This window comes from Kovacikia sp. CALU 1929, from assembly GCF_056784235.1.
Window position 1 is genome coordinate 115,344 of record NZ_JBXBCF010000090.1, and the last position, 57,671, is coordinate 173,014.

Annotated in this window: 47 protein-coding genes (2 of these 47 cut by a window edge); 20 read left to right on the forward strand and 27 right to left on the reverse strand. The window is 50.4% G+C overall.

The genetic code is table 11. From position 1 onward, the window contains the following. From AC1S52_RS24990 to AC1S52_RS25005, 4 genes are all read left to right on the forward strand, one after another. Nucleotides 1–279 carry the 3' portion of an NAD(P)H-quinone oxidoreductase subunit F gene (locus AC1S52_RS24990; protein WP_482031754.1) on the forward strand. Its footprint begins 1,587 nt before the window's first position, so the window shows 279 of its 1,866 coding nt (coding positions 1,588–1,866); its start codon lies beyond the left edge, outside the window; the stop codon is at nucleotides 277–279. An 82-nt stretch (nucleotides 280–361) separates the two neighbouring features. After that, complete coding sequence (locus tag AC1S52_RS24995) at nucleotides 362–1,855, forward strand: NADH-quinone oxidoreductase subunit M (protein WP_482031755.1); 1,494 nt, start codon at nucleotides 362–364, stop codon at nucleotides 1,853–1,855. Between the two features lie 153 nt (nucleotides 1,856–2,008). After that, the gene (locus AC1S52_RS25000) at nucleotides 2,009–3,304 is read left to right on the forward strand and encodes a CO2 hydration protein (protein ID WP_482031756.1); all 1,296 of its coding nucleotides are present in this window, start codon (nucleotides 2,009–2,011) and stop codon (nucleotides 3,302–3,304) included. Between the two features lie 158 nt (nucleotides 3,305–3,462). Further along, a complete protein-coding gene (locus AC1S52_RS25005; RefSeq protein WP_482031757.1) occupies nucleotides 3,463–3,864 on the forward strand; it encodes a fasciclin domain-containing protein in 402 nt (133 codons plus the stop codon). 190 nt (nucleotides 3,865–4,054) lie between these two features. On the opposite strand, the gene AC1S52_RS25010 is transcribed toward AC1S52_RS25005, so the two are convergent. Next, entirely contained in the window at nucleotides 4,055–5,458 is a 1,404-nt protein-coding gene (locus tag AC1S52_RS25010; RefSeq protein ID WP_482031758.1) for a tetratricopeptide repeat protein, read from the reverse strand. 768 nt (nucleotides 5,459–6,226) lie between these two features. On the opposite strand from AC1S52_RS25010, the gene AC1S52_RS25015 reads away from it, so the two are divergent. The 4 genes from AC1S52_RS25015 (at nucleotide 6,227) to psaC (ending at nucleotide 10,691) form a co-directional block, all read left to right on the forward strand. Beyond that, nucleotides 6,227–7,651: an acyltransferase family protein gene (locus tag AC1S52_RS25015; RefSeq protein WP_482031759.1), complete on the forward strand. Its 1,425-nt coding sequence runs from the start codon at nucleotides 6,227–6,229 to the stop codon at nucleotides 7,649–7,651. Between the two features lie 70 nt (nucleotides 7,652–7,721). Then, a complete protein-coding gene (locus AC1S52_RS25020) occupies nucleotides 7,722–9,203 on the forward strand; it encodes a glycosyltransferase family 2 protein (RefSeq protein WP_482031760.1) in 1,482 nt (493 codons plus the stop codon). A 10-nt stretch (nucleotides 9,204–9,213) separates the two neighbouring features. Then, nucleotides 9,214–10,170: a beta-galactosidase gene (locus AC1S52_RS25025; protein WP_482031761.1), complete on the forward strand. Its 957-nt coding sequence runs from the start codon at nucleotides 9,214–9,216 to the stop codon at nucleotides 10,168–10,170. 275 nt (nucleotides 10,171–10,445) lie between these two features. Beyond that, entirely contained in the window at nucleotides 10,446–10,691 is a 246-nt protein-coding gene (gene psaC, locus AC1S52_RS25030; RefSeq protein WP_106255483.1) for a photosystem I iron-sulfur center protein PsaC, read from the forward strand. 313 nt (nucleotides 10,692–11,004) lie between these two features. On the opposite strand, the gene AC1S52_RS25035 is transcribed toward psaC, so the two are convergent. Continuing rightward, on the reverse strand, nucleotides 11,005–12,000 hold the full coding sequence (locus AC1S52_RS25035; protein ID WP_482031762.1) for an Hpt domain-containing protein: 996 nt from the start codon (nucleotides 11,998–12,000) through the stop codon (nucleotides 11,005–11,007). 137 nt (nucleotides 12,001–12,137) lie between these two features. Between AC1S52_RS25035 and AC1S52_RS25040 the strand changes: the two genes are divergently transcribed. The 4 genes from AC1S52_RS25040 to AC1S52_RS25055 all read left to right on the forward strand — a co-directional run bounded on the left by AC1S52_RS25040 (nucleotide 12,138) and on the right by AC1S52_RS25055 (nucleotide 16,699). Continuing rightward, nucleotides 12,138–12,545 (forward strand): GFA family protein, encoded by a 408-nt coding sequence (locus AC1S52_RS25040; RefSeq protein WP_482031763.1) that lies wholly within the window; start codon nucleotides 12,138–12,140, stop codon nucleotides 12,543–12,545. Between the two features lie 65 nt (nucleotides 12,546–12,610). After that, a complete protein-coding gene (locus tag AC1S52_RS25045; RefSeq protein ID WP_482031764.1) occupies nucleotides 12,611–13,039 on the forward strand; it encodes a DUF4351 domain-containing protein in 429 nt (142 codons plus the stop codon). A 181-nt stretch (nucleotides 13,040–13,220) separates the two neighbouring features. Next, a complete protein-coding gene (locus tag AC1S52_RS25050; protein ID WP_482031765.1) occupies nucleotides 13,221–15,824 on the forward strand; it encodes a CapA family protein in 2,604 nt (867 codons plus the stop codon). Then, the gene (locus AC1S52_RS25055) at nucleotides 15,818–16,699 is read left to right on the forward strand and encodes an aldose epimerase family protein (RefSeq protein WP_482031766.1); all 882 of its coding nucleotides are present in this window, start codon (nucleotides 15,818–15,820) and stop codon (nucleotides 16,697–16,699) included. Before AC1S52_RS25050 ends, AC1S52_RS25055 begins: the two co-directional genes overlap by 7 nt. Nucleotides 16,700–16,964: 265 nt before the next feature. On the opposite strand, the gene AC1S52_RS25060 is transcribed toward AC1S52_RS25055, so the two are convergent. The 3 genes from AC1S52_RS25060 to AC1S52_RS25070 all read right to left on the reverse strand — a co-directional run bounded on the left by AC1S52_RS25060 (nucleotide 16,965) and on the right by AC1S52_RS25070 (nucleotide 20,700). After that, nucleotides 16,965–18,014: a cysteine peptidase family C39 domain-containing protein gene (locus AC1S52_RS25060; RefSeq protein WP_482031767.1), complete on the reverse strand. Its 1,050-nt coding sequence runs from the start codon at nucleotides 18,012–18,014 to the stop codon at nucleotides 16,965–16,967. A 98-nt stretch (nucleotides 18,015–18,112) separates the two neighbouring features. Continuing rightward, nucleotides 18,113–20,089, reverse strand: a complete 1,977-nt coding sequence (locus AC1S52_RS25065; RefSeq protein WP_482031768.1) for a glycoside hydrolase family 10-like protein — start codon at nucleotides 20,087–20,089, stop codon at nucleotides 18,113–18,115. Nucleotides 20,090–20,235: 146 nt separating this feature from the next. Next, nucleotides 20,236–20,700 carry a tetratricopeptide repeat protein gene (locus AC1S52_RS25070; RefSeq protein ID WP_482031769.1) on the reverse strand — a complete coding sequence of 155 codons (465 nt, stop codon included), beginning with the start codon at nucleotides 20,698–20,700 and terminating at the stop codon, nucleotides 20,236–20,238. 380 nt (nucleotides 20,701–21,080) lie between these two features. On the opposite strand from AC1S52_RS25070, the gene hisA reads away from it, so the two are divergent. Continuing rightward, a complete protein-coding gene (gene hisA / locus AC1S52_RS25075) occupies nucleotides 21,081–21,854 on the forward strand; it encodes a 1-(5-phosphoribosyl)-5-[(5-phosphoribosylamino)methylideneamino]imidazole-4-carboxamide isomerase (RefSeq protein ID WP_482031770.1) in 774 nt (257 codons plus the stop codon). 27 nt (nucleotides 21,855–21,881) lie between these two features. Here the strand turns inward: hisA and AC1S52_RS25080 are convergent, their stop codons facing one another. The 3 genes from AC1S52_RS25080 to AC1S52_RS25090 form a co-directional block, all read right to left on the reverse strand. Next, the gene (locus AC1S52_RS25080; RefSeq protein WP_482031771.1) at nucleotides 21,882–22,106 is read right to left on the reverse strand and encodes a hypothetical protein; all 225 of its coding nucleotides are present in this window, start codon (nucleotides 22,104–22,106) and stop codon (nucleotides 21,882–21,884) included. Between the two features lie 379 nt (nucleotides 22,107–22,485). Then, nucleotides 22,486–23,451 carry an Npun_F2552 family protein gene (locus AC1S52_RS25085; protein ID WP_482031772.1) on the reverse strand — a complete coding sequence of 322 codons (966 nt, stop codon included), beginning with the start codon at nucleotides 23,449–23,451 and terminating at the stop codon, nucleotides 22,486–22,488. A 70-nt stretch (nucleotides 23,452–23,521) separates the two neighbouring features. Next, complete coding sequence (locus AC1S52_RS25090) at nucleotides 23,522–24,568, reverse strand: N-acetyltransferase DgcN family protein (RefSeq protein ID WP_482031773.1); 1,047 nt, start codon at nucleotides 24,566–24,568, stop codon at nucleotides 23,522–23,524. 177 nt (nucleotides 24,569–24,745) lie between these two features. Here AC1S52_RS25090 and alr point away from each other — a divergent pair, with 177 nt between their 5' ends. Further along, on the forward strand, nucleotides 24,746–25,861 hold the full coding sequence (gene alr, locus AC1S52_RS25095) for an alanine racemase (RefSeq protein WP_482031774.1): 1,116 nt from the start codon (nucleotides 24,746–24,748) through the stop codon (nucleotides 25,859–25,861). An 85-nt stretch (nucleotides 25,862–25,946) separates the two neighbouring features. Here the strand turns inward: alr and AC1S52_RS25100 are convergent, their stop codons facing one another. From AC1S52_RS25100 to rpsT, 5 genes are all read right to left on the reverse strand, one after another. After that, entirely contained in the window at nucleotides 25,947–29,939 is a 3,993-nt protein-coding gene (locus tag AC1S52_RS25100; RefSeq protein WP_482031775.1) for a DNA-directed RNA polymerase subunit beta', read from the reverse strand. Nucleotides 29,940–30,043: 104 nt separating this feature from the next. Beyond that, complete coding sequence (locus tag AC1S52_RS25105; protein ID WP_482031776.1) at nucleotides 30,044–31,918, reverse strand: DNA-directed RNA polymerase subunit gamma; 1,875 nt, start codon at nucleotides 31,916–31,918, stop codon at nucleotides 30,044–30,046. A gap of 135 nt (nucleotides 31,919–32,053) precedes the next feature. Further along, the gene (gene rpoB, locus AC1S52_RS25110; RefSeq protein ID WP_482031777.1) at nucleotides 32,054–35,374 is read right to left on the reverse strand and encodes a DNA-directed RNA polymerase subunit beta; all 3,321 of its coding nucleotides are present in this window, start codon (nucleotides 35,372–35,374) and stop codon (nucleotides 32,054–32,056) included. Between the two features lie 395 nt (nucleotides 35,375–35,769). After that, the gene (locus AC1S52_RS25115) at nucleotides 35,770–36,606 is read right to left on the reverse strand and encodes a TatD family hydrolase (protein ID WP_482031778.1); all 837 of its coding nucleotides are present in this window, start codon (nucleotides 36,604–36,606) and stop codon (nucleotides 35,770–35,772) included. Nucleotides 36,607–36,674: 68 nt separating this feature from the next. Further along, complete coding sequence (gene rpsT, locus AC1S52_RS25120) at nucleotides 36,675–36,980, reverse strand: 30S ribosomal protein S20 (protein ID WP_482031779.1); 306 nt, start codon at nucleotides 36,978–36,980, stop codon at nucleotides 36,675–36,677. 215 nt (nucleotides 36,981–37,195) lie between these two features. On the opposite strand from rpsT, the gene hisD reads away from it, so the two are divergent. After that, nucleotides 37,196–38,497, forward strand: coding sequence for a histidinol dehydrogenase (gene hisD, locus AC1S52_RS25125; protein WP_482031780.1), 1,302 nt, complete (start codon nucleotides 37,196–37,198; stop codon nucleotides 38,495–38,497). A 79-nt stretch (nucleotides 38,498–38,576) separates the two neighbouring features. On the opposite strand, the gene AC1S52_RS25130 is transcribed toward hisD, so the two are convergent. Beyond that, a complete protein-coding gene (locus tag AC1S52_RS25130; protein WP_482031781.1) occupies nucleotides 38,577–38,969 on the reverse strand; it encodes a hypothetical protein in 393 nt (130 codons plus the stop codon). 249 nt (nucleotides 38,970–39,218) lie between these two features. Between AC1S52_RS25130 and hslO the strand changes: the two genes are divergently transcribed. After that, nucleotides 39,219–40,127, forward strand: coding sequence for an Hsp33 family molecular chaperone HslO (gene hslO / locus AC1S52_RS25135; RefSeq protein WP_482031782.1), 909 nt, complete (start codon nucleotides 39,219–39,221; stop codon nucleotides 40,125–40,127). 165 nt (nucleotides 40,128–40,292) lie between these two features. On the opposite strand, the gene AC1S52_RS25140 is transcribed toward hslO, so the two are convergent. Continuing rightward, nucleotides 40,293–40,979, reverse strand: coding sequence for a fasciclin domain-containing protein (locus AC1S52_RS25140; RefSeq protein WP_482031783.1), 687 nt, complete (start codon nucleotides 40,977–40,979; stop codon nucleotides 40,293–40,295). A gap of 269 nt (nucleotides 40,980–41,248) precedes the next feature. Here AC1S52_RS25140 and trmB point away from each other — a divergent pair, with 269 nt between their 5' ends. Next, on the forward strand, nucleotides 41,249–41,881 hold the full coding sequence (trmB, locus tag AC1S52_RS25145; protein ID WP_482031784.1) for a tRNA (guanosine(46)-N7)-methyltransferase TrmB: 633 nt from the start codon (nucleotides 41,249–41,251) through the stop codon (nucleotides 41,879–41,881). Nucleotides 41,882–41,942: 61 nt separating this feature from the next. On the opposite strand, the gene devC is transcribed toward trmB, so the two are convergent. The 6 genes from devC to AC1S52_RS25175 all read right to left on the reverse strand — a co-directional run bounded on the left by devC (nucleotide 41,943) and on the right by AC1S52_RS25175 (nucleotide 49,223). Further along, nucleotides 41,943–43,100, reverse strand: a complete 1,158-nt coding sequence (gene devC, locus AC1S52_RS25150; RefSeq protein WP_482031785.1) for an ABC transporter permease DevC — start codon at nucleotides 43,098–43,100, stop codon at nucleotides 41,943–41,945. Then, nucleotides 43,101–44,213, reverse strand: coding sequence for an ABC exporter membrane fusion protein (locus AC1S52_RS25155; RefSeq protein ID WP_482031786.1), 1,113 nt, complete (start codon nucleotides 44,211–44,213; stop codon nucleotides 43,101–43,103). A 333-nt stretch (nucleotides 44,214–44,546) separates the two neighbouring features. Further along, on the reverse strand, nucleotides 44,547–45,353 hold the full coding sequence (locus AC1S52_RS25160; protein ID WP_482031787.1) for a hypothetical protein: 807 nt from the start codon (nucleotides 45,351–45,353) through the stop codon (nucleotides 44,547–44,549). A gap of 109 nt (nucleotides 45,354–45,462) precedes the next feature. Then, nucleotides 45,463–47,124: a peptidase M15A gene (locus AC1S52_RS25165; RefSeq protein WP_482031788.1), complete on the reverse strand. Its 1,662-nt coding sequence runs from the start codon at nucleotides 47,122–47,124 to the stop codon at nucleotides 45,463–45,465. Nucleotides 47,125–47,244: 120 nt separating this feature from the next. Then, nucleotides 47,245–48,213 carry a bifunctional riboflavin kinase/FAD synthetase gene (locus tag AC1S52_RS25170; protein WP_482031789.1) on the reverse strand — a complete coding sequence of 323 codons (969 nt, stop codon included), beginning with the start codon at nucleotides 48,211–48,213 and terminating at the stop codon, nucleotides 47,245–47,247. 95 nt (nucleotides 48,214–48,308) lie between these two features. Next, nucleotides 48,309–49,223, reverse strand: coding sequence for an MBL fold metallo-hydrolase (locus tag AC1S52_RS25175; protein ID WP_482031790.1), 915 nt, complete (start codon nucleotides 49,221–49,223; stop codon nucleotides 48,309–48,311). Between the two features lie 513 nt (nucleotides 49,224–49,736). On the opposite strand from AC1S52_RS25175, the gene AC1S52_RS25180 reads away from it, so the two are divergent. Continuing rightward, on the forward strand, nucleotides 49,737–50,747 hold the full coding sequence (locus AC1S52_RS25180) for a lysylphosphatidylglycerol synthase transmembrane domain-containing protein (protein ID WP_482031791.1): 1,011 nt from the start codon (nucleotides 49,737–49,739) through the stop codon (nucleotides 50,745–50,747). Between the two features lie 226 nt (nucleotides 50,748–50,973). After that, nucleotides 50,974–52,743 carry a hypothetical protein gene (locus tag AC1S52_RS25185; RefSeq protein WP_482031792.1) on the forward strand — a complete coding sequence of 590 codons (1,770 nt, stop codon included), beginning with the start codon at nucleotides 50,974–50,976 and terminating at the stop codon, nucleotides 52,741–52,743. Between the two features lie 3 nt (nucleotides 52,744–52,746). Here the strand turns inward: AC1S52_RS25185 and AC1S52_RS25190 are convergent, their stop codons facing one another. The 4 genes from AC1S52_RS25190 to AC1S52_RS25205 all read right to left on the reverse strand — a co-directional run bounded on the left by AC1S52_RS25190 (nucleotide 52,747) and on the right by AC1S52_RS25205 (nucleotide 54,454). After that, nucleotides 52,747–53,292 carry an NUDIX hydrolase gene (locus AC1S52_RS25190; protein WP_482031793.1) on the reverse strand — a complete coding sequence of 182 codons (546 nt, stop codon included), beginning with the start codon at nucleotides 53,290–53,292 and terminating at the stop codon, nucleotides 52,747–52,749. A gap of 53 nt (nucleotides 53,293–53,345) precedes the next feature. Beyond that, nucleotides 53,346–53,894: a 2-amino-4-hydroxy-6-hydroxymethyldihydropteridine diphosphokinase gene (gene folK / locus AC1S52_RS25195; protein ID WP_482031794.1), complete on the reverse strand. Its 549-nt coding sequence runs from the start codon at nucleotides 53,892–53,894 to the stop codon at nucleotides 53,346–53,348. A 186-nt stretch (nucleotides 53,895–54,080) separates the two neighbouring features. Then, nucleotides 54,081–54,251, reverse strand: coding sequence for a hypothetical protein (locus AC1S52_RS25200; protein WP_482031795.1), 171 nt, complete (start codon nucleotides 54,249–54,251; stop codon nucleotides 54,081–54,083). 5 nt (nucleotides 54,252–54,256) lie between these two features. Then, nucleotides 54,257–54,454, reverse strand: coding sequence for a hypothetical protein (locus AC1S52_RS25205; protein WP_482031796.1), 198 nt, complete (start codon nucleotides 54,452–54,454; stop codon nucleotides 54,257–54,259). A gap of 352 nt (nucleotides 54,455–54,806) precedes the next feature. Between AC1S52_RS25205 and AC1S52_RS25210 the strand changes: the two genes are divergently transcribed. Then, nucleotides 54,807–55,424, forward strand: coding sequence for an SRPBCC family protein (locus AC1S52_RS25210; RefSeq protein WP_482031797.1), 618 nt, complete (start codon nucleotides 54,807–54,809; stop codon nucleotides 55,422–55,424). A 51-nt stretch (nucleotides 55,425–55,475) separates the two neighbouring features. Here the strand turns inward: AC1S52_RS25210 and ptsG are convergent, their stop codons facing one another. Continuing rightward, nucleotides 55,476–57,341 (reverse strand): glucose-specific PTS transporter subunit IIBC, encoded by a 1,866-nt coding sequence (gene ptsG, locus AC1S52_RS25215; protein ID WP_482031798.1) that lies wholly within the window; start codon nucleotides 57,339–57,341, stop codon nucleotides 55,476–55,478. 22 nt (nucleotides 57,342–57,363) lie between these two features. Then, a protein-coding gene (gene ptsP, locus AC1S52_RS25220; RefSeq protein ID WP_482031799.1) for a phosphoenolpyruvate--protein phosphotransferase crosses the window boundary here: on the reverse strand, nucleotides 57,364–57,671 show its 3' end. Its footprint extends 2,251 nt past the window's final position; 308 of the gene's 2,559 nt are visible here — the last part of the coding sequence; its start codon lies off the right edge, out of view; its stop codon occupies nucleotides 57,364–57,366.

A 57,671-nucleotide genomic window follows, 5' to 3' on the forward strand; every position in this document is an offset into this window, starting at 1 on the left:
GCCTACGACCTTTACACGCCTCAACTCTACCGCTCCAGCATTGTTTTCTGTGTGGATTGGGCATCTCGCATCACCGATTGGTTCGATCGCCGAATTATAGATGGAGTCGTGAATCTGGTCGGAATAGCTTCCCTCTTTAGCGGAGAGGTACTCAAATACAGCAACTCCGGTCAGGGACAGTTTTATGTTTTCACCATTGCTCTGGGTCTAGCTGCAATCGCTGTGAGCATGAGCTGGTCTTTTGTTATGGGTTATTTGTCGTTGGTCATTAGTCATTAGTCATTGGTCATTGGTCATTAGTGATTTGGTTATTAGTGATTAGTCATTTCACTCACCTACCCATCCCAACACCATCAAAACAATGCTAAGCACATTAATCTGGTTGCCTGTTCTGGGTGCGATCGCGATCGCCCTCCTGCCAGTTCGGCAATTAAAATTGGTAGCCCTCTCAATTAGTGGCATTATCCTGCTGTGGTCCCTCTGGATTGCCAGCCAGTTCGATTTCACCACTCCCTTGCTTCAGCTTCAGGAATTCCTGCCCTGGTTACCTACCCTGGGTTTGAATTACCAATTGGGAGTGGATGGATTATCTCTGCCGTTACTGGTTCTCAATAGCCTGCTGACTTGGATCGCCATCTACAGTAGCAAGGAGGAGATTGAACGTCCTCGATTGTTCTACAGCCTGGTTCTCCTGGTTAGCGGTGCCGTTGCAGGAGCGTTCCTGGCTCAGAACTTGCTGCTGTTCTTCCTATTCTACGAAGTGGAATTAGTCCCCTTTTATTTGCTAATTTCCATCTGGGGAGGCGAGAAGCGAAGCTATGCAGCGATTAAATTCCTGCTCTATACCGCCCTCTCCGGTGCTTTGATTTTAGTGGCATTTCTGGGCTTGATCTGGTTGCAGGGGTCTAACAGCTTTGCCTACGAAGCTGTCATGGGACAAACATTGCCCCTGTGGCTCCAGATTGTGTTCCTGGGTCTGATATTGGCAGGGTTTGGCATCAAGATTCCTCTGGTGCCCCTGCATACCTGGTTGCCCGATACCTATGTCGCCGCATCCGCTCCAGTGGCTATTCTGCTAGGGGGCGTGCTGGCAAAGCTTGGCACCTATGGCATCTTTCGGTTTGGACTGGGTCTGTTTCCAGAAGCGTGGGCAACCCTGGCTCCAGGACTGGCAACCTGGGCGACCGTGAGTGTGTTGTACGGGGCAATGGTGGCGATCGCCCAGAAAGACATCAAGCGCATGGTAGCCTATAGCTCGATCGGTCACATGGGCTACATCCTCCTGGGTGGTGCCGCATTGACTGCCCTCAGCCTGGTGGGAGCGATCACTCAAATGGTGGCACATGGGTTGATTCTGGCAATTCTATTCCACCTGGTCGGTGTGGTGGAGGCAAAAGTCGGCACCCGCGATCTGGATGTTCTGAATGGCTTGATGAACCCGATTCGGGGGTTGCCCCTGGTCAGCGCCCTGCTAGTTCTGGGCGGCATGGCAAGCGCAGGAATTCCCGGTCTAGTTGGCTTTGTGTCTGAGTTTCTAGTATTCCAGGGCAGTTACTCTGTCTTCCCCTTGCAAACACTCCTGTGTGTGGTCGGAACCGGTTTAACTGCCGTTTATTTTGTGATTCTGCTGAACCGCACCTGCTTTGGCAAATTAGACAACGCGATCGCCTACTTCCCTAAAGTCGAATGGCGCGAACGGGTTCCAGCATTAATCCTTGCCATCACCATCTTCTTCTTAGGCATTCAACCCACCTGGCTCGTCCGCTGGAGCGAATCCACTAGCACCGCAATGGTCGCAGCCGTTCCTGGTACGGTTCAAATGGCGATCGCTCAGGCTTCAGATGAGGATGGGTAGATGGGGGAAGAGGGGAAAAGGGGAAGAGTAGAAGGTATTTTTTGACTTAATACTCTATGACGTATAAATTCAAGCCTCAAATCTCAAGCTCCACCTTTCCCTGACTCCTCCACCCACTCACCCACTCACCCACCCCTCCACCCCTCCACCCCTATGACCACCGCAACCCTTCCCCAAACCCCGATCCCTCCTTCAACCCATGAATTTGCCGATGTCATCCACCGCTTAGAATCGGGTGGTTCGATGCTGCCCGACACGCCCGAAAATCTCATGCAAATTATTGGGATTTACAAGGCGTATGCGGTGCCTATGGATTTCTATTGGCGAGATTTGCTCTACATTGCTGAGCGGGTGTTTCTCAATCCGTTACCCGCCTTCAAATACTTCCTGCCAAAAGAGTACCTCGACCTGCACAATCACTACGCAGGCGATGATGCCGATCTGCGCATCTGGCGGGGAGAAGCGACTGCCCATCCAGAACTGCTGGAATTTATTGAAAAAGGAGAGATGAAACAGAAACTCCCCAAGCTGTTTCATCATCTGTGGCACGATCGCATCAACATGGAATTTGCAGAAACCTGTATGCGGGCGATGTTCTGGCATCGGGGCATGGGGGGACAGTTTGACCCCTACCTCGATAGCGATGAATACAAAGCCAATGCCGATCGCGCCATTCGCGCCTATTTTCAAGGCAATCCGCTGATGCTGGGACTGTACAAGCTGTTCCCGGAAATGTTTCTGGAGCAGGTGCGGGAATTGTCTTACTATGCGAATCTGGGGTTGTTCTGGGAAGTCATGGCTCCCGTCTTTTTCGAGATGTCTGACCTCTACGATGAGGGCAAATTGACAACCGTGCCAGAGGCAATGAATTTTTTGGTTAACGGTATCTTTGCGATCGCTGGTCGTCCGATTTACCACCATGTTTATATCCGGGGTGAGTGCTACGAAATCATCCCTAAATCAAAGGGCTTCATGTGGCTCTATGAAGCGGCTCTCCCCTATGTGGAAGCCGTCTTTTACCGGACTTCTCCCTTCCGCGGCACCAAGTCCTACAATGCTCAGGCACAGCAGGTTCCAGCGGATCAAAAAGATTTTCACTACGGCATTCTCTACGCCGATGTGTTTCCCGTTGGCTCCGCCGGGATTCCACCCACACTGCTGATGCAGGACATGCTGCACTTCTTGCCTCCCTACCTGGTGGACTACTATCAGCAATTCTGCCGGGGCGAAGATGACATGCTGGTTCAGTTGGGAATCAGTTTCCAGCGATCGATGTACAACGTCACCTCTGCGGTGATCCAGGCATTACGCACCGCCCTGCTCTATCCCCTGGATGACCCCAACTCAAAACACCTAATGGCAAATCGTCACTTTTTCGAGGCTCAACTCGATCGATTCAAACGCCCGGAAGCGCGGTTACGGGACATTCAGTTGCAAGATTATCGGTGAGGTGTGAGGTGGGGGTGTTGTGAGTGATTAGTTGGTCATTGGTTATTGGCAACCCTCATGTCTGAACTTCAAACTCTCAACTTTCAACTTCCCCTCACCCCTCCTACTGACCACTGACCACTGACTACTGACTAACAACGAACAACCGAGGCACATCAATGGCAGACATTGTCGATATCGCAGTCAATGCAGATGGTTTCAAAACGCTGGTTACGGCGGTTCAGGTTGCTAACTTAGTCGAAACGCTGAAAGGTCCAGGTCCGTTCACAGTTTTTGCACCCAATGATGAAGCTTTTGCCAAACTGCCTCCCGGCACCATTCAAACCCTGGTGCAAAATGTCCCCCAACTAACTCGCATTCTCACCTTTCATGTGGTTCCCGGTAAGTGGATGAAGGCGGATCTGGAAAAGGTGGATTCTCTCACATCCATTGAAGGATCACCGATTTGGATTGATACCTCGGATGGGTTTGAGGTTAAAAATGCCACGGTATTGGCAGCCGATATCGAAGCAGACAACGGAGTAATTCACGTCCTCGATCGCGTCATTCTGATGGGATGAACGTTTGCCAGGAGGGCAAATTAAATGCCCATTTCTATGGGGTGTTGTTTGTTGTGAAGCAAAATCTGCCCACGACCATCCATACTAATCTGTACGCCAGATGCTTTCACGCAGTCTGTGAATGTGTTGGAGGTAAACTGACCGATAGACTTCTCACTCTCAACTCCTCACTCTTTACCCAACTCTTTGCTCATGACCGATGGGGAAAAGATTGGATCGACTCGCTAGTTGAGCGGTGGTGGTCGTGAGAGGCTTCACTCTCTTCTCGTTCACCTGCGATCGCGTGTTGTTCTTGCTCTTGTTTGTAGCGTCCGATTGCAAGTTCACGCCGACTCAGGGCATCGGGAAAGTCAGGCTTGATTTGGAGGGCAGTGTCATAACTGCTCACGGCAGCTTTATAATTGCCCAAATGGCTGAAGGCTGCTCCCCGACTATACCAGGCAGGATAAAAGTTTGGGTTAATTGCAAGTGCCCGATCGTAGCTGGCAATAGCTTCCTCATTTTGCCCCATATGACCCAGGGATAAGCCCCGGCGGTACCAGGCTTCACAAAAGTCTGGCTGAAACTGAACCGCTTTGTCAAAGCTATTAATCGCTTCGGTATACCGTCCTAGTTTACGGAGAGCAATGCCGTGGCTGTACCAGGCTTTGGCAAAAGCGGGATTGAGTTTAATGGCTTTCTTATAGCAGGTAAGGGCTTCTTCGTAACGACCTGATTTATGCAGGGCGCAACCCCAGTTATACCAGGCTTCTCGCAGGTTTGGCTTCAAATCTAGAGCCTTACGGTAGCTGGCGATCGCATCTTCGTAGTGTCCTAGTGCATCCAGAGCATTCCCCCGGTTGTACCAGGCTTCATAGAGTTGAGGGTTCAGTTCCAGGGCTTTATTGTAGCTGGCAGTCGCGTCCTCGTGACGTCTCAGTTTATGCAGCATATTGCCCCGGTTGTACCAGGCTCCATACCAATCTGGCTTGATGTTTAACACGCGGTCGTAGCTAACCAGCGCATCGTAATAACAATTGAGTTGATTTAGAGTATTGGCGCGGTTATACCAGGCATTGGAGTAATGGGGTCTGAACTGAATTGCCATATCGTAGCTGGCGATCGCCTCTTGATAGCGTCCCAACTTGTACAACATGATGCCCCGGTTGTACCAGGATTTGGCATATTCTGGGTCAAACTGAAGGGTTTGGTCGTAGCTGGCAAGGGCATCTTCGTAACAGCCGGTTTTATCTAAAGCATTTCCCCGGTTATACCAGACTTGGTGAAAGTCGGGCTTGAGCTTAATGGCTTTGTCATAGCTTGCGATCGCCGCATCATAGCTGCCCAGGTTAAACAGTGCCATGCCATGACTGTTTAATGCTTCTACATAGTCAGGTTTCAAGTCCAGTGCCTGGTTAAAGCTGGTGACAGCCTCTTCATAGCGCCCCAGTTCGTAAAGTGCCACTCCCCTTTGATACCAGGTGAGATAGTCATCAGGGCGAATTCCCAGCACTCGATCGAAGCTGAAAATAGCATCCTCATAGGAACTGACCTGACTAAGCTGCAAGCCCTGCTGGTAAAGAAAGTTAGCTTCTGAATTGGAAACCTGGGGCATATTCAGGACCTGATATTATTGCTTCATTCTACTCACAGGTAAATTTTTGTCTGACAAAGGAACAACCGTCTAAAGCCAGCGCAGTAGGAAATTTCGACTTTTTCAAAGGTAAACCGCAAAAAAATGCCTGGGTTGCTTTTAAGCGGATGAGCTATAGATTAGGTGGATAGATGGATGAACGACTCATCGCCTCACTCCCCATCTATATTTCTACACCAAGGGCATCAAACTTCTGTTACGAAGCACCAGCATCTATCTCAAAGCTAGTGTTTAAATAACCTGACAATAGGCTATAAGACTATAAAGAAGTGTGTACTTTTTCCAGGAGCCACTCTGACCATACAGGTTTCTTCCTAAGAAACCAAAAGGATTCAAATGAGGCTAATCTCACAGAAATTTGTAATGGAATATACTGAACTCTGAGCCGAATAGTGGTTGAAGGCGAGACCTCTAAATTTTGGGAAACCAGAATTTTATAGGTCAGCCATAATCAGGTGTAGAAGTTTTTGAGGCTGAGATCTGCTTAGGAATGAGAATTAAATAAGTTCGGAATTGGGTAGGGGCGGGTTTTGCCGTCAAATCCATCGTGCCAGGCAAATTGGACTGCAAAACACGCCCGTACAGTTTGCGGGGTTATTAAATCCACGATTCTTAGTCCCTGGGCGGGGGAAAGCACCCACAATCTAGAAAAGAATCTGTTTGCAGATTAGCCCGCTTGCTGTAAATAATTTTTCTGACAAATTCTCTATTTATTTTTGCTAAGGATAGATGGTTAATAAAAGGGTTTCTCGATCTCAGCGTTTAGGTTGGCTGGAAGGGGTTCGGATTCTGGGAGTCATTCTTTTATTGCTCTATCATGCCCAGTTGCTTTTTACGGGCTATGCCTATACCCCACAGCCCATTGGTCTTTCAGAAAATTTAGAGCAGTTACTTGCCCCGGTCGAAAGTTTTTCTGATCGGGGCTTGCTACTCCGACTGCTCAGCATTCCGGCATGGTTTGGCTTTCAGTTTGTGGATGTGTTTGTTCTCATCAGCGGCTTTTGCCTCGCACTTTCCCAGAAGGGCAAACCGTTGAATGTTACTGAGTTTCTCAAACGTCGGATACTACGACTGCTGTTTCCCTTTTGGACAATCGTCTGGTTGTCTCTGCCGGTTCTTTGGGCGATCGGGGTAGCGACCAACCTGGCGATTCCCAATCCCTGGCAAATGTTTGCAGCCGCAACCTTTCCCCTCCTGGCTGACTTTAGCGGTGAACTCTTAAGAGCAACCACTAGCACCTGGGGCTTCATGCCGCTAATTTTGAGTTTTGGACTGCTTTTTCCTCTGCTGTGGACTTTGTTGTTACGGTGGGGCACGGTCAATCTACTGCTAGTTAGTACGGTGTTGACAGTGGGCTACCGGGCGCTGGCGGTTTACCAGTTTGATGGACATCCCACCTACGTGTTGTTTGATACCTCGGTTGGCTGGTACCCTTTTCTATTGTTTCCGGCAAAGCTTAGCACCTTTGTGCTTGGCATGGTAATGGGTCATTACTACTGCAAAGGCAAAGGTCCAGTGTTCTGGCAACCCGAAAAAGCTTTAATGGTTGGGATCGGGGTCTACCTTGTAGGCTTTATTTGCCAGTTCTACCGACTGGGCTGGGTTTTTGCAGATCTACTGGTGCCGATTGGTCTCAGCCTCTGCTGTATGGTCTTTTTTCGCACGATCGCCCAGGGGCAGGTCGCAATGGTTCTGAATACATTAGGTCCTTACAGCTACAGTTATTTTCTCCTTTCCAGCCTGGTGGCAGATTATACGATTAAGCTGGTTATTCGGGATAGCCCCTCACTGTATACTCACTGGTTGCCCGTAATGGTGTTGGGGACCTGGGCGATCGCAATTCTGGCTGACTACACGCTGCCTTCTTTGCGGGGATTGGTGATTGGAATTTTGCAGGACGTGGATTATGTACTGAACCGACAACCCGTTGTCCGGCGTCGGGTCTGGACACCCCAGGCAGGAGATCGAGTGTACTATCAGGGCAGGGCTGGTTGGCAGGTGGTGAAAGTAGAAAAACTGCTGGATGAGCAGGAGTTTTTTCTTTGCCAGGTTAGTGATGGACAGCGATCGCTCTGGGTAAATGAAGAAGACCTGGAACTTGCCGGAAATAGCCGCTCCTCATCAGAAGTAAAAAAGGATTCCACTATTTCTTAAATGTTATTTCTTAAATTTGGTGCAGCTTGATTGTTCTTAAGCCAAAATCCCTAACCCTGAGGAGTGAACGATGTTTGACGTGAGGAAGTGGCCGAAAGATTTGCAAAAGCTAGTGTATACCCATATTTTGCTCATCGGCGTTCCTACTATCTTTTATTACTGTCTGCGATTGGGGGGACTGAATCTAGTTGACATTCATGTGGCGATCGCCACTTTTTTTCTGTTCAGTTCCATTGTTATTTTCATTGAGGGCAGCAGTGCTCTATTTCGACGGTTTGCAGTGGAAGGCAAATATTCCCTCCATAACAAGCTAGATAGAGTGCTCCAGCCAATTAAAGTCAGGTTTGGAATTAGTGGCTACCGGCTCCCTATCTCGCCTAGCCCTGTCCCCCGCTGTTCCTTTCTGGTGGCTGCCTATTTGCCCAACGAACAGGACATTATCCTGGAAACGATTCAGTATATTCTGACCCATGTCCAGCGTCCGGCAGGTGGCATGGAATTGATTCTGGCATACAACACCCCAGTCGATTTACCCATTGAAGATGACCTGCGGTTGCTGGCAAAAGCCCATCCCGAATTACGCCTGCTGCGGGTATCCGGTAGCCGTTCTAAGGCAGAAAATTTGAATGCTGCCCTTGATGTGGTGACAGGAGAAATTACCTGCATTTTAGATGCGGACCATCACCCAGCGGTTGATTGTTTTTACCGGGCATGGCGATGGCTGGAGTATGACTACGATATTGTGCAGGGACGCAATATTATTCGCAATCACGCACACAATCTGCTGACTCAATGTATTGCAGTTGAGTTTGAAAGTCTTTATGGAGTCAGCCACGCTGCCAAATCTTTCTTGACAGATTCCACGATTTTCGGCGGTTCCAATGGTTACTGGCGTACCTCGGTTCTGCAACAAATTCGGTTCAACCCAATTATGCTGACCGAAGACATTGATGCGTCGATGCGAACCCTGCTAAGCGGTTACCGTATTGTTCACGATCGCAGCATTATTACAACCGAACTGGCACCTGCCGACTTTCACTCCTTCTGGTTTCAACGTAAACGATGGGCCCAGGGATGGCTGGAAGTGAGCTTCAAGTATCAGCGGCGCGTTTGGCGATCGAGAAAGCTGACGCTCTTGCAGAAATTTTATTGGACTTATTTACTCTATTACTGCGTGTTTTACTCATTAATTGCACTGCAAATCCTGCCGCTCATTGTCAGCTTGTTTTTGTTTCACGGTTACCTGCCACCTTCTGAAAATCCATATCTGCTGTTCAGCACGATTGTTACCTTTTCCAGCGGTATTTTTCAAACGCTGGTCACGATGCGCGTTGCGGCTGTTCGCTACCCAATGTTTTATTTTATTCAGCATTCAGTATTGATCTTTATTTACACGGTTTTCAAAAACATGATTTCAGTCGTTGGTTTGTATGATCATCTGCACGGCTTGAATCAATGGGTTGTGACCCCACGGGGGAACCAGCGGCAGCGCGAAATTGCTATCCAGGAAGCAACGATTTTGGCATCCACTGCGCTTAGAACCACAAAATAGCGGTGAGTGGATGGTGATTCTGGGAACCACATTCAGTCAGCTTCAATGCCGGTACATGGGCTTGGATGATCGGGAAACATTCCAATACCTCTGCTCCCTGGGTTTTCGCCGGGTGCGGCTATGTAGCTACTGGGATGAAATTGAACCGATCAACAATCAGTTTAATTTTTCAACCCTGGACTGGCTGTTGGATGAAAGCCACCGATATGGGATTGAGGTGATACTAACAGTAGGGATGAAAGCCCCCCGCTGGGCAGAATTCCATTTTCCAAATTGGTTGAGTAGCCGCAATGACACCTCTGGCAGTTCTCAACCAATTGACCGACATCCAGAAATTCGCGATCGCACCATCCATTTTGTCGAACAAGTCGTTGACCACACCCGCTCTGCTCCAGCTATAAAGTACTGGCAGATCGAGAATGAACCCTTTGCCCGTCTAGAAATTACGGGTGGGCGGTTCCTCAGCGAACCGTTTGTGCGGCAGGAGGTGGAGCGAGTGCGATCGCTTGCCTTACCGCACCAGAAAATTCTGCTTACCAATGCTATTACCCTACCTGCTGCCCAGTTTCCCACAGACGATCGAGCTTTCCGCGCCAGTCTTACTCTGGCGGATGCCGTTGGTATAAACGTCTACACAAAAGTGCCCATTGGCAATTCCCCTTTTTATGTAGAGGCACTACCACCCTTGTGGAACAAATTGAAGCACTGGCAGCAAATCCTCCTCACCAGTGGTAAAGAAGCCTGGATCGCCGAAGCTCAGGCAGAACCCTGGGAACCGAATCAATTGGTTGCAGTAAAGAACATTGACTATCCCAGTTCCAATCCTGCAAGGGTACAAACCCTGGTTACCCAACTGACGGCAATTGGCTACACTACTATTTTGCTATGGGGATGTGAGTACTGGTACTGGCACCAAAAAAATGGACGGAATAGCTGGAATTTAATGGTTCAGAGGTTACTGGGTTAAATCCCTTTGAAGTGAGGTGCTCGCTGCTGTAGCCCTTTTCAAGGGTTTGAGGTACGGTGGGACGCAGAGTGTCCCACCGTACCTCAAACTTCCATTTCCATCAGACCCAGTACTATTACATTCTTTAAAGTTTTACAGCCTTTCATCTATTTGGGTTCAGGCAGTGATGTACACTAAGCCTTGACTCTAAAGCATTAGCGGTAGGCTATTACTGTTAATGCTACTAGCGATAGATACTGCAAAGTGTCAAGCGATCATTTGGAGCCTTTCTTAACATGTCTCATACGGTCAAAATCTACGATACCTGCATTGGTTGTACCCAATGCGTTCGTGCCTGTCCCACTGATGTTCTAGAGATGGTTCCCTGGAATGGATGTAAGGCAGGTCAGATAGCCTCATCTCCTAGAACTGAGGATTGTGTAGGATGCAAGCGTTGTGAAACTGCTTGTCCTACTGACTTCTTGAGCATTCGGGTTTACCTGGGTGCTGAAACAACCCGTAGCATGGGTTTGGCTTATTAGAAAGCGCATTATACGCATTCAAATTTTCCATGTGGGTTCAAAGATTAAGGGGGAGCATTGTCTCTCCCTTTTTATTTGGTCGGTAGCCAGTGGTTAGTAGTACTTTGCAGCGTAAGTTCGGCAACCATTCAAAGGGTGTTAGGTATTAGGTGCCAGGTGCTAGGAACGGTAGCTAGATTTACGCCAAGCTCTCCTAGTTGGTTGTCAGTATGTAGGCTACAAACTACGAACTATGGAGTACTCCCCATCCAAAAAAAAAGACCGCGATCGCGGTCTTGACCTGCAAGGAAAGGAAGAGCTACTACGTGCAAACCTACTGAATTGCCTTCATGATGAACTCAGCCAGTTCAATGAGTTGATGTTTGTTAAATGCATTTACCAATGCTTTGGCAGCGGCTCGTGGCTCTGCTGGAATCGTGATTTTTGCACTGGTTGCAGAAGCTGAGCCTGTCATTGACTGAAGAGCAGCGACCGATGGGGTAGGGACAGGTTGGACAGGAGACTGAGCAGGAGCAGATTGAGCAGGAGCAGATTGAGCAGAGGCAATCTGTTGCAGAGCTTTGCTGGGGACGATCTCGCTGGCTCTTCCAGCAATCAGTAAATCCCCTGCTTGCTTGAGTTCTTTGATGATGAGGGGAGCCAGCGTTTGATAGGGTTTTTTGGAAGTCGCGATCGCCCTCTGGGCTGTTTGAACCAGACTCCGCCACCCTGGGCTGTTGTGTAATTGAGTGATACGTCCGCAGAAGGTGACTAATTGCTGACGACTGGCAGGTGTATCTCCCTGTTTGAACAGTTCCAGCATTTTTTTCAACACCCCATTGAGCAGGGCAGCCAGTTCTGAGCTGGTTCTGGTAGTGGGTTGGGGAGAATGAGACCCACCCGTTTTTCCTCCCATTCGTTGATTGAGATAACCTTGCAGTTCAATAAATAAGGGTTCTGCTGCCTGAACTGCCTGTTCTGCATCGTCTGCCCGTAAACCATAGGGAGACTGAAGTTCTTCTACTAAATCTTTGAGAGTATCAAACCCTTTGAGAAAAAGATTTTCTAGATTCTGATCAATTTCAACCGGATGTTCTTTCAACTGCTTAAAGCAGTCCTCCAGATGATGACCCACTCTTTGAATACTATTGAAGCCCAGCATTGCTGCTCCACCCTTAACAGAGTGTGCCGCTCGGAACATCTCATTCAGTTGTTCTGAATCGGCCATGGTCGCTTTTAGGTTCAGTAACCCCTGTTCAATCGTGTCGAGATGTTCTTTGGCTTCTTCAATGAAGTAACCTAAAATTTGCTGCTGTTTCGTTGCTTGCACGACCCTATCCCCGCCAAAGTACTAATTGGTGTACGAGCGCATGGAGGCAGTAAACGATGATACCTCCTTGGTTTAAGTGTTCCCAGCTTGAGTGAGGTTGTATCTCTGGAATAAGGAATATGGGAGACAGAAACATCATGCTTCAACCTACTACATATTCAGGGGGATGCCATTGTGGGGCAGTTCGGTTTGAGGTAACCGTCGAGCAAGACGAGTATGTGGTATCTGACTGTAACTGCTCAATTTGCCAGAAGAAGGGGTTTCTACATCTGATTGTGCCACCCGATCGCTTCAGGCTATTAAGCGGTGAGGATAACCTGGTCAGCTATACGTTCAATACAGGCATTGCCCGACATTTGTTCTGCCGGACTTGTGGGATTCATGCCTTCTATCGACCGCGATCGCACCCCGACTGTTACGACATTAACGTCCGTTGCCTGGATAAAGATGCCCTCTCCCTTTTTCGAGTTGAGCCGTTTGATGGAGCCAATTGGGAGCAAAGCATCGATTCCCTCAAGTCAGTGTTTCCGGATATCTCCACGTAAAGTTATGCGACGAGATTCAATTTTTTACAAGCTGTTTCAACAATTTCCGACACTTCTGTTTGAGCTTGATCGTACTTACTACCGTAGAAGCAGAACAAGCACCAGAGGAAGCCAGGCATATACTAGCTAGATCCGGACAGGAAGTATCTGAGCCAGCAAGCCAAGCCATAATAGAGATGCTTACAACCATTATGGTATACCGATTTGACCAACTAAGCCGAGCAGAGGTGGAGTCGATGCTAGGAATCACCCTTCAGGAAACGAGAGTTTACCGAGAAATCAAGGAGGAAGGCAGACAAGAAGGCAGACAAGAAGGCAGGGAAGCGCTCTCGAATGTAATTTTCTATCAGTTGACCCGGTGTTTTGGAGAACTCCCTGAGGGAGTACGCTCTTTAATGGCTGGCTTGTCCTTAACTACCCTGGAAGAGTTGGGGGAGGTATTGCTTGATTTTACGAGTTTGGCTGATTTACAGGTTTGGTTAGAAGCGCAATAAATTGGCGATCGAGTTTTTTAGGACTAAAAATTCTAAATGTTGCCAGATTACCCGAATTTTTTTGAAATTTTAGAAAGTTATCGAGTATTAATGAACTAATAGGCGCAATCAGTTGCGCTGAAATGTTAGGGAGTGGCGTTGGTTTTGGGACAGGCGTGGCGGATAGTGAGGATTTGCACCAATGGTTTACACGGACGAATTGTATCAACCACCCATTGTGGAGTTGGCAAAAGCAGGCAACTTTCAGGCGATCGCCCACTGGATTAATCAGTATTTGATGCCCTACGGCATGGCAGCCTCGGTGAGTAGTGCTCATCCTGGCTGCCTGAAGATTTTGGTTGATCTGCCCTGGACTGAATCGAGAGAGTTACCCGAAGATCGCCGTGATTATCTGGTGCGCTACATCTGCCATCGCATCTGGCATTTGAACTCAGCGGTGATTGAAGGAGCGCAAATTGCTGCCCGATTTGTGGGAGAGTCTCAAATCCTCTGGGCACAGTCAGTAAAGGTCGTTTCCCCTGCCCGGCGCTTGCGCCAGCAGCAGTCAAAACAGCTTCGTACCCAGGTGCAACAGGTCACTCAGCAAAAGGCGCAGATCAAAACCTTCCGTGCTTTTCTGGTCAGCGGTGCTCCAGTGTTTGCCTTTCTGTTTGGCTGTATTCTAGGCTTTTCTAAAGCTCCTGTTGAGCAGACAAATGCCGCTGCCTCTTCGCAACCGGATACTCAAGGCGGTTCAGCCAGTGCTGGTGAGCAGGTAGTCGATCGCCCAAATACGGTGCAGGCAGCCCTGGAAGTTGTGCCTGTGGTAAAGCATGACCGGGTCATGAATCCAAAGGATCCGATGGTGACGCTGATGTTTTCGGGCGACGTAACGCTGGCAGAAGCATTTGAAGAGGCGATCGGGAAGGATTATGACCATGCCTTTGCGGCGATGCCCGAATATCGCGAGGCAGATCTGGCAATAGTGAATCTGGAAAACCCGCTAACAAAAGCCACCATTCCCCTGCCCGACAAGCAGTTTAATTTCAAATCAGCGCCCGAATCAGTCAAGGTCTTACAGAAAGGCGGAGTCGATCTGGTCAACCTGGCGAACAATCATACGATGGATTTCCAGGAAGCCGGTCTGATTGAGACAATAGAAACCCTGGATAATGCCAACATTTTGCACATGGGTGCAGGGCGGGATGAAACCGAGGCTCGTCGTCCCAGGATTGTGGAAGTGAAGGGGCAACGGATTGCCTACCTGGGTTATTACGGTACCGATTTTCATGCCGCTACGGCAAAAAAAGCCGGTACCAATTTTGCTGATGAAGCCCGAATTGCTGCCGACATCAAGTCGATTCGGGATCAGGTGGATTGGGTTGTCGTGAATTTCCATTGGGGTGAGGAACTGGCAAATTACCCGGCTGAGTGGCAGGTTGACCTGGCGCACTTTACGATTGACCAGGGAGCCGACCTGATTGTGGGACACCATCCCCATGTGTTGCAGGGAGCGGAGATTTATAAAGGACGACCGATCGCCTACTCTCTGGGCAACTTTATCTTTGGGGGGAACACGCGCAAAGATTATGATACAGCGGTGCTAAAGGTGGCACTGAAAGATCGCCAGATGAAGGTCGAGTTTTTGCCGGTAGAGGTGCGAAACTATCAGCCTCAGGTAGTAGATGGCGATCGCGCGGCTCAAATCCTTAAGCACATTGGCGATCTGTCCACTGGCTTTACCCAGCCCATGCAATCGGCGGCTGTTTTAGATGCTCAGTTGGCTCCCAAAGTGGAACCCACCCCAGTCGTTCCTGTGACTCAGCCTTCTAACCCGCCGGAAACCTCCACCCCATTCATTGAGCAACAAACTCCAGATGGCAGTGCCTCGCCTGCACCCAAATCGACTGCCCCAGCCGATGCAACTGTCCCAGCAGTAGAACCGTCACCTTCTACCGGGACGGTAACCCCCTCTCCTGTAGAAAATTCGGAATCTTCACCGGAACCGACTCCTGGCGGTGTAGTGTCCCCTGCCGCAGAACCCACCATTCCCCAAGACATGGCATCTCCAGACTCAACCCTCCCAGAAGATGCTGCGAATCCCTATAGTCCTCCAGCTACCAGCGAATCCGCTTCACCCAGTACCCAATCTGAAACCTGGGATCATTCCCCATCTCCTGATGCCGGATCGTCTGCGTCTGAGTCCACAGACACCTACCCTTCCTCCTCCGGTGAAGCTGAAATGCCAGCAGATGAAGCGATCGAAGATGGGGGCGATTCCTTGACCGATCCGGCAGAGGCTGAGCGCCTGCTCAGGGAGGCTGAAAGGATTTTAGAACAGGATATTCCGTCCTTTGATGCTCTAGAACCTCCTGGGGCGGTTGGGGGTCCGGCGGATCCGGTTGATTCTCCCAACCACTACAATGATGCAGGTGCAGCCGATTCTTCTGATTCCCCTCCTGGGGCGGTTGGGGGTCCGGCGGATCCGGTTGATTCTCCCAACTACTACAATGATGCAGGTGCAGCCGATTCTTCTGATTCCCCAGCACCGATGGATTTCAGCCAACCACCTGCTCCTGATCATGATTCATCGAAGCCCTCCAGTCAGGTTGACTACTCTATGGAAGGGGCATTTGCCGAACCAGACCGGGACGCAGAAAGGATAGCGCTGCGTTATTTATCCCATTCTCGCGAACTGACGACTCGTTTTCATGGCTATAGGGAGTCGGAGTTGATTTCCCCGGTTTTGGAGGAAGAGGTTCAACCAGAGCCTGCGGTAGCATTGATGGCAGCCGCCATTTGGTAACCGCCATGTTTGCGATCGCCCTGAAACACAATCCATTCAAGACTTATATCCTGTCCAATCCAGCAACTGGAGCAAGCCTGGAAGTCGTGCCAGAGCGGGGGGGGATGGTCACTCGCTGGCAGGTAAACGGGCGAGATATCCTTTATCTGGATGCCGAACGGTTTGCCAATCCGTCAATGTCTGTACGGGGCGGGATTCCTATTTTGTTTCCTATCTGTGGCAACCTGCCAGACAATACCTATACCTATCGTGGAGAGCAGCACAGTCTGAAGCAGCACGGCTTTGCCCGCGACTTGCCCTGGGAAATTACCGACCAGGTGACTCAAGATCGGGGTAGTCTGGTGTTGAGCCTGACCAGTAATGAGCAGACCCGTGCCGTCTATCCCTTCGAGTTTGAGCTGACCTTTACCTACACTCTGCACAATGGCACCCTGGCAACTCACCAGCGTTATACCAACCGTTCTGAAGTGCCAATGCCCTTTTCAGCAGGTTTTCACCCCTATTTTCAGGTGGCAGACAAAACTCAACTGGAATTTGACATTCCTGCTAGCAGTTTTCTAGATCAGATGACAAAAACCGTCCATCCCTTCAATGGCAAGTTTGACTTTGAGCAGGATGAAATCGATGTTGCTTTTGTTGGTGTTTCCCATCAAACGGCAACCGTGCGCGATCTCAGCCAGTCCCTCCAACTCACGCTGGAATACAGCAACACCTTTTCAACCCTGGTGTTCTGGACGGTTAAAGGCAAGGACTATTACTGTCTGGAACCCTGGACCGCTCCCCGCAATGCCCTCAATACCGGAGAGCATTTGATTTACCTGGATCCCGGAGCCAGTATGGAAACTTTTTTCAATCTCGGCGTAGAACTTTTGTAAACCTGATGCCTGAAGAGAAGTTCCAACTGGCGTGAATTTATCTCTTCAACTCAGAGATCCAACATCAACAACAACTCTGCGATCGCCTGGGGTAAAGAAATCATAGGTCAAAGGACAGGTTTGATTGCCAGCGCGATCGCTACCCTGTAAAACTAATGTGTAAATTTTCTCCTCTTCTAGCAGTCGTTGGTTCTTTACAAACTCTCTCCAAACCTTACTTTTGCTCAGTGCGTCTACTGGTTTTTTAACCGAATTCCGGTTTTGATTACCGACTGACCTGATATTCTTTCAACGTGGGTACTCTTTCCAGGGAGGGACCCATCAGCAGCAAAATAGTTTGAGTGTCCAGGTAACTGGTTGGTTTAATTCCCACCGCTTGCTGGAATTGCTGGAGTTTCTGTTTAAAGTCCTGGGCAGACTGACTGGCAAAGCCTGCTTTCTTCAGGTAAGCCATTGCCTGAGTTTGGGTAATCGCGGTTTCGCCTCGACGGAAAATGGGAACATACTCCCGCCGCCAGATTTCGGCAAATTGAGCACGGTCTAACACAAAAATCTTTCCCCTGGCTGGGTCACCGATCGCCATCAACTGGTCATTCATTGCCAGCAAAGCGACGGCATGGGGCAACTTGCGGGGACCATCCAGCAACCACACCCCCAACACACCCGGACGGTTAATCCGCTGCATTTGCTCCCAGGTGGGGGCGAGTTCAACCCCATCCATTTCCAGGTCACGGGCGGCGGCAATCAGTTGGGGCATGGAAGTTCCCAGGCGACTGGTGCCAGCCAGCTTTGCCACACTCGACTCGGTGGCATCCATCTCCCACTGACGCAGCACTGTTGCCAAAGCCGCAGGAGCGCAACTGCTTGTAGAGGTTTGTCTAAAAACCCCATTTGGCTGTAAGTTATTGTGCAGTTCTGGATAGATGGGTGCCAGGAAGTACGCTTCGGCTGTGCTGAAGCCGCCCACCCCCAGCAAACCGAGCAGAACAACCGCAATCACCTGCGATCGCGCTGTCTTCCAACTCACGATATATGCCAGCCCACAGAAGCCCAGCAGCACTACCCGCAGGATTGTCCAGGTCACCTGCATTCCATAAATTCGCCATTGCAGCGGCAACACCTGCATCTGGGGCACATTCAGCGCTAGGACAACCAAGCCGATGTAGAGTCCCAGAAACAGTAGCGAAACGGCAGTTTTACCCTTAAACAAATCGTTGGCTGTGGCTCCCTTGCGGAGCAAAAAGCGCCCAAACCGGACACCCCAGCGAAATGCCAGCCAGCCCAGCAGCAGCGTAATTAGTCCCTCAATCAGCATTCGCAGGTGCCTGGGTGATAGTTCTTAACTCAAGGGGAACTTTCGCCAGTCTAGCGTTTTAGCTTGGAGGCTGCGATCCGTTGTTTCACACAGATGTTTTACACAGAAACAACAACCCCGACACTTTCCTGAGACAGGCGATTCACGGCGCTCACAGCATAGGTTCCCTGCCCGATGGTAATCGCCGTAACAGAAGCAGGCAGCACTTGTAGTAATGTCCACTGGCTGCCATCCTGCCGATACAGTGCCCAACTCCGGATAGCTGAACTGGCGACACTCCAGGTTAGTTTGCTGTTTTGCACCTGAACTCGTTGGGGCTGAGTGGGGAGTGTTGCCTTCAACCAGGGGATAACCGGAGCTAGAGCCGGAGTGCGATAGGTCGCAATTTGAAAGCGATCGCGAATTCCCAGCCGGTTGTTGGTAAAAGCACTCATGCTGAAAAAAATGTTGCCCAGTGCCAGTTGCGAACTGAGCGTGCGCGTAATCTCGACTTGACGCTCAATTTCTGCCACATCCCAGCTTCTACCATCCAGTTGTCCCAGGTTGTTACCGGGATAAATATGGCGCTGCTTAGAGTTACTGCCCACCCACCAGTTCAGCAAAACAGGATAGCTCTGGGCAGGTGGGTCTATGCGCCAGTAAAGCTGGGGAGCAAGGTAGTCAACCCAGCCCTGCTGGAGCCATTTCAGGGAATCGGCGTAAAGCTGGTCGTAGGCATCTAGCCCGCGAATTTGCTCTGGTTGCCCAGGACGGTAAATGCCAAAAGGGCTGATCCCAAATTTGACATGGGGCTTTTCTGCTCGAATTCGGGTCGCAAGCCGCTGGATCAGTTGATTGACGTTCTCTCTGCGCCAGTCTGCCAGGGAAAGAGTGCCGCCACTGGCTCGATAAGCCTGGTAGGTGCTGCTGTCAGGAAAGGTTTGACCGGCAATGGGATAGGGATAGAAGTAATCATCCAGGTGAATGCCGTCTACGTCATACCGACGCAACACATCCATAATGACGTTGAATGCTTGATCTTGTACTATCTTTGCGCCCGGATCCATCCAGAGTTGGTTTCCCCAGGGATAAACCACACCAGGATGGGTTACGGCGATATGAGGATGGACATTGACCGTTCGTTGAGAGGTTCTAGCACGGTAGGGGTTAAACCAGGCATGCAGTTCGATGTTGCGTTCGTGGCACTGGGCGATCGCAAACTCCAGCGGATCATAAAATGGCTCCGGTGCCTTTCCCTGGGTGCCCGTCAGCCAGTTGCTCCACGGCTCCAACTGAGAAGCATAGAGGGCATCCCCCTCCGGTCGTACCTGCAAGATCAGAGCATTCAAATTCAGCGCCTGCATCTGGTTCAGAATGGAAACCAGTTCTGTCTGTTGCTGTTGGCTGGAAAGTCCCTGCTGAGAGGGAAAATCCGAATTCCAGACAGTTGCCACCCACACTGCCCGAAACTCCCGACGGTGACTGACATTCGCGGTTTGCACCCACTGCACCAGGTATTCAGAGGCGATCGCCGGTGCCTGTCCCAGGTACACCAGGCATTGATAGATAAAGACCGCTACTTCTGCACGAGTGGCTAACTGTAACGGTTTAAGTTGTTGGAGCGAGGGGTAGTTCACCACAATTCCGGCTACGGTGGCAGCGGCGATCGCCCCCGTAGCCCAGCCTGGAATCTGACCATTGTCCTGGTACAGCGTTGCCAGTGGTACTTTACCCGACGACGGAAATCCCAGTCCTCCGGCTAAGGATGCCAACGCCTGAACCCTTGGCATCGACTCATCCGGGCGAAATTGCCGACCGGGGTAGCCTGATAAAAAGCCAGTCTCATAGGACCAGCGAATAGCATTGACTGCCCAGTGGTTTGCTGGCACATCTCCAAACGGCACATAAGGACGGGTGCCAGCACGGGGAAACGCCACAAATAAAAGCGCTGCAAATTCGGCTCTGGTGAGTGCGCGATTGGGACGAAAAGTTTGATCCTCAAATCCGCGAACAATTCCGCGCCGTGCTAGTTCCTCAATAAACGATCGCGCCCAATGGGTCTGAATATCTGGGAAGCGAGGTGAGGCAGCAACCATGTTCCAAATGACTCCGGCTCGACTGCTGCCATGTTACCGGGCAATTTGGAAAAGAGAAGCCAAATTTAGGAACCAGCAGGCAAAATCCAGGAGCCAGAATTGTGTCTTTTAATCAAATACCTGACACCTGACACCTCACATCTACCTCATGATGCCGCTTCCAAACGATTAGGCATCCATGTCGTTGGATATTCCTCACAAATGGTAAAGCCACGCTGTTGAATGCTAAGGGCAACGTTGTAACTATTTCTTGCCTCACGTTGGCGGTTCAAGAAAGCCAGAACAGCCCCCCGAAAGATCCAGATTTCTCGGTTGTCGGGGGACAGTTCCAGAGCTTGATTAAAACTTGCAAGGGCAGTTTCATAACATTTCAGGTAAGCCAGCACAACCCCTCGATAAACCCACGTTTGATGATGGTTGGGGTGACGTTGTAAAGCAATGTCAAAACTGGTCAGTGCTGCTTCATAATGCCCCTGCCAGGTCAGCATTTTGCCCCGGTTATACCAGATGTAGTGAGGGCTTGTAGGAACCAACGATACTTCCTCAGGTCGATACTGAAGGGGATTATGACCTGAGTTAGCAAAAGTACAGGCTGAAGCAGAGATACCCATGAACCAATAATGCTCCAATGTTCTCAAAACGTAGATTCTACCTAAGCAGAAATTTAAGGGCAATACCACCTTGTCTAAATTGTTACTCCTGTTGCGGAGAAGCCCTGATCGAACTTCACAAACTTCAGAAAAATAAAGTACTGCACCGGGAATCTTAAAGGTTAGGTTAACGAGGTGTCAGGTGTCAGGTGTCGGGGGAAAGGAGAAGGTGGTAGGGGTCAAGTGGTAGGCAACTTTCTGCTATGTGCCTTTTGCCTTCACCTTTCCCCCATAAACTCTCAACGCTTGATATTCTCCCCAATCCCCCATCGCCTCTACAGCATTGATTTTGCTCCAGGTCATGGGCTACTGTGCAGTAGGTTGACTTAGAAGAAAACAGAATGGATGTTATTCCGGCGATCGATTTATTGGAAGGGCGCTGTGTCCGGCTATATCAGGGGGATTACGGGCAGGCACAAACGTTTGATGAGAATCCGGTAGAGGTTGCCCGCCAATGGGCAGCGGAAGGCGCTTCTCTGCTGCACGTAGTGGATCTCGATGGGGCGAAGGCGGGGCATCCAATCAACCTGTCGGCAATTGAAGCCATTGTGCGCGCGGTAGATGTGCCTGTACAAGTGGGGGGAGGTTTGCGCGATCGCACCAGTGTTTCTACCTTGCTCAACCTGGGAGTGCAGCGAGTAATTCTGGGGACTATTGCCGTTGAGCAACCGGATCTGGTGAATCAGCTTTGTCAGGAGTTCCCAAAAAAAATTGTGGCAGGAATCGATGCCCGCAATGGACGAGTGGCTACACGGGGATGGATAGAAACGTCTGCGGTGATAGCAACCGATCTGGCTCAGGAAATGGCAGTTCAAGGGGTGGCAGCAATTATTTACACCGATATTCATCGGGATGGGACGCTTCAGGGACCCAATTTGGCAGCCCTACGAGAACTGGCTGATAGCGTGGCAGTGCCGGTAATTGCATCGGGTGGAGTCAGTTCAGTAACAGATCTGCTGAGCCTGTTGACGCTTGAACCCGTTGGGGTAACCGGGGCGATCGTGGGTCGAGCGCTTTACACAGGTGATATCTCTCTTAAGGAAGCCCTTAGAGCTGTGGGACCGGGTCGCTGGCAGGATGTTCCTCCCGATTTTGGCTCTTCGACAATCGCATGATGGATGGGAGAGTGCGGTAAATCAGGTCTAAGCGTGGACAGTCAGTCGGCTTCGTGCCAGGTCGCGAATTAGGGGCAGGCGGGAACGAATGTAGGTGCCGAAGATAACCGCTTCCTCGTGGTTGAGCGATCGCTGGTTGATTAACTGTTTCAGCAGCCATTGCACCAGGCTGGTGTCGTCCAAGTTGAGTAGGACGTTTGACTGGGTTGTTTCCACCACAGACCAGAGTTGACGCAGCATAAAAGGTGACATGCAAACTCTTCCAGGACTAGGGACAGGGCAGGGAAGTTTGGATTTTAGAGTATGAGATTTTAAATTCGCTATCTGGATAATCACTCTAATAGAAAAAGCTTTCCCCAAAAGACAATCCAAAATCTACACTCTCCAAACTTCCTTTCTGGTTAAACCATAGCCAATCTAGCGAAGGAAAGCTGGGGAGCATACAAGACAACACAAGAGTTACAAAACACTTAACTATCTGATTTATAACTTGACCTACATCTCATCTATTTTCTGAGGCGATCGCTTTTAGAGTAAACGCTACACAGAATAGGACTATTTTGAAGTTATCTTGAGATTCATTCAGATGAGTGAAATTTAGCCTTTTGACTCAGAGCAAGCGGGTGGGGGGTTAACGGTTGGCATACGCCTGCATCGGTTCTTTGATGAACCGAATGTAAAGGTGCTTAAACGTAGACTGGAAGATGCGAGGAAGCCCAAAATCAATTGGAACCAGGGTTTCAGGAAGCTGCCAGTTATTAATTTGGAGTTCTTCTGGGCGTAAATGGGGAAAGTGAATGGCACTGGTTTCGGGACAAAGCCCTAACCGCTGGGCAGCTACCAGTGTCGGAACAGTGACCGGATCGACGTTCAGAACATCTAATACGGCTTTATCCAGGGCGAAAACATTAGTCGAGGCTGCCAGCAGATTTAACCGACGGGGATCGCCGCCGCTGGGTCCATTACCTTCGTGCCCAATAATGCCATCCAGGATAGTGAGGTCTGGATTAATTGCCCGCGCAGTTTCAACCAGCATTGTGCCAAAGCGATCGCGGTCTTTCCCAGCTTCCAGATGCCACCAGGCTTTCATTTTACCCGGTACACAGCCAAACAGATTTTTTACGCCCAGGGTCATGGTCAATTGAACGTGGGACTTGACCTTGGGTAGGTTAATCACCACGTCTGCATCCATTGCCTCTTTGCACAGCAGTAAATGATTGAACTCATCACTCACTGTCTGGTAGCGCATACCGTGAAAATCCACAATGGGCAGGTTGATCGATTCGGTGAGTGGCAGGTAGCCATTGGCTTTTGCTACCCCTTTAGCGCTGCCAAACGCGGGGCCATCTCCCAGAAAAGGCTGCCCTCCTGCTTCCTGCACCATTTGAGCAACACAGTAGACAATTTCTGGACGGGTCACACACTCCTTTCCCGGACGTGCGCCGGTTAGCAAATTGGGTTTAAGCAGAACCCGATCGCCCGGTTTCACAAAGGCTGCCATTCCGCCTAATGGCTGCAATAGCGTTTCTAAAGATTCACGCAGTAGGGAGCGATCGTAGGACTGTGCCCGGATCAGGCTAACCGATGGTTGACTCATGGAGGTTTGGGTGTGTGACGTTTGAGGGTTTAGTTTTTAGATTAGCGGATCTTTAAGTCGTCAGAGCCATTCATGTGTGACGCAAAATGGCATCCAATAGCAAATCTGCTCCCATGCGCACGGGATCGGTACAGGGAAGCCCTGTTTCAATGGCAGCCTGTTCAATTGCCCGTTGAGCCTCGGTGTCATTTAGATGGGCGGTGTTGAGCGCGATCGCTGCCACTTTGGCAGGCGTAAAATTGCCGCCAGCGGCGGCTACGGTTTCATAGACTCTGACCACCTCTCGCAAAGGTGGAATAGGAAAATCGTCATAACGTCGAATGTGAGTCTGCCCTGCCCGGTGAACCAGAATTAGATGAGTCGGTTGGCTGCCCCGCATCAGAGGCAGAGTAGCCGTTGAGGAAGGATTGAAAAAGGAACCCTGCCCCTCAATGTGCAAAATATCGTAGTGATTGCCTGCTTGCATCACCAGTTGTTCCACGGCTCCAGCGGCAAAGTCAACCCGGATGGCATCCAGGGGAATGCCACTGCCCGAAATCATAATACCCGCCTGCCCGGTGCCGAGAAATTTGGAACGCAGTCCCCGCTGGAGAGAAGCCAGGTTCAGTTCCAGACTGGTAGACATTTTTCCAACTGCCATATCGGTGCCCACCGTCAGCACACGCAGACAGTCCAGTAACCTTGCTTGCCCGGTCCCAACTGGCAAATTGGGGGGTTCTTGCCGCACATCCCAGATCCACTGTCCTGGTTTCAACAAGGGCTGGAATTCCGGATCGGTTTTGAGGCGGTAGTGTAATCCATTAGCCACCGAAACCCCGACGGCGATCGCCCTTCGGATATCATCCCGCCAGTCCTCTGGCAATTCCCCTCCTAGCTTCGCAATCCCAATTGCCAGAACTTCTGGCTCGTACTGCAATGCCGCTTCTACTGAAGCCACGATGGGCACCGGGCGTTGAATTCCGGTCAGATCAACCAGGGACTCCCCGGCACACTCGCGGTCAATTACGGCAACAATTTTGGCATCCGAAAACCGCAGCATTGCCAAGCCGGTCTTGCCGTGCAGCCCTCGAATCCCTTCATGCATTAGAATCGTCACTCGCTGGTCAGGCTTCATCATGCAGTCAATCTCCACCGACTCGAAACTTCGGCACGGTTTAGGCAGCGATCGCATTTGGTACAGCGAACACAGTTATTAAAAATGACCAGGAGTAAACTTCAACCAGCTTTTGTCGAAGTCATTCTCAAAGCCCCTTAGCCCTTATTTCACTACAGTCCCACCAAATGCTACCGCTAAATGAACCAGCATCACATTGAAGTGACGGTCTCTAAATCAGCATTTGCGGCAAACATTCGCTATCTACGCGATTGGGTTGCCCCCGCTCAACTATGTGTGGTAATGAAGGCAAATGCTTACGGTCACGGGCTAGAGGCATTGGCACCCACAGCCACTGTAGCGGGTGCAACTTACATTGGTATTTGCACCAATCCTGAAGCGGCAACCATTCGCCGCCTGGGGCTAGGCACTAAACTTTTGCGCCTGCGGATGGCTTTACCAGAGGAGCTGGAGGAATCGATTGACCAGTTACAGATTGAAGAGCAGGTCGGCTCAATGGAGGTGGCAGACTATCTTTCAACGGCAGGTATGCAGCGGGGTAGAGAAATTCCGGTTCATGTCAACATTGATACAGGCATGGGCAGAAGTGGTTTTTTTGCCTCCGACCTTGAAAGGATTCAAAAGGTTTGTCGGTTGCCCGGTCTCCGCATTACTGGCATCATGACCCACTTTGCGGCAGCGGATGGCAAAGATTTGGCATTGACCGAAAGACAACTGGAATCCTTTTACCGACTTTGCCACAGCTTGCGCGACGATCTTCCAGATGGTGTGTTGACCCATACCCACAATAGCGCCGCCACCGTGCGCCTGCCCGCCCAATGCCACAATTTAGTCAGAGTAGGAGCCGCCTGCTATGGGGTTCGTACCTCTCAGGCGTTTTCTAATCCAGCGGAGTTGAAGCCTGTGATGTCGGTCAAAACCAGAGTTGCTCAAGTGCGGCATGTGCCTGCTGGAAGCACTATTGGTTACGGCAGTCTATACACCACTCAACGCGATAGTTTAATTGCATCGCTCCCAGTGGGCTTTGGCGAGGGCTATCCTCGTTCGCTATTTAACAAAGGCATTGTTCTGATCCACGGTCACCGTTGTCCCGTCGTGGGACGGGTTTCGCTCAACATTACCACGGTGGATGTGACAGACTTACCCCAGGCAGTAGAGTGGGGGGATGAAGCCGTATTAATTGGTTGTCAGGGCAATGAGGAAATTACATTTGAAGAGTTGGCAGATAAGATTCAGAGCGTCCATACTGAGATTAATTTGATGGCAGGCTTTATGAATCAGGTGAGCTATCAGTAAGTATCAAACCTAAAAAAAAGAGGCGCGATCGCGCCTCTTTTGCTAATTCAAAAGTGAGCTTTAGAAGCCAAATTTGGCACTGGATCTAGATCTCATCGTCGTCCTCGTCTTCCCCGTTATCGTCCCCGTCGTCCCCCATATCATCGCTGATCAGATCATCATCTTCCAGGATGGGTGAGAAAGCAGGGCTTTCAGGAGTCATACCGAAGTTGTCAAAGGTGAAGTTGGGGCGATCTTCAAAGTTATCTAACCCGTAGGCACGGGCGGTGCGATCGTCCAACACCACATCTTTTAGATCAGCATCATCATCAAACATGTTGATACCGTCATAGGTCAGGTCAATATCCGGGCTACCCACCTCTTCATAGGCATTAAAGCCTGTACCTGCTGGAATTAACCGTCCAATGATGACGTTTTCCTTCAAGCCACGTAACCAATCAGACTTACCTTCGATCGCCGCCTCTGTCAGAACCCGGGTGGTTTCCTGGAAGCTGGCAGCCGAGATAAAGCTATCGGTGTTCAGCGAAGCCTTGGTGATACCCAACAGCACAGGCGTATATTCTGCCGGAGCACCGCCCGTGATCGACATTGCCTCATTCACCTGCTCTACCTGGTAAAGCTCAACTAGCTCTCCAGGCAGCATAGTCGTATCGCCTCCATCATCTACACGAGCCTTGGAGGTCATTTGGCGCACCACAACCTCAATATGCTTGTCTGAAATATCAATTCCCTGAGACTGGTACACAGACTGTACTTCATTCACCAGGAACATCTGCACCTCCCGCAAACTAACCAGGGCTGCATCGTGAACCCCGGCTGTTTCCCGGTTTGCCTTGAACAAGACCTCCAGCAGTTCATGGGGATTGGCAGGACCATCGGTGAGACGCTCTCCAGCGTTTACCTCCTGTCCGTCACCCACAATCACGTTTTGACCAGGACTCAGGGTGTACTCTGTCACAACGCCATCGGTTTCAATCACCTTGACTTCCACCGAATCATCTTCTCCATAGTTCACCTGAGCAGTACCCGCTCGTTCCACCAAGACGCAGGCTTCCTTGGGTTTCCGGGCTTCCAGCAGTTCCTCAATCCTGGGAAGACCCTGAATGATATCCCCAGTCTTAGTACGCTCAAACACCAGCAGCACCAGGTTGTCACCCCGTTGCACCAGGTCGCCATCATCAATGTGTAGCACCGCACCAGGAGACACCCGGTAGGGACGAGCAGACCGCAACTTGACAGAGGTATCTCCCACTTCAACCACCTGACTAGATTCCTCTAACACAACACCAGAGGCAATCTCACTCCCAGCCACCAAGAGATCCCCAGTTTTTACGGTCGGAGGTTTACCCGCTGTTTCAACCATCACCTGGTCCGCATCCCGAACCACCAGAATCCGCCGAATGGCTTCTGCTCCCTGCCGAATCCCTCGGACTTCCCCAGCTTCCTTGCATTGGATCTCGGTACGGGCAACCACGGCTCCAGGAGCAATCTGGTCACCATCCTTAACTAAAATGCGGGTGAGCGTACTACCCTGGGTCGGATCAGCGGCAATGTCACGGCGAACCACCAAGGATTCCAGAATGACCAACTGAAGGCGGAGCATTTCAGGCTCGGTTTCATCTTGTACCAACTCAATGTCTGCCGCTAGTTGAGGCGCATCCTTATCGATCTCTAGTACCAGTTGAATTTTGAGCAATTCCAGCCCTTCAACGGACTTGACCCGCTCTCCATCCTTGTAAGGCATCCGCTGCACAGCCCGCAGGCGAATGGACCGACCCGACTCTTCACTGGTCGATTCCTGGCTGGGAACGGAAGGCTCATCGGGCACGGAAAACTCTGTCACCGGACGCAACAGCATGGCTGGGCCCTCAGGAGTTTCCACATACTCGGCATAGCGCAATTCATCGACAATTAGTCCCGGCATAACTTGCTGACCGGGGTTGACCAGGGTACTCTCACGGGTGATGATGTCGTCCAGATTATCGATCATGTGCAGATCACCGGGTTTAACCACAATTTCCCGCAGAATGTCGTTTTTCTGAGTCACTTCAACCACACCGTTGCTCTGGCAGAAGATGTCTTTAACCACTTCAGTACCTGCTTCCACGTACTGACCGTCTTCCACCATCAGCAGCGAAATGTCTTTATTGACTTCGTGGGCTTCTTCTGGAATCCACAGCAGGGTGCCCCCCTTGACCACTTCATACCCCTGTTTTGCTTTGCCACGCTTGGCAACTTCGACCCCAGAGTACTTGATGATGCCACCCGTTTGGGTGCGGTAGTGGTCGTCGATCAGTTCGGCAACCACCTGATTGTTGGTCACTTTGGTTCCGGGAGTTGCTTTTAGGGAGAAAAGCTGATTGTGGTTCGTTTCGATCAGGTAATGATCCCGACCCTGGTAGCTTTCCACCCGCACCCGCGCCTGGTCTAACAGCACAGAGGCAGTAATAATTTCTACCTCCCGTCCACCTTTACCCTCAATTTCCTGGGGCAACCGAACCGTACCCCCATGCTCGGTGATCAGTTTGGTCTCAGCGATGACACCATCCGCTTCGATCGAATCCCCGTTACTGACAATTGGCTCAGCACCGGGCGGCAGGTTGTAAACCTCGCCAGAAAGAATCCAGAGGAGACCACCCCGCTGGGCAATACGGGTGGTGTTGCCTTGGCGATCTTTCTTTTCTTCCGGCACCAGGTCAGCAAACTTAACCTCACCTGCCATGTCGGACGCTACATCTTTCGCGGCTTTTTCTGTGGTCTTGCGCGATCGCCCAGTCAGAGGCACTTCTGCCAGAATTTGCCCTGCCTTCACTTTTTCCCCGTCTCGTACCAGCACGGTCGCTCCCTGAGCAACGGAGAAGGACTGTTGCTGACCATCCTTACTTTCCAGGGTAATCTGAGACTTGGCATCCACCGATTCAACCACCAGGGCATCTTCTCCGTGGCGGGTGCGGTAGGAACGGGTCTTCAGCTTCTTGGGAAACCGGATGGTCCCGGCAAAATTGGCACGTTCCTGGCGTGCCATTTCGCCCGTAAACACGCCGCCTGTATGGAAGGTGCGCATCGTTAGCTGAGTTCCCGGTTCACCGATAGATTGAGCCGCAATAATGCCCACTGCCTCTCCAATATCTACTGTCTTGGCATGGGCCAAGCTCCAGCCATAGCAGGATTGGCAAACAGAACGGGTCGCTTCACAGGTGAGGGGCGATCGCACTACCACCTCTTCTACCCCTGCCTTATCAATTAGCTCGGCTAGGGTATCTGAAATATCCTGATTACGAGCTGCCAGCACTTCCCCAGTGATTGGGTGAATTACATCCCGCGCAAAGACCCGTCCCAGCAACCGGGTTTTGAGCGGAATCAGGATGCGATCGCCATCCTTCATACTGCCCAATGCAATACCGCGCTGAGTACCGCAGTCAACCTCCCGAATAATCACATCCTGGGAAACGTCTACCAAACGGCGCGTTAGATAACCAGAGTCCGCCGTTCGCAGTGCCGTATCTACCAAGCCTTTGCGGGCACCATAGGACGAGATGATATACTCCGTTACCGTCAACCCTTCACGGAAGTTTGTCTTGATCGGCAAGTCAATAATTTCACCCTGGGGGTTTGCCATCAACCCCCGCATTCCTACCAACTGGCGCACCTGGGAAATATTACCCCGCGCTCCAGAGAATGCCATCATATAAACTGAATTAAGCGGACTATTGGTCTTAAAGTTGCGGACCACTTCATTTTTTAAGTCCTCATTCGTACTGTTCCAGGTATCAATCACCTTCTGGAACCGTTCAACCTCCGTAATCTCTCCGCGAGTATACCGATCTTCCGTTTCCCGGATCATCTCCTCTGCCGATTCGATCAGCTGCCGCTTGCTAGCAGGAATTTGAAGATCATCAACGCTAATTGAAACCCCTGCCTTCGTTGCATACCGAAAGCCCAGATCCTTGATTAAATCAGCCATCTGGGCAGTGCGGGCGGTACCATAGTGCATGAATGCCCAGGAAATCAACCGAGTCAACTGCCCCTTATTGATGACTCGATTGCGAAAAATTGGTTGATTGTTCTGCTCTGCCATCGTTTACCCCGCCTCTACCGTAAATGGGTTGGATTAGAGGTTTTGAACCTTAGATCGCGCTCCCAAATCGCCAACCTAAAATCCAAAACCCAGAAACCTTTGCTCTACACTGCTAGAGCATCTTGAATTGTCTTGTTGTAGATAATGCGTCCTGGAGTTGTGCGGACGTACTGAGAGATCACATTTCCTTCCGAGTCTTCTCGTATCCGACGGAACTTATAGAATTTGGTGACTGTACCGTCTTCACCGCGATTCTCTTCCAAAACCTCAGTATCCGGTTCATCAGTTTCAACCGCACCCTCAAACCGCACCCAAACATAGGCATGAAGATCGACTTCCTGCTGTTCATAGGCAATGATGGCATCGCTTAGATTAGCAAAGTAGCTTCCTGCACCTCTGGTGGCATCAGGGTTTTCTGCGGTCAGATAGTAACAGCCCAGTACCATGTCTTGACTGGGTGTAATAATCGGACGACCAGTTGCTGGAGACAGAATATTATTAGATGCCAGCATCAATAGCCGTGCCTCTGCCTGGGCTTCCAAAGATAGGGGTACATGTACTGCCATCTGGTCTCCGTCAAAGTCCGCGTTAAACGCAGGACAAACCAGGGGGTGGAGTTGAATCGCCCGTCCTTCGACCAGAATTGGTTCAAATGCCTGAATCCCCAGCCGGTGTAGGGTCGGTGCCCGGTTCAACATTACTGGGTGTCCTTCAATCACTTCCTCCAGCACGTCCCACACCGTTGGGTCGTTGCGCTGAATCAATTTCTTAGCAGCCTTAATGTTGTTGACCAAGCCTTGACGGATCAAACGATGGATGACAAAGGGTTGGAATAATTCGATCGCCATTTCCCTTGGCAACCCGCACTGGTGAATCTTCAGCTTAGGACCGACCACAATTACCGAACGACCAGAGTAGTCTACCCGCTTACCCAGCAGGTTTTGACGGAAGCGTCCCTGTTTACCCTCAATAATGTCTGACAGAGATTTGAGGGGACGGTTATTGGCACCTACAACAGTACGACCCCGACGTCCGTTGTCAATTAGAGCATCCACCGCCTCCTGAAGCATCCGTTTTTCATTCCGGACAATAATTTCGGGGGCAAGGATCTCCTGTAACCGTGCCAGACGGTTATTGCGGTTAATCACCCGACGATACAAATCGTTTAAGTCAGAAGTCGCAAATCGTCCGCCATCCAACTGCACCATCGGGCGCAGATCGGGAGGAATCACTGGAATCACTGAAAGCACCATCCAGTCCGGCTGAGAGCCAGTGGCAATAAAGTTGTCAATCACCCGCAGGCGCTTGATTAACTTTGCCCGCTTTTGCCCTTTGGAGGTTGCAATCTCTTCCCGAAGTTGCTCCGCTTCCTTCTCCAGGGCAATATCCTGTAGCAGGCGTTGCAAAGCCTCCGCCCCAATCCCAACCTCAACTCCAGTGAGTTTCGAGTCTTCACTGTAAAGCTCGTCTTCAATTTCAATCCACTGATCTTCCGTCAGCAGTTGTTTATAGGTCAGATTCTCAGCATTGCCAGGGTTTAACACCACATAGGCATTAAAGTAAACAATCTGTTCCACGTCCCGTAGCGCCATGTCCAGTAGAATTGCCATGTAGCTAGGGATGCCCTTGAGATACCAGACGTGGGCAACTGGGGCAGCCAACTTGATATACCCCATCCGGTGACGCCGCACACGGGACTCTGTGACTTCAACACCGCACCGCTCACAAACAATACCCCGGTGCCGCACCCGCTTGTACTTACCACAGTGACATTCCCAGTCCTTTGCCGGACCAAAGATCCGTTCACAAAAGAGACCATCCATCTCTGGCTTCAAGGTTCGGTAATTAATTGTCTCTGGTTTCGTCACCTCACCGACTACTTGCCCGTTGGGCAGGGCACGCTCCCCCCACTGGCGAATCCGCTCGGGAGATGCCAGACCAATCTTGACATAGTCGAACCGCTGCTCTAGCTTTGGCATCGCTTCTGTTCCTCTTCTCAGTTGTTAGTGTTTGGTTGTTGGTTGTTAGAGGATTTATGACCTATCGTCTTTGCTAGTTCCAATGGTGAGTGATTGGACTACCAACCGCTCACCACTTATTAACTAACAACCGTTTTATTCGTCGCTTTCGTCCATTTCATCCCTCGAAATGGACTCATAGGTCGGTCTTGAGGGAGCGCGGCGGCTGTTAACATCTGCCATCAGATCCACTTCTGTATCACGGCTGGTGCCATCTTCACGGGTATCCAGTTTATGAACCGCAACATCCAGACAGAGGGACTGAAGTTCGCGCATGAGTACTTTGAAAGACTCTGGGGTGCCGGGTCGGGGAATTGCTTTCCCCTTGACGATCGCGTTCAATGCCTCGTTCCGCCCCTGCATGTCATCAGACTTTACAGTCAATAGTTCTTGCAGGGTATAGGCAGCACCGAAAGCTTCCAACGCCCACACTTCCATCTCCCCAAAGCGCTGACCACCCTGTTGAGCTTTACCACCCAAAGGCTGCTGCGTTACAAGTGAGTAGGGACCCGTAGAACGCGCATGGATCTTGTCATCCACCAGGTGAACCAGCTTCAGCATATAGGCTTTGCCAATCGTGATCGGGCGATCAAAGGCTTCACCAGTCCGACCGTCGAACACTTGAGTCTTGCCCGGGTTTTGCTCATCAAACAGCCAATCTCCTCGTACCCCATTCGTGGCTTCTAGTGTCTCTTCGCGGGCTTCCTTCAGTTTTCCATGCACCGTTTCACGAGACTTTTCCTCACCGTGCATTTCATCAAACGGAATCACCTTGAAACGAACACCCAGGTTTTCCGCTGCCCATGCCAGGAGACATTCATAGACCTGCCCCACGTTCATCCGCGACGGCACCCCCAGCGGGTTCAGCACAATATCCACCGGGGAACCATCTGGCAAGTAGGGCATGTCTTCAATCGGCAAAATACGGGAGATAATACCCTTGTTGCCATGCCGTCCCGCCATTTTGTCACCCACTTGAATCTTGCGCTTCTGAGCCACATAAACGCGAACAACCATGTTGGCACCGGGAGGTAATTCATCCCCCTGTTCCCGAGTAAAAACTCGGACATCGACGACCCGACCTTTCTCACCATTTGGCACGCGCAGGGAGTTATCGCGAACATCCCTTGCCTTTTCGCCGAAAATAGCCCGCAGCAACTTTTCTTCGGGAGGTTGGTCAGATTCCCCTTTCGGAGTCACCTTCCCAACTAAAATGTCACTTGCTTCAACCCAGGCACCAATCCGAATGATGCCAGTTTCGTCTAACTGACGTAAGGCATCTTCACCCACGTTCGGAATTTCACGGGTAATTTCCTCAGGACCTAGCTTAGTCTGACGGGCTTCAATCTCGTATTTTTCAACGTGGATCGATGTGTAAACATCTTCGTAAACCAGGCGTTCGCTAATTAAAATCGCATCCTCGTAGTTGTACCCTTCCCAGGGCATATAGGCAACGACGATATTCTGACCCAGTGCCAGTTCACCCTGCTCAGTTGCTGAGCCATCTGCCAGAATTTGTCCCGCAGACACCTTATCACCTGTAAACACAATGGGGCGCTGATTCAGACAGGTATCCTGGTTAGACCGCTGATACTTTTGCAACTGATATTCAATCTCACGCCCATTGGCATCTCGAACCCGAATTCGATCAGCTGAAACAAAGGTGACTTCCCCGTCGGTACGGCTAACAATTACCATCCCAGAGTCGCGCGCTGCCTGTGCCTCCAGTCCCGTTCCTACCAGGGGACGCTCTGGACGCAAAAGGGGAACCGCCTGTCGCTGCATGTTAGAACCCATGAGGGCACGGTTTGCATCATCATGCTCCAGGAATGGAATCAGGGAGGTGGCAACAGAAATAATCTGCACCGGAGAAACCGCAACATAATCCACCTCATCGGGGGTTGTGGTCGTAAAATCTTGACGATAACGCACGGGCACCTGTTCGCCTAAAATGCGCCCTTCTTCGTCCATTGGAATGTCACCCGGAGCAACCCGCAGATCGTCTTCCTCGTCGGCGGTCATATATGCCGGAGGAATGTCCTTACGCACACGACCATTCTCAACTTTATAGAAGGGCGTTTCAATGAAGCCGTAGGCATTGACGCGGGCGTGGGTCGCCAGGGAACCGATGAGTCCTGCGTTAGGACCTTCCGGTGTCTCAATCGGACAAATTCGCCCGTAGTGAGAAGGGTGAATATCACGCACCGCGAAACCTGCCCGTTCTCGCGTTAGACCACCAGGACCAAGGGCACTGAGACGGCGCTTGTGGGTCAACTCTGCCAGAGGGTTAGTCTGATCCATGAACTGAGATAGCTGAGAGGAGCCAAAGAACTCCTTAATTGCAGCCACCAGAGGTTTGGGGTTGACCAGGGATGCAGGGGTTAGAGAATCGGCATCAGAAACAGTCATCCGTTCCCGAATAATCCGTTCTAGACGATTTAAGCCGACCCGCACCTGATTTTGCAACAACTCACCGACTGAGCGGACGCGACGGTTACCCAGGTGATCAATGTCATCAATGCTACCAATGTCAAATTCAAGATTGATCAGATAGTCGATCGCCGCCAGAATATCCTGAGGGGTCAAAACTCGCATTCCCTCAGGCACGTTCAGGCGTAACTTGCGATTCAACTTGTAGCGACCCACTTTACCAAGGTCGTAACGTTTGGGGTCGAAGAAGCGAGAATCAAGCAACTGCTGACCACCCGATACGGTGGGCGGTTCACCGGGACGCAATTTGCGGTAAAGCTCCATCAGAGCTTCTTCTTCCCCAAACTGACCTTCCTTTTCAATCGTCTTCTGAAAGTACTCTGGATGGCGGAGGGCATCAAAGATTTCCCCATCAGTAAGTCCCAGTGCCTTCAGCAGCACTTGGGCAGATAATTTGCGGGTTTTGTCAATCCGAACCCAGACCAGATCATTTTTGTCTGTTTCAAATTTGAGCCATGCACCCCGGTTGGGGATCAGGCTGGCATTGTAGGTGCGGCGTCCGTTTTTGTCGGTTTCAGACTTGTAGTAAACACCGGGACTCCGGACAATCTGGTTGACGATGACCCGTTCCGCTCCGTTAATAATGAACGTTCCACGATCGGTCATCAGGGGCAAATCCCCAATAAAAACCTCTTGTTCCTTAATTTCGCCTGTCTCCTTATTAACTAGGCGAGTTGGAACGTACATCTGGACGGCGTAGGTACTGTCTCGCCGCTTGGCTTCATCCACATCATACTTAGGACGTTTCAGCTTAAAATCCTTACCTAGAAAATGAAGCTCTAGTTTGCCGGTGTAGTCTGTAATTGGTGAGAAGCTATCGAGTTCCTCAATCAGCCCCTCTTCAAGAAACCAACGAAAACTCGCCCGCTGAATCTCAACCAGGTCTGGTAAAGTGAAAGCGGGTATATTGTAAGTTTGCTCAGTCATGCGTCTCCTTCGGAAGGTTCACGCCCAGCGCGAATCCCAGATTTTACAGAGTTTGTACGAATAAGTCAATACAAAATTCCTGGATTCCAGTCAGAACCCAAGTAGCGATCTATTCAGTTAATCAGGTGGTTGACAGTCCAGGGGAAGCTCCAATCATTTGTGTGATGTATGTGGGTTACATAAATAACCCCAGAAGTCAGCCTAGAGATAGACAGGATTCAGCCAAAACTGCTAGTCAAACTAGTTTCCGGGGAAAACTTGGCAATAGGAGTAAAGATTAACTTCTAGCATTCAGGCGAATTAGGTTTGAGATTATTGATCATCCGGTGTAGACACTTCCATCCATTATGGCGTAAGAATTCTTAATTTGGCGCTGCTTAGCAAAATTTTGGGCTTCAGTCAACAGTAACGCTACTTAACTCTAACCGAATTAAATCGGATTCTTCAGGAACTGGCAAATTGAACAATCTACAGGCGTTTTGAGTCGTCTGCTCGGCAAGCTCTTCCAGAGAAATTTGGCGCAATTGAGCCATTTGCTGAGCAACATACTGCACGTAGGATGGTTCGTTGCGCCTTTGACCTCGTTTAGGAACAGGGGCAAGAAATGGACAATCGGTTTCAATTAACAGCCGATCGCAGGGTACCACCCTGGCTGACTCCTGCACCTGAGTCGCGTTCTTAAAGGTCACAATACCGCTGAAGCTGATATAAAAACCCAGATCCAGAAACCATTCTGTTTCCTCTGGGGTGCCACTCCAACAGTGCATCACCCCAGGTACAGATCCCTCAGTTTGCCACAGTTGACGTAACCAGTCTGCCATTGAAACCGCAGCATCGCGACAGTGAATGATCACGGGCAGGTTCAAATTGCGGGCGATCGCTAACTGGGACTCAAATGCCTGTCTCTGCTGCTCTTGGTTAGTTGCCTTAAAAAAGTCCAAGCCAGTTTCACCAATTGCCACAACCCTCGCGTCAGATCTTGCAAGCCTTAAAATTTCCTTGACAGAATCATCTGTCCAGCGCTCTTCCACATCCAGAGGATGGAGTCCAACGGCAAAAAACAGCTCTGGGAATCGATTTGCGATCGCCTGAATCCCAGAAAACTCGCCAGGCTCCACACACGAATGAATAAGCCGCACAACACCAGCAGCGCGCCAACGACGCGCGACAGTGTCCAGATCAGACTGGAATGCATCAAAGTTGATATGAACGTGGGTGTCAATCAACCGCATGGGAACAGGAGGCTAAGGATTAGAGCTAGGAACGACCGTTTGCGAGAAACAACCTGGAGCCTAGCACTCTAAGAAGCCACCGATTGAGGCACTTCATGATGTTTCAGCGCTCGAGCCAGACGGGATTTCTTCCGCGCTCCTGTATTAGGGTGGAGCGCGCCACGCTTGACTGCCTTATCAATCTTGCTATAGGCAGACGACATACTTTGCTGAACTTCTTGCATTAGCTCAGGACTAGGATCAGCAGCATAGCTGTTAACTGCTGAAAAACACTTCTTCATCAACGTCTTGACCGCTGACTTGTAACTCTTATTTCGTAGTCGATTGCGCTCGGCAATCTGAACTCGCTTGATGGCAGACTTGATATTAGCCACAGTAAATCCTGAAGACCCTATCTATTGAACTCTGTTGAACAAACATACATCATACTAGATAAATTACTATAGCATCTTCTCCAGACGATTCGTGATCCCCTGAAATTACAGGTTAAGCTAGAGAAATGAGTACAGGTGCAATCGACATTATGCTGTCGAAATAGTTAAGATCTGTTCTCAACCGGGCAACTCCTTAAGACTGGCATACCTACTCCATGCTGCGAATCATTACTCAGCGATCTGAGGCGCGAATTGAACTGCTACGGATCTGTGAGCGCACCCATGACGATCAGGTCATTCATAAGGAGGCAACGGTGCGAGAAGTGCTTCAGACTGTGAAGCGCCAGGGAGACAAGGCACTGCTGCATTACACCTTAGAATTTGATCGGGTTAATTTGTCTCTTGACAATTTGCGGGTGAGCGGTTCCGAATTGGATGCTGCTTACCAGCAGGTTTCTAAAGATCTACTGAACGCTATTCAATTAGCCTGCCGCAAAATTGAGGCATTTCATCGACAACGGATTCCCAAGAGTTGGGTTCATTTTGGGGAGGATGAAGTTGTCCTGGGTAAGCGATACACGCCGGTTGACCGAGCAGGACTTTATGTACCTGGAGGGTTGGCATCCTATCCCAGTACAGTGTTGATGAATGCAGTTCCAGCAAAGGTTGCTGGAGTTCCCCGGATTGCAATGGTCACACCACCCGGGGGGGATGCAGGAATTAATCCAGCCGTTCTGGTGGCTGCCCAGGAAGCGGGCGTACAAGAGATATATCGGGTGGGTGGGGCGCAGGCGATCGCGGCGCTTGCTTATGGGACAGAAACGATCCCAAAAGTGGATATGATTACGGGACCCGGCAATATTTATGTCACCCTGGCAAAGAAATTGGTTTTTGGGACGGTGGGGATTGATTCCCTGGCAGGTCCTTCCGAAGTTCTGATCATTGCTGACAAGACGGCTAATCCTGTGTTTGTGGCGGCTGATATGCTGGCACAGGCAGAACATGACCAGTTGGCAGCCGCAATTTTGCTTACAGACGACTCGGTGCTGGCACGGAAGGTAGTGGAAGAGGTGGAGCGCCAGCTAGTAGATCACCCGCGTCGGTTGTTGACGGAAAAGGCAATCGCCCATTATGGCTTAGTTGTTGTGGTCGAGTCCCTTGAAGCTGCCGCAGAACTGTCTAATGATTTTGCGCCAGAGCATCTAGAGCTTGAAATCGAAGACCCCTGGTCCCTGCTAGAAAAGATCCGCCATGCTGGAGCCATTTTCCTGGGTTGCTCAACTCCAGAAGCCGTAGGCGATTACCTTGCAGGTCCAAACCATACATTACCAACTTCCGGCTCTGCCCGCTATGCCTCAGCCTTAAGCGTTGAGACATTCTTGAAGCATTCCAGTCTGGTGCAATACTCACCGACGGCTCTACAGAATGTTGCTGGAGCGATCGATGCTCTGGCAAGGACAGAAGGTCTCCATTCCCATGCTGAATCAGTTCGGTTAAGAGTCGAAGAATCGGAATAACTGAACCCCAGATCCTTTGGAATCCCACGATCAACCCCAGCGCGATCGCACCATTTAAATCGCATAAACCGCAACGGATCTATGCTTCCGCGTGATTGGTTGCCAAAAATTGCTTTAAGCGCAGCAAGCTCAGAGTCTGACTCAAGTTCAGGGGCAGTAAGGAAACTCCTTCCAACCTTGACTGAACCCAACCCTCACCCCACGACCATTCATGATAGCCATCGATCCCCCTGCTTAAGAGCAAGCGCAGGCAATTTTCTTCCAGTCGATCAACATATTGCTGAATCGGAACAGGACCAACCCAACTGGTGAAAGTCAATCCCGCATTCAACTGTTCAGGCAATCCGCGATCGATCTGGGCTGGAGCTAACCACTGTTGAAGTTTAGCTGACTGAGTCAAGCTTTCCCGCAGAGCTTGTTCGGATGCAGGGACTTCAATTCGGAGGCTACTCTGCTGAAAAGTACCAAACATAAAAAGGGTATTAGTGGAGTGACTTGCTTTTAGTATGGCAGATGAGCCGATGAAGCGAGCGAAGGGTGAGGCGTAAAATATCTCTCACTCAAAAAACCTTTTAACTCAACATTCTCAACTCAACACTCTCCACTCCTTCCTCTTCCCTCACTTCTATCACCTCTGCCCCTCCTTCCTTTAGACTTAATTATCTCCACTCTCTTCACCCCCTACAATAGAGATAGACTGTAAAGAAACGTAAGGGATTTCATGGCTGATCAACTCGTTCGGGCAACTGCGGCAAAGGGTGGAATCCGGGCTGTAGGTGCAATCACAACACAATTGACCGAGGAAGCCAAGCAGCGCCACAAGCTTTCCTATGTCGCCACAGCCGCCCTAAGTCGAACAATGACAGCGGGGCTATTACTTGCTTCTGGGATGAAACGCCGAGGCTCAAAGGTCACCCTTAGGATTCAGGGAGATGGTCCTCTGGGTCGGATTGTTGCAGATGCGGGTTTGGATGGAACCGTGCGCGGGTTTGTAGATTATCCCGAAGCGGAATTGCCACCAACGGATAGTGGAAAGTTTGATGTCGGTACAGCCGTTGGGCGGTTGGGCTACGTTTATGTCCTGCGGGATGAGGGGTTGGACTATCCCTATACCAGTACAGTAGAGATCGTTTCAGGCGAAGTAGGAGAAGATGTAGCCAACTACCTGGCTTACTCAGAACAAACTCCTTCAGCGCTGGTATTAGGAGAATCGTTTGATACCCGTGGGGTTAATGCCTCTGGTGGGCTTTTAATTCAGGTGTTACCGAAGGCTGCCAATGATGAGGCGTTGGTAGCGGAATTGGAGTCCAGAGTTACGTCGTTGGCAGGTTTTACTCCGCTGCTTAAAGAAGGAAAGACTCTGCCAGAAATTTTTGAGCAACTCTTGGGAGGACTGGATTTACAGATTTTCCCAGAAACACAGCCTCTGCGGTTTCACTGCGGATGCTCCTACGATCGCGCCTTGGGAGCACTAAAACTATTTAGTATTCCTGAATTGCAGGACATGATCATTAAGGATCAGGGAGCAGAAGCGATTTGTGATTTCTGCGGTAACGTTTACAAAGCAGATGTTAATCAGTTAGAGAAGCTGATTGGGGACTTGCAGAAAGAAATGGTTACTCGTGAATAAGCAAGACAGGGTCGGGGTTATTCATCAGCCGTTCTTAGTTCGCGACAGTTTTTCAGAAAAAGCTGAATCCTCTCATTCTGGATGATCATGTCCTGCAAAAAGAGGCATAGCTCTGCTATGCCTCTTTTTGCTTACGCTCTGAAAGCTCTAGTGATGTTAATCAAATTACATTTCAGGAGGCAGAATCACCTTGTCGATGACGTGGATAACGCCATTAGTGGCTTTGATGTCGGGGGTGGTGACGTTGGCATCGTTGACCTTGACGCTGCTGCCATTCACACTGACTTCAACAGGTGCCCCTTCAACGGTTTGAACTTGTCCACTCTTTAGATCGGCAGATTCAACTTCACCAGATACCACATGGTAGCTCAGGATCTTTTTGAGTACTTGCTTGTTCTCTGGTTTCATCAGCTTTTCTACGGTGCCAGCAGGCAGCGCTTCAAATGCTGCATCTGTTGGCGCAAAAACGGTGTATGGTCCTTGCCCGGAAAGTTCCTGATTGAGTCCAGTTGCTTTTAGTGCGGCGGTTAAAGTCGTAAAGGAACCATTTGAGGAAGCGACATCAACGATGGTGCCGGTTTCAGCCGCTTGGGGAGTGGTTTCAGCTTCGGGCGTTGTAGAGGTGGGAGCCGCAGGCTCAGTAGTCAGAGGCGCGGGAGCAGTAGGCTCAGCAGTCGCTGGGGCAGGGTTTGCCGGGACTTCTTGAGAGGTCGTTTGGGGCTTTGTTTTCATTCTATTCACAGCTTCGCCCACACCTGCCAGTGCCGGAAGGCTAAACAGAGCAGCAGTCGAGGCGATCGCCATCAAACCTGCAACTTTGCTGACTGAGTGTTTTACCGTTTGAATATTCACTGGTGCAAACTCCGTACAGACTATAAAGTTCTGTTTAAGATTATTGCGAAGCCTTAAAGTTTCTATGAACCTAAAGAGGTATTTTGACTCTACAAATTCACCGTCAAAATAAACCTTGCGGCAGATTTACTCTCAGGAAAGTTTTAACCTCTGAGATTTAGGAAAATGGAATGGGTAAGTGGTGAAAGCGAATTACAGCCAGAACCATTGAAGCTAGGGACGTACTGACAAACCACTATCATATAGACAGTAAGTTCCTGGAGGTTCTATTGCCTATTGTCCGTGTGCGTGAACATGTAAATCCCCTCAGCAAAAAATATCAGGCTCCACTCATTCCCCCCGATTGGCAGAGAGTATATGGTTTACCCAATCAAGCCCTTCATCTCGACATTGGATCTGGAAAGGGACGGTTTCTGCTGGAGATGGCGCAGAAGCAACCGGAATGGAATTTTCTTGGACTGGAAATCCGAGAACCCCTGGTTGAGCAGGCGAATCGTTGGCGAGGAGACCTGGGATTGGTCAACCTATTTTATTTGTTTGGTAACGCTAATAATTCTCTGCGTCTTGTTCTGGAGTCTTTACCGGAAGGAGTGCTACAGTACGTCACGATTCAGTTCCCCGACCCCTGGTTCAAGCGTAAGCATCAGAAACGTCGGGTAGTACAACCCGAAATCGTTGTAGATCTGGCAGAGGCGTTGCCTACTGGCGGTGTGGTATTTCTTCAATCAGATGTGAAAGAAGTCGCTGCGGAAATGCGCGATCGCTTCGATCATCACCCTGCCTTTACTCGCCAGCATCCTGAGTGGCTGACTGACAACCCTCTGCCCGTTATGACTGAACGAGAGCTTTCCACCCTAAAGCGAGGAGAATCCGTGTATCGGACGCTGTTTATCAGGCAGTGAGGGGGGAGCTTATCCCATCCTTCAGGAACGCCACAGGCAATATTGTCTAACCCCCTGACCGCTAAAAAATATCCGCCGGATCTGCATCCTGCACCCTGCGAACTGCGATCGCGCCTGAAAGCACACACATAATCACGGTCAGACAGAAAACCAGAATGGCTCTTGCCAGGGTCATTCCGATGGGAAGGGCGGTTGCATTGCGAGTCAGGTTATAAAGCCCGATAGAGAAGATGAAACCGGGAATGTATCCCAGGACTGAGAGAATCAAGGCTTCCTGAAACACAACGGACAGCAGGTACAGGTTTTTGTAGCCCATCGCTTTCAGTGTGGCGTATTCTGCCAGGTGGTCTGAGACATCGGTATAGAGGATTTGGTAGACGATGACGGTACCTACCACAAATCCGATCGCCGCTCCCAGAGTAAAGATAAAGCCAATCGCGGTACTGCTTTTCCAGTAGTTTTGTTCAAACTCGATAAACTCTGGCTTGGTCAAAATCACCACATCTTTTGTGACGGCTTGAATGTCGCGCTTTAGTTGGTCAGCTATTTTCTGGACATCGGTTCCTGGCTTCAGCTTAATGGAGCCAACGTCAATCAGTCCTATTTCCCGGCTGGGAAAGATCCGCAGAAAGTTGAGATCGCTGGTGATAAAGTTTCCATCTGCGCCAAAAGATGCCCCCATGTTAAACAAGCCGCCAACCGTCACCCGCCGACCGTCAATTTCTGTAATCACCGGCTTCCCTTCGTTGTATAGCTGGGAGATCGGTCCAAACTCTTCCCTGGACTTGGCATCGAACAACACGACATTTGGTTGTCGAATTGGATCTAGATTCGTAACTATTTCTGAGCTAAATACTGAGTTGTTTGGGTCAAAGCCGATCGCTAGAATGCTACGAGTACTGCGATCGACTGGATTTTTCCAAAAGCCAAACCCCAGATAAAGTGGGCTAACTGATTCCACCCCTTCATACCCTAACGTCTGATACAGCCGCCGCTGGGAAAACGTCCGCATGGCAATCAATGCCGTTGATTGGGGGCTAATCAGAAACACCTCACCTTCGAGGTTTTGGTGCAGCCGAACCGAACTGTCAAACAGAGCATCCTGAAAGCCCATTTGCACAAACATCAAAATAACGGCAAACCCAATCCCAGCAAGGGCAATCAGTAACCGAATTCGTTCACGTTTAAGTTGTAACCAGGCAAGGGGAATCGCAAACATTTATTGAGAAAGAATTTTGATGCTGACTCTAGAGTTGGTCAGCCCGGTCACTGATTTACTGTCATCTAGCCGGACTTTAACTTCAACCACACGGGTATCGGTGTCAGCCACAGGGTCAGTGTTTAGAACATCATTCCGGCGAATTTGTAAGCCCACATGGTCAACCGTTCCGGCAATGCTGCCAGGAAAAGCCTGACTCAGACTGGTAATGGTGGCTCTCTGCCCAGTCTGCACTCTGCCGATTGAAGTTTCATCAACCTCGGCAACCGCATACATCTGATCGGTTTTACCTAATTCAGCAACCCCATTGCACTGTTGGCTATTACTGCTGCCTAATGTCCCAATCTGTTCGCCTTCTTTAACCCGAATTTTGAGAATTTGTCCTGAAATGGGAGTCCTCACTGCCGAGGTTTCCATTTCGGCTTTGGCACGTTGAAGACTGGCGATTGCCACTTGAAGCTGTGCCTCTGCCTGCTGCACATCGACCGGACGTACCTGTGCCAGACTGTTCGTTTTACTGATTGCCTGCTCAATTTGCCGCGTGGTGGTTTGCAAAGCTAATAGACGGCTATCTCGAGCAGATTTGGAAATAGCTCCATCCTGGTAAAGCTGTTCGTAGCGCTGGTACTCTGCCAGAGCATTCGCTCGTTCAGCCTCCCAACGGGCAACTTCAGCTTGCTGCGCCTGAATTTCAGCCGGTTTAGCTCCCGTTTTTGCCTGAGCCACACGAACCTGTGCTTCCTGCACCTGTGCCTGTGCCTGAAACGCATTAGCATACAGGCGATCGTAGGTATCCAGCACCGCAAGCACCTGGTTTTCTTTGACGCGATCGCCCTCTTTCACCATCCACTTGCGAATCACGCTATTGAATCCGCTGCTGGAGGAAGGAGATGCTACACAGAACACCTCACCTCCCGGCTCTAATCTCCCCAAAGCTGAAACCTCTCCACCAGGTTGCTCGGCAGCAGTTGATGCGGCAGGAGGAGCCGTAACGTTCTGGTTCGTGGTGGACGGGCGTAATGCCAGAAAAATGCCCCACCCGGTCACACCCAGCGCCAGGATAATTAGCCCCACAATGAACTTACCGGATGATCTAAAAAGAGGATCTAGCACACAGACAACTCCACAATCGGGACATAAGCCCACAGTCCTAAGAAATTTTAAACAATTCTTACACGAGTGGAGCGAGTGATCTCAGGAATGAGGAGGGGGAGAAGGGGAAGAGTTGAGAATTGAGAGTTGAAAGTGAAGCGTTGAGATCGAGAGTTCGGAGTTCTAAAATTCCCAGGAAATAGCGAAGGGGTAAAGGATGAAGGGTAAAGGCAGAGAGCAGAAGGATGAAGGCAAGCTGACATCTGACACGTCAATCCCTACCCCCTGATCCTTCACTGCCACTGACTACTGACCACTTACAACTAACAACACCTCTCCCCTCTCCCCTTACCTCTAATTATGAGCCATGCGAGTGGTTCTAAAGGTAACGTTTGAGCCTTCCTGGGTTTGCTCCAGTACAAGCAGAGGAGTGGGTTTTGCTTTCTGATCCCAGTGCATATTAGCAATTCGCCCCTGGATAGTGGGTTGCCAGGTCGCATTTTCTCCGGCTGGACTGAGGAAGGTTTCCATGCAGTCGATAATCTGATTAATAGTGACCGACGTAGGCTGGGTTGGCAATTTAAAGATTTTGATCTGAACCCGGAACAAAACTCGCTTAGTTCCTTTGGGTAAATCTCCCGGTTCGTACTCGACATCAAAGATTTCATCAATCTGCCGCCCGGTACTGGCAATTCCAATTTCCCCCTGATGACCTTGGTTGGGTCGCAGCGCGATGGTGATTTTGTCTTTGACCTTAATTTTGATCTGATTCAAAATGGCAAAATGAAAGACTTCCTCTTCCATTCGCATCCGCAGGTAGTCCAGGTTAAATTCCCGCGAGTGGATCAGATCGGGGTTTCGCTCCATTTTGCCGATGGTCTCAACGGCATACTTGAGCTTTTTCTGAAGTTCCCGGTTCTTAAAAGTTTCAAATTTAAGTTGTTTTCTAACCTTATCCACACTCAGTTTTGAAAGCACACCTAAGGCAATCAACAAAACAGCTAAACCACCTGTGGTGTACATCCAAATAGAAGAGGTAGACTCAGAGGCGACGGAACCTACCGCCTTGGCTGGCTCTGTTGTGGCTGTTTTGGGTTTAGCGGCGGGCTTGCTAGAGGTTTGAGCCAACCAGGGAGCTATAAGGGGGATAGGGGTTGACATAGCGATAATTCATGTTTGCCTAACGTCTGTCTATCTGTAGAGTTCCCCTAATTCGGTACTTGACATCACTAACATAGCCGAAACCAGGGGAAATACGGACAAATTTGCTTCATCTTAACCAGCGAATTCGGCAGTTTTTGGCATCAATGTAAATCAGATAAGGGTTGTTGATGTAGCGTCCCAATCCCCCTGCCCACCACGGATCCAGGAACCAATAGACCTGGTTGCCGGTTAGCCCATTACAGTAAAAAACGATCGCATCCCCAAGGGCATGACGGGCTACCGAATTTTCTCCTATCCTACCGTCGATCTGATCAGGGATATACCACTTGACCACATGGAGGGGGCGTCCAATGCGATCGCGTGCCTGCTCTGCCAGTTGTGCAATTCGGACAATCCCATCCACCACTGACTGATTGACTGGCATTCGAGTTCCCCCATGGGTGGCTTCTGCCCAGGTAAAGCTACCGTTTGGGAGGATGTTGGCAAAGATGTAGATACTCGTAGGTGTCCAGCGATCAGGCTGGGTAGGCGAGAGGATAGTTGACGGTGGCAGGGGCGCATCTGGAGAACCCCGCGGCGCAGTTGCCATTTGCTTCAGGTCTTGATACAGGGATTGAACCGTCGGCTCTCTGGCGGTAATGCCACGCCAGAGCTGAACCAATTCCATGAGAGCATCCCGCTGATGCTCTAAGCCTTCGTAGCTAATGGGAATGTGGTGAATGAAGTCCAGCAGTGCCCGATCTAGCTGTAGAGCTGCCTGGGTCAGATCACTTTGCCTGGGACTGGAAGCAGATAGCATATCGGGGTTGACTCCCAGGGCAATTAGGGCAGCACTGCGGGACTCCAGTTGTTGCCAGAGCCGAAATCCTTCCACCAGGGCATTGCGTTGCTCTCCCTTACCTTGATAAGTCTGAGGAATGCGCTGAAGCAGAGCAATCAAAGCCCCATCTAGCAGATTACGATTGGGAGCGGGAGAAGGGGACGTTTGCAGGCAGGCGATCGCCGCTTCGCGCGAGTCTAACTGGTGCCAGCGCTGAACCAGGTAAATCAGTGCCTCTCGCTGATAGGGGTAACCTTCATAGGCAGCAGGCATACCCTGGGCAAACCGCATCAGGGCAGGATTCATCACGACGAAATCCGTGGGTTCATCGGTTCCTGGTGAGCCAATCTTCAGAGCCGTAAGTGCTTCATTTCGCAGGTTCAGCCTGCACCAAATGCGCACGGCTTCTAGGAGGGCATTTTGCTGGTAGAGTAGCCCCTGGTAGTAACGAGGCACCTGCTCAACAAACGCCTGCAATGCCTGATCAAGGTACAACTGGCTGGAAGGGGCATCGCTGGTTTCCAGATCCAGCTTCAGGTCTGCTGAGTAAGCCTGCATTAAAGCCTGGGCATTACTCACCTCCAGAAGTGCCGCATCGGAATCGCTGCCAGATGCGGTGAAACCAGCGGCGATCGCCCGAATCAGCTTTTCCCCATAATGACCTTTCTCGGCATCCCAAAAGTCCGCAGGCTTCCAACCTTCAACCACCCGATGGTTGATCAAGCTGCGAATTGTACTGGCAGCGTACTGCACCTGTTGTGGAAAGGTATTCACCTGTTCCAGGGCAATCCGATTCACGGGTGAGATACCCAGTCCAGTCTCCCCATCTGTCAGGGATGGACTATTATGAACCTGATAAAGTGCCGCCAGAATTGGTTTGTGGATACCAGCCCGTTCTGCTTCCTGAAGATATAGGGCATTGCGTTGGAGCGGGGTGAGTAAATCCATATTTGGTAGGGACAGAAACAGGAACCAGGGAGGAGTGAGTCACGGAAGGGGTGAAGAGGACAATATTTCTAACTCAAAACTCTCAACTCTGAAATTCTCCCCTTCAATCACCGTTCCTGCTCAACCTGGACAGCCATCAGCAAACAACGCTCTGGCTGAATCACAATCTGCCTGAATTTGCGCGGTCAAGTCTTCCAGAGAGCCAAACTTTTGCTCAGGTCTGAGAAATTTTTCCAGGCTTACCACCAGGGTTTGCCCATAGAGATCGCCTGACCAATCCAGCAGATGAACCTCCACAACCTGGGTGGTACCATCCACCGTGGGACGGTAGCCCAGATTCATTACGGCAGGCAGGTTTGGAATGGCAAGTAAAGCGCTGCTATCCCCCTCCTGGCAAATATGAACTCGAACGGTATAAACTCCCAGCCGGGGCAAAAATTTTTCGGGAGGCAGTTGTAAATTTGCCGTTGGAAACCCCAATTTTCTGCCTAATTGTTGTCCTTGAAAGACTCTTCCTACCAAACAATAGGGGCGACCCAGCAAATGGTTAGAAAGTGCTAGATTCCCCTCTTGCAAAGCCTGACGGATAGCAGAACTGCTAATCCGTTCTCCATCAAGGTTTTTGAGTTCGGCAATGGTGACTTCAACGCCTTTGCTGACAGCGATCGCCTGCAAATCGGCAGCAGTCCCAGTCCGTCCACGACCAAAGTGAAAGTCTAAACCTACGCTAATACGCCTTGCTTGAAGATGACCTAACAGGATCTGTTCAACAAATTGTTCTGGGCTAAGGCTGGCAAGCTCTCGATCAAAAGGTAAAAGCACCAATTGGTCAACTCCCATCGATTTTAACTGCACGCCTTTTTCATGGATAGGCGTTAACAGGCGACGGGGTTGTCCGCTAAAGAATTCCTGCGGGTGAGGGTGAAAGGTGACTACTGTTGAATGAAACCGTTCACCGGATTCCTTCAAGAAACGAGAGGGAACCACAGGTTGAATCACCTGGCGATGCCCCAAATGAACGCCGTCAAAGTTGCCTAGAGCAACGGCAGTTGGAGTCAGAACAGTAGAGAGAGATGAGGTAATCCACACGCTTCACATTTTTACACAAAATTAGCGTCTACAGATACATTACTCACTCCCAGACCTTGCGACTCTTCGGCGTAAGTTGCAGTTAATTTTTGTTTCTAAGCAGAAACTTTGACATCGGCAGGGGTTTCTAGCGGGGCGGGTTCTAATACAGGCAGAGAAGAGCCAATTTGAATGGTCATTCCTTCTCTTGCCATTACACCATTGGGAAATGCTTTTGATACTTGCTCACCCACCTGATCTAAGAACTCATCCCGATGCAGGGGGTCATGGTGGAAGATAAACAGGTGTTTCACCCCTGCTGCTTTTGCCACTTTAACCGCTTCTTGCCAGGTAGAATGCCCCCACCCCAACTTACTGGTTTTCTCAGCGTGGTACTCTTCATCGGTGTAGGTGGCATCGTAGATGAAAACATCTGCATTGCGTGCCAGAAACAAGACATTTTCATCTAGCCGATCGGGAAAGTGCTCTGTATCAGTCACATAGGCAGCGGAGTAACCGTTCCAATTGACCCGATAGCCGACCGCCTGACCAGGATGATTTAGCAAAGCGCTTTCAACTGAAATGTCGTTTCCAATCTGGATTGGTTTGCCAATCTCTACATCATAGAATTTCAGATCTGCGCCCATAATTTGCAGGGGAACTGGAAAGTTGGGGTGTAGCATCTGATCGTTTAAGCGCTGTTCTACGGTTGCATTGTTTGGGGCGATCGCCCCATAAATATGAAACCGGTTCCCTCTGATAAAAGCTGGTGTAAAAAATGGAAAACCCTGGATATGATCCCAGTGGGAGTGGGTGAAAAAGATGTGACCCTCTACAGGCATCTTCGACAACAGCGACTGCCCCAGAACTCGAATTCCCGTTCCGCCATCAAAAATTAAACGGGTGCCCCCCACGCACATTTCAACACAGGGAGTGTTGCCACCGTATTTCACCGTCTCTGGGCCAGGGCAGGCAATACTCCCCCGAACACCCCAAAAGGTGATTGTGAACTGGTTTTCCGTATTGGACATGGATGCTTCTTACAGGATTCTATTGAGTTTCCAGGCTTGACACTGTATTCCAGGTATTCCAGTTCTAGAATGCCTGACCGGAAGGAATGTCAAATTATGAACAATACTGGAATGCCCCTTTAGGCAGCTTTATAAAAATCTTCTGGTTTGTCAGTGATCGTGATCGCTTCTTTAAGTGATTTTAAGCACCGGGTAGAGTTTGTCTGACTATCTCAAACTGTACAGTGTTTTTCAATTTGTGAGAAATCATATTCCCTTGAATTAAAGTACCCTTCAAAAGGGTTGAAGGAACAAAAAAATAACCAAAATTTTTAAGTGCTTCCCTTAAACAAGGGGTACCAAACTTACGCCGCAGTCTGCTCCTGATTTTGGTTGACGCTAGCAGCCGGATTCCGCGCCCTATATCGTGTTCTTTTCAACTCTCCACTCCCAACTCTCCACTCCCAATTTCTCACCCCTTCTGCCCTCTCCTCTCCTCTGCTCCACCAGCCCGCTAGCCCTACCTCTTACAACATGAAACGTCTTACTTCCATTGCTTTTAGCCTCCTGATCCTGGCGGTGATCTATTGGAGGATTGACTTGCGGGGGTTGATTCAGGTGTTTCAAAACTGTAATGGCTGGTGGATGTTCATTAGCCTGGGAATGGTGGTGCCCATTACAATGATCACATCCTGGCGGTTGCAGCAGTTGATGCCAGGAGGGACGGAAGCGTTTATAGGGTACAGGATCCAGGATTCAGGGTATGGAAAAGAAGAAATTTCCCCCCTCCCAACCTCCCTTTCTTTCCTCGAAGCTAACCGACTGATTCTGGTTGCTAGCACGCTGAATATGGTGTTGCCATCGAAGATGGGAGATATTGCAAAAGCTTACTTTATGCGGGAGCGGGGGCATCTCAGTGGGTCGTTGGCGCTTGCACTGGTGATCTTTGAAAAGGCATGTGACATGCTTTCTCTGCTTTTGTGGTGTGCTTTTGGACTGCTACTCTATCCGCAGAAGGATTGGTTTTTCTGGGGCATGACGATCGCCATCACCGGAGGATTAGCTATCGGAGGGCTGTTGCTGGGTTCACATCAATTCGCCCAATTGTTTTTCTTTGTAGGGCAGGCAGTGTCTCCTAAGTCAGTCCGGGCTAAGCTTTCAAAGCTTCAATCCGCATGGCGAGAGATGCATGAATATTTTTGGGGCGATCGCCTCCAATTTGTGAAAATCACGTTCACATCCATTTTTATCTGGTTTCTGCACCTGCTTCAGATCTGGCTCTTTATCCTGGCGCTCAATGCCTGGGTGCCATTTATCACAAACCTGGCACTGTCCCCCTTAGCCATTCTGGCAGGCTTATTGCCTCTCACATTTGCGGGCGTAGGTACCCGCGATGCCGCTCTAATTTTGCTGTATCAATCCTATTTCAGCGCGGCGACAGCCGCTGCCCTGGGAGTATTATGCACATCCCGCTACCTGATTCCAGCGATCGCGGGACTTCCCTTCTTCAACTACTATCTGGTAACCTTACGCCGATTGAAATAGGTGGGAGGGGTGAGGAGTTGTTGGTGGTTAGTAAGCGGTCAGTTGTCAGGAATGTTCAGTCATTGGTTATTGGTCATTGTTCATTGGTCATTGTTCATTGGTCATCGGCATTTGTAAGGGTCAAAGGACGAATGACAAAGGACAAAAACCAACCTGCTTACCCATTACACTCTAAACTCCAATCTCAACTTTTAACTTCCCCCTTTCCCCTCCGCCCAAGTCCCTCATGCTCACTCGTCTGCAAGCGCTAATGACCAGTAAACCCTCTAGAGCCAGCACGGTGTTTTGGTTCTGTCTCAGCCTGACCTGTGCTGGAGTGATTGGGATGATTTCGCTACAGGCGGCATTTGGTCAAGCGTTTATGGTGCAGGATGATGCTCGCCAGCATGTGTTTTGGATCCAGCGGTTGATTGATCCTGAACTATTTCCTAATGACTTGATTGCTGACTACTTTCAGTCGGTTGCTCCGGTGGGCTACACCACGGCTTATCGGGTTGCTGCGCTCATTGGGATTGAGCCGATGCTGTTCAGCAAACTTCTGCCGGTACTGTTAGGACTGATCTCTGCCGCCTACTGCTTTGGAGTTGCCCTGCAAATTTTGCCGGTACCGATCGCAGGCTTTCTGGCATCCTTGCTGATGAGTCAGAATTTGATGATGGCAGACGACCTTTACTCGGCAACGCCCAGGGCATTTCTGTACCCGCTGTTTCTGGCATTTCTGTATTACCTGGCACGACGGTCATGGCTGCCCTGTTTGGCAGCGATCGCCCTCCAGGGTTTGTTCTATCCGCAGGTGATGTTTATTTCCTGTGGAGTTTTGGTGTTCTCTTTGGTGAAGTGGGACAGGTGGCTACCGCGACTATCCGGGGGACGCAAAGATTACCTGTTTTGTGGGTTGGGATTAGCGGTGGGTGCGATCGTGGTTCTGCCGTTTGTTTTGCAGGGTAGCTCTGAGTTTGGCCCTGTGCTCAGTGCTGCCCAGGCAAAACAGATGCCAGAGTTTGGCTATTCCGGTCGCAATAGCTTCTTCAGTGATAGTCCCTGGACGTACTGGCTATTTTCTGAACGTAGTGGAATGCTTGCCCGCCCAGAGCGTGTTTTTTTGCCCCCGCCGATGTTACTGGGGTTGGCGCTCCCTTTTCTGCTTCGCTATCCGGCGCGGTTTCCCCTGGGGCGGCAAGTGACAGGCAAAATCTATGTCTTGCAATGGACGATGTTATCTTCCCTGGTGCTCTTCCTGGCTGCCCACCTTCTACTGTTTAAGTTACATCTGCCCAACCGTTACACCCAACATAGCCTGCGAATGGTGTTGGCGATCGCTGCCGCCGTTTCACTCACCATTCTGCTGGATGCCCTATTGAAGCGGGTTAACCGCAGCCGGATCACACCGCAGAAGGCTTTAGTGAATCAAGGGATTGCCTGGGGGCTGATGGGGCTTTTGACGTTGACCCTGGTGATGTACCCGGCGATCGCCCATTTTAAAGCCTCCTACCCGTTTCTGCGAGCATTAGGAAATCCCCTTCCTGGCTATGTGCCGGGGGGGATTCCTGAAATCTATCGCTTTTTAGCTCAACAGCCCAAAAGTACCCTGATCGCCACAACGCTGCTGGAGGCAAATAATTTGCCCACGTTCACCCAGCGCCCCGTTTTGGTGGCGAGAGAGTATGCCATCCCCTATCACCTGGGCTACTACAGCCAATTTCAAGCGCGAATGAATGACCAAATTGAAGCGCAGTACAGCACTGATCCGGAGCAGGTGCGCCAGTTTATCCAGAAGTATGGAGTAGATTTTTGGCTTGTTGAAGGGCAAACGTTCACGCCCAGATACCTTCAGAAGTCCTGGCTTCAGCAGTACCAGCCTGCCGCAACTGAAGCCGCTAAACTCCTGGAAGCTGGAAAAACCCCAATCTTACAGCAAGCCATAGAGCGGTGTGCTGTTATGCAAGAACGGGATGTCGTAGTTCTACAAGCCCACTGTGTGGTTAGCAATGATTAACCACTACAAATACGGGCGTGCCAGCAGAAAAGCGCTGATAGACTTAGCATCTGCTAAATCTCCTGCGTGGATGGCTTTCTCAACTTCTTCTGCTGTCATTAGCACAGGTTCGATGTCTTCATCGCTGTCCTGCTCTGGTGGATTGTCCAACAGTTCTAAATCCTGCGCCAGAAATGCGTAGATAATCTCATCGGAGTAACCGGGAGCGACAAAAAATTCCCCCAATTTCTGCCAGCGGTGAGCACGGTAGCCTGTTTCTTCCTCGATCTCGCGCTGAATCGTTGCCAAGGGGCTTTCGCTTGGCTCTAGCGTCCCCGCCGGAAACTCAAGTAGCCGCCCCTGCACTGTAAAGCGGTACTGCCGCACCAGGACAAACTTTCCTTTCGAAGTGACAGGCACCGCCAGAGCACCGCCAGGATGACGGATGCATTCCCACTCCCCTTCAGTCCGGTTTGGCAACCGCAGACGGGCAGACTCAAAGCCAAACTTCCGCCCTTCATAGGTGAAGCGTCGTCTTAGAAGCTGGGGCGGTTCTCCACCGTATGGCATAGGTAAAAGTTTTGAGTTTGAGGTTTTTAGATTTGAGTGCGGAATTCAACCACTCAAGTTTCATTATTCAAATCAAGTTTGGTCACTCCTGAACAGTCTACCGTTTGGGCGAGTTCTGCGATCGCCTTTCTTGAAACAGGCTCTACCCAACTGGGAGCAATTTCTGCCAGCGGTACCAGCACAAATGCTCGCTCCTTCATCCGGGGATGGGGAATTTGGAGATTAGGAGTCTCCAGCACCCAATCATCAACTAGCAACAAATCCAGATCCAGGGTTCTGGGTCCATTCCGCTCTCGCCGGACACGACCAAATTTTGACTCCGTTTGCAGAAGCACCTGCAACAGTTCTTCGGGAGTCAGGTTTACTGTAAGCACAGCACAGCCATTGAGATAATCGGGTTGAGGTGGTCCTATTGCTTTTGTCTGGTACCAGTGGGATCGTGCTTCCAACAGAATCCCTGGTGTTTGACTCAATAGGCTGAGAGCAGATTCAAGCGTGGTTAATGAATCTCCTAGATTGCTGCCAAGGGCGATCGCCGCAGAGACAGGGTTTTTTAACGAATAAGATAACCCTGACGCTCCTTCACCAGCCTGAAAATCCATCCTTACCCACAACCTACCCTATAGGACTCTCAACTATTAACTCTCAACTCTTACAGCCGGTTCCCCTGGTATAAGCCACATCCCCACCTATCCACTCATCCACACTCGACTGTGGTTGACTCATTCTAAAAATTGCTGTAACTCTCAACTCTTAACTCTCAACTCCCAACTCTCAACTTTTAACCCCTACCGTACAGCGCTAAACACCGCCGTTGCTACACAAAGCAAAATCAATGCCCATAAAACCCAACCAGGAATGAAGGTCAAAATTCCCAGCCCCCGTAAAACCCAGACTGCCAGCGTTACCATTAACGCGGTTAGAAATACCTTTGTACTGGGCTTGAGTGTTCTTACCACGATTCTTACCTCCTTTGGTTGCTGCGGATGCCGCCAAGAATACCCATTCCAACCGAAAGCAGCACCAGGGACCAGATAGCGTAGTTGGGCAGTGTGGTCAACACTCCCAAACCTTTTAATAAAATCAGCACCGCTGTTAGCACCAGCATGATGCCAAGAATATATAGAACAATCGAGATTACAAGGTTAGGAGTTCCACCCACCAGTCCTGCCTCCGTCAGCCCAACATGCAGACCTAAAAATTCCAGCGATCGCCCCTATTGTGACACGGCAGGTCCGGTTAGAAGCCTATCCAAAAACTTTCTCCGGCAAATATTAGGCTCCGTCATGGATGCGTTTGGGATAGGTGAAAGCAATTCCAATTATCAACCTGGCTTATAACCGCTTTTTCTTTAGAAAGTTTTCCAAATCTTCATGGTACTTTGCAACACTTTTTAACGAAGCAAGGGTAAGGTCTGTATAGCAGGGTGCATTCATCATGGTTGCTCCCTCCCGCTGAAGCTCTCAACGACCTTGCTTCAGGCTCACCTCTACCCATTGAGAGACATTCACCTGATGACTGCTACTTTATCCAGCCCTGTCTACTCTCCCGCTCTAAAACCACTTCAAGACAATCCCCGCCTGCCTGCCCTGCTCAACGGCGAAATCTTACTCACGACTCAATCCCATACTGACTGGGGGGCTGCTGTAAATGCTCGCCTGTACCTGCCCATCGAGCGGGCGATCGCCTGGAAGCAGTTGATTGACTATCCCCGCTGGGTTAATTACTTTCCTGCCATTACCCGCAGTGATGTTCTGCACCAGGGCGAAGTTGGAGCAGTTAAAACCATCAAGCGTCTTTACCAGGTTGCCAGCAAAAGCTTTTTTCTCTTTACTGCCAATGCAGATATCTACCTCAAGGTCGTTGAAACAGTACAACAGCGAGTTCAGTTTTACCTGGAGTCAGGCAGTTTCAACGATTTCTATGCTGACTTGCACCTGCAAGACCACGGGGATGGGACCCTGCTGAGTTATTCCGTTCAGGCAACGCCTTCTATCCCAGTACCTTCTATGTTTATTCAGCAGGCTATTCAGTTAGACATACCAGACAACCTGAAAAATATGCGCCGGGTTCTGTGTCGGTCTTCTCTAACTGGTCTCCCTGCTTCGGGGGATGAATTTAGAGCAGGATGAATGGGAACGAAGTTCAAGTTTCAATTCATCCTGCTGTGCAGCAATACCTTTCTAGACGGCTGCCAACTGTTTCTTCATTTCCTCAGCATACTGATCCGCATTCAACCCAACCAGCAAATGCAGTTTGTGTGCCGGCAGTTGCATCAGTCCATCAACCCCTGTCGATCGCAGTGCTTCCTCATTTACCGAAGCCTCATCAATGACTTCTAGCCGTAACCGTGTGAGCGCAGCTACATCTACGCTACGGATGTTTTGAGAGCCACCCAGCGCCTTGATCCAGTCAGTTGCTTTTTGGTCGGCATGACGATCGCGCTGAATGGTGGGCTGGGTGGGTTCTACTAGGGCTGCTTCAGCCGCCGCCTCCGTGGGGTCGGGAGTATAAGCTTCGTCGGCTTCGGAACCGGCGGTTTGCAGGTACTCAACCATATCGGTTTTGAGGTTTTCAGAGCGAGGTCCAAAGATTGCCTGAGCGCTATTGCCAATTTCCAACACGCCAGATGCCCCCAACGCCTTGAGCCGAGGTTTATTCACCTGAGTCATATCATTGACAGTAATGCGCAAACGGGTGATACAGGCATCCAGGGTTGCAATATTATGCCGTCCCCCAAAGGCACGCACCAGTTCTCGTGCCATTTCGGAAGCAGCCCCGGAGCCGAAGGAGACTTGCTCAGTGTCTTCATCCAGTTCCCGTCCGGGGGTCTTGAGGTCGAACTGTTTAATGGCAAAGCGAAACGTGAAGTAGTAAAGGGGCGCAAATACAGTCAGCCCCAACACTGGAATTAGCCAGGTTCGCTGGGCATTGGGCAGTCCACTAAACAGGAAGAAGTCGATGAATCCCTGGGAAAAGGTAAAGCCCATTTTGCCGCCCAGCATCTGGAACAACCAACCACAGAAACCTGCCAGAAGGGCATGGATCGCGTAGAGTTGTGGTGCAACGAACATAAATGAGAATTCAATTGGCTCCGTAATCCCTGTCAGAAATGAAGTGAATGCCGCTGAAATCATGATACCGCCAGTGATCTTGCGGTTTTTGGGTTTAGCACTATGCCAGATGGCGATCGCTGCCGCTGGTAGCCCAAACATCTTGAACCAGTAAGAACCTCCCAGAATACCGGCTGTAGGGTCCCCGGCAAAGAATCGATTGATATCTCCCGTCACAATTTTGTTGGTGATTGGGTCCGTGTACTGACCGATCTGGAAGAAGAACGGCACATTCCAGATGTGGTGTAGACCGAAGGGTAAAAGTAAGCGTTCAACGACTCCGTAGATTGCCGCCGTAATTGCCGTGTTACGACCTGCCGCTGCCGTATTTGCAGCCACACTGATGGCATTGCCAATGGGCGGCCAAATTATACTCATCACAATCCCAATCACGATCGCCGCTAGAGCCGTCAGGATGGGGACGGATCGCTTACCTGCGAAAAATCCCAGGTATTGCGGTAGTCGAACACGGAAGAACTTGTTGAACAAATAGGCGGCTACACCACCAATGATTAAGCCACCAAATACCCCTGTATCCAATGACTGAATGCCCATCACAGGCTTGAGCGTGTCTGGCGAAATGCCAAAGATGCCGGTTGCAGCGGCTCCCATTGCTGCCAGGAACACGACGAATCCAACCACTGCCGCCACCGCCGAAGCCCCATCGTATTCCGTGAAACCGATGACAACCGCGATCGCAAAGATGATAGCCAGATTGCCAAAAATCGCATCCCCCGATGCTTTCATGATCTGAGCCAGCCATTCTGGTAGCCACCAAAATTTGGCGCTAGAAATCACGCCTTTTTGCAGGTTATCCAGTTCAATTAAGCGGGCACTGCCCAGACCGAGCAGAATCCCTGCTACGGGCAACACTGAAACGGGAAGCATCAACGCCTTCCCAAGCTTTTGAAGAATCGCAAATGCATTTTTCCACATAGGATTATTCCTGCCTCCTTCTCTATTCTTCCGACAGCGGACACAGTGCTCTAACGTCAGCCGCCGTATCCAGGGCGATCGCTTTCTCGGCTAACCGCTGACACTCTGACAGACTGAGTTCGCGGATTTGTGCCTTAATACTGGGAATGGTAGGGATACTGACACTGAGTTCCTTCACACCCAGACCAATCAGAATGGGGACTGCCTGAGGGTCGCTGGCAACGCCGCCGCAGATACCACACCATTTACCCTGCTGATTGGCTGCCTGGGCTGCCATGCCAATTAGCTTCAAGACGCTGGGGTGGAGGGCATCGGCAAAGGCTGCCAGTT

Coding starts and splice junctions, on each gene's coding strand:
- AC1S52_RS24995 (WP_482031755.1), top strand. CDS start 362: ATGCTAAGCACATTAATCTGGTTGCCTGTTCTGGGTGCGATCGCGATC.
- AC1S52_RS25000 (WP_482031756.1), top strand. CDS start 2,009: ATGACCACCGCAACCCTTCCCCAAACCCCGATCCCTCCTTCAACCCAT.
- AC1S52_RS25005 (WP_482031757.1), top strand. CDS start 3,463: ATGGCAGACATTGTCGATATCGCAGTCAATGCAGATGGTTTCAAAACG.
- AC1S52_RS25010 (WP_482031758.1), bottom strand. CDS start 5,458: ATGCCCCAGGTTTCCAATTCAGAAGCTAACTTTCTTTACCAGCAGGGC.
- AC1S52_RS25015 (WP_482031759.1), top strand. CDS start 6,227: ATGGTTAATAAAAGGGTTTCTCGATCTCAGCGTTTAGGTTGGCTGGAA.
- AC1S52_RS25020 (WP_482031760.1), top strand. CDS start 7,722: ATGTTTGACGTGAGGAAGTGGCCGAAAGATTTGCAAAAGCTAGTGTAT.
- AC1S52_RS25025 (WP_482031761.1), top strand. CDS start 9,214: ATGGTGATTCTGGGAACCACATTCAGTCAGCTTCAATGCCGGTACATG.
- psaC (WP_106255483.1), top strand. CDS start 10,446: ATGTCTCATACGGTCAAAATCTACGATACCTGCATTGGTTGTACCCAA.
- AC1S52_RS25040 (WP_482031763.1), top strand. CDS start 12,138: ATGCTTCAACCTACTACATATTCAGGGGGATGCCATTGTGGGGCAGTT.
- AC1S52_RS25050 (WP_482031765.1), top strand. CDS start 13,221: ATGGTTTACACGGACGAATTGTATCAACCACCCATTGTGGAGTTGGCA.
- AC1S52_RS25060 (WP_482031767.1), bottom strand. CDS start 18,014: ATGCTGATTGAGGGACTAATTACGCTGCTGCTGGGCTGGCTGGCATTT.
- AC1S52_RS25065 (WP_482031768.1), bottom strand. CDS start 20,089: ATGGTTGCTGCCTCACCTCGCTTCCCAGATATTCAGACCCATTGGGCG.
- AC1S52_RS25070 (WP_482031769.1), bottom strand. CDS start 20,700: ATGGGTATCTCTGCTTCAGCCTGTACTTTTGCTAACTCAGGTCATAAT.
- hisA (WP_482031770.1), top strand. CDS start 21,081: ATGGATGTTATTCCGGCGATCGATTTATTGGAAGGGCGCTGTGTCCGG.
- AC1S52_RS25080 (WP_482031771.1), bottom strand. CDS start 22,106: ATGTCACCTTTTATGCTGCGTCAACTCTGGTCTGTGGTGGAAACAACC.
- AC1S52_RS25085 (WP_482031772.1), bottom strand. CDS start 23,451: ATGAGTCAACCATCGGTTAGCCTGATCCGGGCACAGTCCTACGATCGC.
- AC1S52_RS25090 (WP_482031773.1), bottom strand. CDS start 24,568: ATGATGAAGCCTGACCAGCGAGTGACGATTCTAATGCATGAAGGGATT.
- alr (WP_482031774.1), top strand. CDS start 24,746: ATGAACCAGCATCACATTGAAGTGACGGTCTCTAAATCAGCATTTGCG.
- AC1S52_RS25100 (WP_482031775.1), bottom strand. CDS start 29,939: ATGGCAGAGCAGAACAATCAACCAATTTTTCGCAATCGAGTCATCAAT.
- AC1S52_RS25105 (WP_482031776.1), bottom strand. CDS start 31,918: ATGCCAAAGCTAGAGCAGCGGTTCGACTATGTCAAGATTGGTCTGGCA.
- rpoB (WP_482031777.1), bottom strand. CDS start 35,374: ATGACTGAGCAAACTTACAATATACCCGCTTTCACTTTACCAGACCTG.
- AC1S52_RS25115 (WP_482031778.1), bottom strand. CDS start 36,606: ATGCGGTTGATTGACACCCACGTTCATATCAACTTTGATGCATTCCAG.
- hisD (WP_482031780.1), top strand. CDS start 37,196: ATGCTGCGAATCATTACTCAGCGATCTGAGGCGCGAATTGAACTGCTA.
- AC1S52_RS25130 (WP_482031781.1), bottom strand. CDS start 38,969: ATGTTTGGTACTTTTCAGCAGAGTAGCCTCCGAATTGAAGTCCCTGCA.
- hslO (WP_482031782.1), top strand. CDS start 39,219: ATGGCTGATCAACTCGTTCGGGCAACTGCGGCAAAGGGTGGAATCCGG.
- devC (WP_482031785.1), bottom strand. CDS start 43,100: ATGTTTGCGATTCCCCTTGCCTGGTTACAACTTAAACGTGAACGAATT.
- AC1S52_RS25160 (WP_482031787.1), bottom strand. CDS start 45,353: ATGTCAACCCCTATCCCCCTTATAGCTCCCTGGTTGGCTCAAACCTCT.
- AC1S52_RS25165 (WP_482031788.1), bottom strand. CDS start 47,124: ATGGATTTACTCACCCCGCTCCAACGCAATGCCCTATATCTTCAGGAA.
- AC1S52_RS25175 (WP_482031790.1), bottom strand. CDS start 49,223: ATGTCCAATACGGAAAACCAGTTCACAATCACCTTTTGGGGTGTTCGG.
- AC1S52_RS25180 (WP_482031791.1), top strand. CDS start 49,737: ATGAAACGTCTTACTTCCATTGCTTTTAGCCTCCTGATCCTGGCGGTG.
- AC1S52_RS25185 (WP_482031792.1), top strand. CDS start 50,974: ATGCTCACTCGTCTGCAAGCGCTAATGACCAGTAAACCCTCTAGAGCC.
- AC1S52_RS25190 (WP_482031793.1), bottom strand. CDS start 53,292: ATGCCATACGGTGGAGAACCGCCCCAGCTTCTAAGACGACGCTTCACC.
- folK (WP_482031794.1), bottom strand. CDS start 53,894: ATGGATTTTCAGGCTGGTGAAGGAGCGTCAGGGTTATCTTATTCGTTA.
- AC1S52_RS25210 (WP_482031797.1), top strand. CDS start 54,807: ATGACTGCTACTTTATCCAGCCCTGTCTACTCTCCCGCTCTAAAACCA.
- ptsG (WP_482031798.1), bottom strand. CDS start 57,341: ATGTGGAAAAATGCATTTGCGATTCTTCAAAAGCTTGGGAAGGCGTTG.